Genomic DNA, 57,671 nt, shown 5'->3' on the forward strand with positions numbered 1-57,671 from the left:
GCTTATCGTTATTCCAAACCAAAATCTTTTCCGCATTGCGAATGAAAAAACAACCTTTGCTGATGCCTTCGCTATGGCAGATCAGGTTCTTTATTCAGGTGTAGCTTCGATTACTGATTTGATGATCCGCAAGGGTCTTATCAATCTAGACTTTGCCGATGTGCGCTCTGTCATGCATGATATGGGCAAAGCAATGATGGGCACTGGCGAAGCATCAGGTGAAGGACGTGCATTAAAAGCTGCTGAGGCTGCAATTGCTAATCCATTGCTTGATGAAACATCAATGCGCGGTGCACGTGGCCTACTTGTTTCTGTTTCAGGTGGTAGCGATCTTACCTTGTTTGAAGTTGATGAAGCTGTTAACCGCATTAAGGAAGAAGTGGATGCTGACGCAAACATCATCTTTGGTGCTATTAATGATGAAGCACTTGAAGGCATCATCCGCGTTTCTGTTGTTGCAACCGGCATTGACCGCGCTGCACTTGAAGCTGGCTTGACAATTGAAAACTCTACTTCGGTACATGCTGTAAAAAAGCTTGAAGCGGCAGCTCCGGTCTCGACTCGACCAGTGCAGCCGCAGCCAGAATCCTTTATTGAAGTCATTGAGGCATTAGAAGAAGAAATGGCAGCGCCTATGGAAGAGCCATTTCGTCCACAAAGCCAAATTTTTGCAAGCGCGCAGCCAGCCGCACCAAATCGTGTAGTTGGTCAGCCTAATCTTGCAAAGCAACCTGCTCGCACATCAGCTCCCTTGCAACCTATGGGGCAAACAGCAGCAACGCCGCCAAGTGTTGATACTGTTGCACCAAACCGCAGTGTAGCTCCAACTAGCCAAAATTTTAGCCAATCATTAAACCCACAGCAGGGCAACATGCAGGCTCAACAGGCTAATGGTCAACAGCGTGCAGTTGCGCCACAACAACGCGCGCCACAACAGTCAATGCAGCAGGCTCAACAACAGCCTATGCAACAGACTCAACAACAAGCTTCGTCGCGCATTCCTGAAATTGAAGCATTTCCGCCATCTTTGCGTATTAATGCTGATCAAAAAAGTAAAGGTAGCAACGAAAGCAATACACCACGCAGTTTGTGGCAGCGTTTAAAACAGGGTTTTATTCATCGCGATGACGAGGAGCCAAGCGCGCGTCTCGAACCTGCGGTAGCTCCAAAGCAAAGTGCTCCACAGCGTTCTAGCGGTCAAAATGCTCAACCAAATCAAATGGGACAACGGCCAAACATGGGTGACAATCGTCAGGCTCCTAATCAGGAACAGGCAATTTATACACCGCGCCGCCCAAATGAAGCGCAAATGCGTCCACAGCAACAACGCGCTGAAGCGCCAAGCGAAGATGAACAGTTGGAAATTCCTGCATTCCTGCGTCGTCAGGCTAACTAATGGCATATGTCGGCCTTTAAAACTCTTTTGAAAGCCGACATATATCATAAAACGCATACAACTGATCTTTTGATCCTTACGAGAAAATGCGGATTGATAAACTCACATGCTTTTGTCTTTCGCAAGGTTTGCGAATAAAAAAGCAGCCAGCCCAAATTCCTTCTCATTAACCCACTGGTTTTCCAGTGGGTTTTTTTATGCTTTTAAAAAGCAATTTTGTATTTACTTAATGATATACGATTTTAAAGGAAACGATCAACCCGATATCAAACAAATAAAAAGCCCGTAAAGGATAAAACTCTACGGGCTTTTAATTAATGATAATCGATTTTAAGATATTCAATTATACATATGACAACTGAACATTCTCTTGCACATAGACGGTTTCACTATACGAATTATGGAATTCGTTATAAACTAAACCTGTTTGGGCATCGGTGTACTTATCTGTAGCTTTTGTCCAAAGATTATCAAAAGCAACAGTGTCATTGGCATCACCATTGATAAATAGTTTATCATTATCATAGCCATTAAAATCCAATGATGAATGGATGTTTAACTGGTTAGCGCTACCGCCAGTAAGATTGATTTTATTAATAGCAGTTTCGTCAGCTGAAGTGAAAATGCTATTTAATTCAAAAACACTACCCCATTTATCGAGATTAAGACTCATATCGATGTGAGAATCCGAATTTTGATCATTGTGATTGTTAATTAGGTTTGTAAGCCATGAAATCTGGTTCAAACTATATTTATTATTGATATTAACATCAATATTTTCAAGACTTGCCCAGCCAAAACTTGGGCTTGATACAAAATTACTTACCCAATTTTGATATCGCCCTGCAAAATCCCAACTATAATCAGCTTTTAAGGAAAGTGTATCATAACCTTCACCACCATCAAGTACGAGGCTATTTGGGAAAATGTAACCGTAAATTTCGATAAAATCGTTTCCGGCACCACCGTAAATATAGTTATTCGCATTGGGACCTGAGGTTAGGTTACCATTGATTGATAAGCGATCATCACCTTCACCGAGATCAATAATGTTATCCGCATATTGTGCATTCATAAAACCAACACGAACAGTATCATTGCCAGCGCCAGTATTAATCATGTTGGTGCCTTTATCGGCATTAATTCCCCAGTTAATATTAATAACGTCGTTGCCATCACCAGTTTGAATAAGGTTTTTTGAGAAGCTAACAAGGTCACGATCAATATTAATTGTTGTTGTGCCTTCGGTTACGATAGAATTATAACCACTATAATGTGACCACATATTACCAATATGGATGTTATGGACACCTTCACCAAGTTCAATACTGTTTTCAGAATCACTCCACATGGCATTTTTGATCCATATGTTAGTGTCGCCTGATACTGTACTTAGTCTGTTGGTGGTGCTATAATAAGCGATGTAGTTACTGCCAATGACAATGTCATGCTTACCAATACCCAAATCGATTGTATTAACGCCATACCAATCTCGGGCGAAAATGTCGTTTTGGAAATTTAGGTATTTATCACCATCGCCTAAAGAAATGCTATTTGTACCATATTTGAATGCATGCATTGCCCAAATATTCAAATAATCTGTACCCGCACCTGTTGTTATGGTGTTCAAGCCTGAATCAGCTGATCGAACATATCCCAAATTTAAAGTACGTTTATCAGTGCTTACGCCGTCAAACACGATTTCATTTTTACTATATGCCCCAGCACAGGAATCAACCCCGCCCATGATGCTGAGTACCTTATTGCCATTACCACCCTTAATAGTGTTTTGGCCGTATCCCCACATACTTTGACCGATCCAGACAGTATCGTTACCGTGACCAAGTTCAATTGTATTCTGTGAGCGCCAACCCGCTTTAACTTCACCTTTAATATTTACATAATCATCGTTATTAGTACCAAATATATAATTCGCACCAGAATTAACCACCATTGACGGCTTTGTTATACTTACGCCTCTTGCCATTCAAACACCCCTTAAAGATAAAATTTAACATTAGATAAAAATATACAAATGACGTTTATATTAAATATTTTTTAAATTTCAATTTATTTTTTAAAAACCCCAACATTTAATTTAATATAGTTTATTTTAAATTAGTTATATTAAATATATTAAATAAATATAACTTTTAGCGCCACATGTAAACTAAAGGCGGCTATAATTAGTACGAAAAATAATTTCTCAAAAAAGTGCTTTTAATGCAAAATTAATGCGAATAATTCTAAAAAATCGAACCGCTTATCCCTTAACCAAAAGCACAAATTGCCTGATACTAAGGAAAATATCGAAATACTGATTTTTATTAAATAAGTTCAGAAAACTTAATCAGCAAAGAAATCGGTTACATTTGTGGGGTTTATGATGAGCATTGACGCGCAAAAACTTGCAACCTTCCCTGCCTTTTTTAAAGTTGCAGGGCAAAAAATTGTCATTATCGGCAATGGCGCTGAAGCCTATGCGAAACTGCGCCTCCTACGTGAAACTTCAGCTGCATTGGTATTAATTGCTGATGCGCCCGAAGATGATCTTTTAGATTTTATCAAAGAATATAGCCTTGAAGACAATAATTTCGTTTGGCTTGCTGAGAAATTCACCTTTGAGCATCTCTATGGTGCTGTGCTAATTTTTGCCGCTAATGGCGATGTGGGGCAAGATAAGATTATTGCGGATTATGCACATCAATTAAAAATTGCCGTCAATGTGGTGGATCGTCCAGATATGTGCGATTTTTTCACCCCTGCCCTTGTTAATCGCGCGCCAATATCGGTGGCGATTGGTTCAGAAGGTGCAAGTCCCGTACTAGCACAAATGATCCGTGCCCAAATTGAGGCTTTATTAAACCCACAAATTGGCAAAGTAGCGGCCATTGCAGCAAAACTTAGGACACTTGTTGATAATTCAATTGCCAAAGGTTTGACACGGCGTAATTTTTGGTTTCGCTTTTTTAATGGAAAAATTGTTGAGGAATTGGAACGTAATAATCCAGCAGCTGCCGAACGCGAGGCATTTGATCTTATCCACGCTTTCAAAGAAAATAAAGGGCGTTTATATTTATTAAATGCACAAAATCTTGACGCTGACCAGATTACGCTGCACAGCCAGCGCGTATTATTAATGGCCGATGGTATCGTTTATGATCATAGCATTGATGAAGATCTGCTAACCATAGGCCGGCGTGATGCACAGCGGTTTGTCGCCCCTAAAAACACCCTTGACGATCTAGAGTGCACAAAGCTTCTTATCAACTTAATTGAAAGCGGCAAGCAGATTGTGCGCCTTTATGGTGATAGAGCACAAATGCTGAGGGATATAGCTTTACTGGAAATTAACCAGCAAGATTTTGCTGTTTTACCATCGCTTTCGGATACGGCATTTCAACATAATTACGCAAATATTAGCAACCAATATGCACCAAAAGCTGCATAGCAAGCGCGATATAGGCATTATTGTTTTAAAGGGTGGAGTAAAATGGTAGCAAAAATTTTGACCGCCAATAAATTAGGTGATGGGCGTGTTGTTTGGTACAGCAAGAATGGGCAATGGAGCGAGGACGCTAATAATGCTTTGCTAGCAGTTACGCCCGAAGAGACAAGCATTTTGGAAGATGCGCAAAAATTGGGGCTTGCCACCAACATCGTTATTGATGCCAATTTGATCGATGTCGATGAAAAGGATGCCCACCTGCGCCCAATCCGGCTGCGTGAGCGTATTCGGCAAAATGGTCCAACTATTGCTTATGGCGCAGCACCGCTCAATCCATAAGCTTTTCAATTCTGCCTTAAACTTCAAGTTTTACCGCAATTTAAATATCCAATCCTAAATTGCCAAGAGGATAAATCCATGTATCGTTATGATGAATTTGACCGCGCTTTTGTCAAAACTCGTGTTAGCGAATTTTCAGATCAGGTGCAACGCCGCTTAAACGGCGAAATCACCGAAGAGCAATTTAGACCTTTGCGGTTGATGAATGGTGTTTACCTGCAATTGCATGCCTATATGCTGCGCGTTGCTATTCCCTATGGCACATTATCACCTCGCCAATTGCGCAAATTAGCATCAATTGCCCGCCGCTATGACAAAGGCTATGGCCATTTTACCACAAGGCAGAATATCCAATTCAACTGGCCAAAATTATCAGATATTCCACTTATTCTTGCGGAATTGGCAGAAGTTGAAATGCATGCTATTCAAACATCAGGCAACTGCATTAGAAATGTGACATCAGATCACTTTGCTGGTGCTGCAGGTGATGAAGTTGCCGATCCCCGCCCTTATGCAGAAATTTTGCGGCAATGGTCATCCTTGCACCCAGAATTTAGCTATTTGCCGCGTAAATTTAAATTTGCTGTTGTTGGTGCACAAACTGACCGCGCGGCTATTCAAGTTCATGATATTGGCCTTTGGCTTAAACGCAATGACAAGGGGCAACTTGGTTTTGCCTTTTATGTGGGTGGCGGCCAAGGCCGCACGCCGATGGTAGCCAAACTTATTAAGGATTTTGTACCTGAAGAAGATTTGCTAACCTATGCGACAGCGGCAATTCGTGTTTATAATTTACATGGGCGACGCGATAATAAATATAAAGCCCGCATAAAAATCCTTGTCCATGAAATGGGCGTTGAACAATATGCCACGGAAGTGGAAGCAGAATTTGCGCAAATTAAAAATAGTGAATTGAAGTTGCCGCAAAGCGATATTGACGCGATTAACAGCTATTTTGCCGCACCAGACCTTGCGCCACGTCCTGAGGGACATGATCTTCTTAAAAAATTACGCCAATTGGATAATGCTTTTGATATTTGGGTAAAAAATAATGTCACCGCCCATAAGAATGAAGATTATGCCATTGTTAGCATTTCCTTAAAGCCCATTGGCGGTATACCGGGCGATGCCACTGCCGAAGATATGGAATTGGTTGCCGATCTTGCCGAGCTTTATTCTGACAAAGAACTGCGCGTTACATATCGGCAAAACTTGGTGTTGCCCCATGTCGCATTAGCAGATTTGCGTGCCGTATATGATGCACTTCACCGCCGCAATCTTGCCAATGCCAATATTGGCCTTGTAACCGATATGATTGCTTGCCCGGGGCTTGATTATTGCGCCCTTGCCAATGCCCGTTCCATACCGGTTGCCCAAGCTATTTCCACTCGTCTTGGTGATAATGCACGCCAACAAAATATTGGCGAATTAAGCCTAAATATTTCGGGTTGCATCAATGCATGCGGTCATCACCATATTGGGCATATTGGCATTTTAGGCGTTGAGAAAAAGGGCGAGGAACTTTATCAACTTACCCTTGGTGGTTGCGATGGCAACCATACATCGCTTGGCGATATAACGGGCCGTGGCTTTGAGCCTGACCGAATTGTCGATGCTGTTGAGACGGTGGTTAATACCTATCTTGATTTGCGTGAAAATAAGGATGAGCGTTTTATCGACACCTATCGCCGTCTTGGCATGGAGCCGTTTAAACAAGCCCTTTATCCACCAGTTGAAAAGGCTGCTTGATATGGAGCAAGATAATGTAAAATTATGGGATCGTGCCGGCTTTCGTGAAGATCCCTTTATACGCGCTGAAACGCTGGACGAAGCCGGCAACCACCGCGCAATTTTGCCCTTTACCTATTGGCTGCAATTTAGAGCAGAAAATGGTGATGCAAATGCGTTGAAAGGAACGGGTGTCTTTGTTGCGGCAAGCGATGATATTGATGCACTAACACCATTTTTGGAAGATATTGCTGTAATTGCTCTTGATTTGCCGGCCTACACAGATGGGCGCGCTCATTCCAAGGCAGCACGCTTAAAAAATCGCGGTTTTAAAGGCGAGATAAGAGCCGTCGGCGATGTGCTTATTGACCAAGTATCCAATCTCTTACGCTCTGGCTTTGATAGCCTTGAAGTCACCCATGCTTTAACAAAAGAGCGATTGGAAAAAGGTGAACTGATCGAATATCCAGGTTTTTACCAACCCTCAAGCGGCGTTGAGCGATTAGAAACGCAAACATTGGGAGCAGGAACACGCCGCCTTTGGCGCAACATTTAAAAAGATTATACCTACCATTAAAACCACAAAAAAGCGAAAACGCCTAAAAATTAACTTTAACGGGCTTGGCGTTCGATGTTTAAAAGAAATTAAACTTGCATTGAATGAAATAGATGAATAAAATATCAGCCGTATAAACGAGCTATAACTACTGATTTTGAGGGTTTTTAATAATGGCGAACCTCCCCTTTATAGCAACAAGAAAAGAAGGGGGACCACTCATATCAATACGACAAGAAGTGAAAACGGATATTGAGGTTATTCGGCAAATAACCCGAGAAGCATTTGAAAATAATCAACATAGCAACGGCACCGAAGGCGCGATTATTGATGCATTACGGGCAACCAATCAACTCTCCCTTTCCCTCGTCGCATTAATTCGTAACGAAATATCAATGCAAGATGAAATAGTAGGACATATTGCCTTTTCGCCCGTAACCATTGAAAATGAATTTTTGAAATGGTATGGACTTGGCCCTGTTTCAGTAGCCCCCTCAAAACAGCGGCTAGGCGTTGGGTCAGCCCTCATAGGCGTAGGCCTTAACCACCTTAAAGAATATTTGGGTGCCAAAGGATGTGTTGTTGTTGGTGATCCTGATTATTATAAGCGCTTTGGTTTTAAACAATGCATGGATCTTAAATATGAGGGAATATCACCAGAATATTTCATGCAAATAGCGTTTAATGCTGATACTCTCATTGGGCGCGTTGACTATCATGATAGCTTTAACGCTTCTTAAAATACAGCAATTAGTATAACCCATAAACTATGCAGAAAACCGATATGGATTTTCTGCATAATAGACAAAAATTATACTGCCCAATCTTCAAGACCTGTAAAACTTACAGTTAACCAGCGGTCAGGACCAGCATCGCCAATAGCCTCGCTAATTTCTTCACGGATTGCATCAAGCTTGGCAATTGTATCAATTCGCCAATCTTGTGGCACAATAATATGAATTTCAATCATCGTTGAACGACCCACCTTAGCAACATAGGTTTGGGCACTAACAAAGTTATGGCGTAAAACAATTTCGTCAACACTATTTGTAATATGAGCATCAAGGCTGCGCGGGGTAATTAAGAAAACTTCCTTTAGAGCTTTGAGAACCACGCGCAACGGCATTGGCGCCATTGCCAAACCAAATAAGCGCAAGGATCACAGGATCAATATAAGGAATAAGCCAGATATAGCTTGTTTCGTTAATCGCAAAAGCAAACAAAAAAGCAATTAAGATTGCAAGGCTCAAGCAGCCAGAAATAATCCAACCTTTAATATCCATTGCGATAAATTCTGACTGTATTTCTTTGTTGCGTTGCGCTTCATAAAAAGCAAGGCCAAAACAAACAATTACCGCGATTAACGCATAAAGAATTGCATAATCAAAAGATGGAACCTGCCCACCATTCCAAATGGAATTAATAGCTTCAAACAAACCATATAATACCGCAATCGACAAAGATATACCGTTGATCGCCAATACCATTGGCTCTAAATGCCAAAAACCAAATTGAAAACGCTCTGCTAATTGGTGACTTCGCTTACTAAGGCGTAAACTATCTAAATGGATTAAGCGTACCACAAGCAAAGCAGCTAGGCTAAAAAAACAATCAACACTTGAATAGACGCCATCAAAAATAATAGATGAGGAATTGGTAATAATTCCCATAATAACGCCAAAAAGCGCAACGGCCAAAGTCACAAAAACTGAAAGCTTAAGAAGCTTTTGCTCAGCTAGTTGATTTATGGAGGATTGCTCTAAAAGGTCGATATTATCGTTTTGCGGCACAAATGGCTCGTTAGTTGACATTTTAACTTTTCACCTAGGATTGATAATAAATAAGTTAACAATACTAGCGCATTTTTACAAAACTGTGAAGCCATAGCCAAAACGACGACGAAAGCAGATGATTAAACCTCCAAATTTTGCACCGACTGCACAAAAAAATATTCAACAAAATAGCGTTCAATATCACGATAATAAAGCGAGTTTTTCTTGGATTTTTTATGAAAATAGTCTTGCCAAGGAAAAGAGGCAATTCTGGCCGCTACATCGGCTTTTGCAATACCACCTATTGTAAAATAATTTTCCATAAAAGAGACGAGTTGATCTTGGTCAAAATATTCTTCCAATGGCACAACATGCAGCTCATCCTTGCTAATAAGATCCCAATAGCTTTCATAAAAAAAATATTCAAAAGACTTACGCGAAATTGTAACATTAACAACAGGTGGATAGCGTTTTGCTACCAGTAAATCGAATGCGATGACAATGGCAAATACCCAAGCTATTTCGCAAAAAGCCAAGCTATAACCGCCGATTAGGCCAATATAATTCAAAATAAAGGCTAATGAAATCGATAAAAATAACGGGATAAAAATTAAAAATTTTGTTGTTTTAGCAATACTAATTTCCGGCAAATATTTATCAAGAATATCACCAAGATTGCCGTAAAGTAAAAGCATGAAAGCATAGTTGGTAATTATAAAAAATACTAAAAAACCGAAACTAAAGCCAAACAACCCCTCGCTATAAAGATAACCTTTTAAAAGCCAGTAGGACATGGTGATTAAAAGCACCCATATAATACGCTGAACCATAAATTATCCCTTTATTGCCCTTATTTTTAACTAAAGCAAAATGGAAAAAACGCGACAAAATACCATTTGGTTAAAGACGCGATAGCATTTTTTCAACAAAATCAGGCACGGTCACACTTGCCTTACCTGCAAGGCAATGGTCAAAAAAACTCGATATATCATTACCACAATCTAGATTTATCTCATAGGTTTTTGCCCCATTTTCTAATGCCATACAAACAAAGCCAGCAGCAGGATAAACCTGCCCCGATGTTCCAATTGCGGCAAATATATCGCATTGGCTTAAGGCCTGTTCTATTTTTTCCATGTGGTAAGGCATTTCACCAAACCAAACAATGTCAGGACGCAAACTTCCAATAGTGCCGCAGCTTGGGCATTGGCTTTGTTCGTCCATATCACCTTGCCACGGATTTTGACTGTGACAGGCGGTACAAAGAGCAGAATTTAACTGCCCATGCATGTGCAGTATTTTTTTGGATCCAGCTGCCTCATGCAGTGAATCAACATTTTGCGTAACCAATAAAAATTCGCCAGGCCACTTTTCTTCCAAATCAGCAAGCGCAAAATGAGCAGCATTTGGCTTGGCAAGTTGCGCATCCTGTCGTCTTTTATTGTAAAAATCATAAACAAGTTGTGGATCATCGGCAAAACCTTGCGGTGTTGCCACCTTTTCAACGGAATAGTTATTCCATGTACCGCCACTATCGCGGAAAGTAGGTATTCCCGACTCGGCCGAGACTCCAGCACCAGTTAAAATTAAAATAGCAGGTGCACTTTGTATTTTGGACGAGCGATACATATCTATAAGTCACTTTTTTAAGCAATTGAAATGATGATTTAATGCAGATAAACATATAACGCATTAAATTTGACAGGAGTATGATTATTGGCAATAGATGCAGAAGCGCAAAGCAAATTGCAAGAACGAGTTGAAGAAGCTGATAATCTTTTGGCATTGCATAATCGTGCACAAAAAACAAAACAATGGGCGGCAGCCAATTTTGAACTTGGCTCGGCTTTAGCAGCATTAGCTGCCAGTGAAGATGATCGCTTGGCATTTAGCAATTACAAAAAAGCCATAGAAACTTTTGAGCCTTCGCTTAAATTTTATGCGGAAAATGCTGAATTTAGGAGTGAATATCAAGAAGCCGTTTTAGTTCTTGCCCGTACCATCGGCGCTTATGCGCAGCGCGAAGGTGGCGATAATAGCCGTTTAATGCTAGAGCGCGCCAAAAAGCTTTTACTTGAGCTAATTGACGAGCGCTCGCTTGAAAGCGACCTGTTTGATAAAGCATTGGTACTCGTAGAACTTGGTAAACTATACCGTATCTGTGCTGACCTCTCGCTTGGGGATAATAAGCATGAGTTCTCAAAATTGGCAATCGGTGTTTTTAAACAGGCAGCGCAAATTTTCCAAGCAAAGGAAAAGTTTGAAAACTGGGCCGATGCAGTATTGGGCGAAGCAATTGCATGGCGAGAAATTTCAACCTTAAATATCGAAGACCCATTAAAGGCCTTATTGCATTCGGTTGAGATGCTTAAAACTGTTTTGAATTATTATACACCTTCAAGCCACCCATTAGAATGGTTTTTTGGTCATTTTGAATTTGGTCGGGCTTTTTTCCGCATTGCGCTGCTCAATGAAAATGAACAACGCCGCAATGCAGCAAGTGCGGCAGTTGATGCCATGCGTATAGCACTACAAACCGCTTCAAGTGAGATTGCCCCCCAAGTTGTTTTGCGGCTACGCATCGAACTTGCTCTTGCAGTTTCAACTTATGCGCAAACATTGGATGATCAACAAGCAGTTTCTAGCACATTAGAAGCAGTAATGCTTTATAAAGAGCTGATTAGCCAATTTCAGCAAAGTGATGATATCTACGGTCTTGCCGTTATGCAAAGCAATCTTGGTAAGGAATATCTAAACCTTGCGCAAATTTTTCATAATATTGGCAATGAAGATGAATGCCACAATTATTATCAGCTTGCCACGGATATATTGCGACAAAGCGATACACCAGCTTTAGCACAAAACCAAAATAATCAATGGCTTTCAAATCAGATTGAGCTTGCAAAAGTTCTTTATAATTTTGGTAATCACTTAAACGGCAAAAAGCGCAGCGATGCTCATGTTGAAGCGGCTGAAATTTATCGCAATGTACTCAAAAGCCTTGAGAATGACCGTACACCCACAACTTGGCGCTTAAAAGTAGAGCTTTCCCTTGCTCTTTCCCACTATGTCCATAGTTATGATCCTGATAATGCTATTGCTATATTGGAAGAAACCATCGCTATTTATAAGCAAGTTATCGAAGCACACAAAGACATAAGTGATAGCTTTGGTGCATTTGTTCTTGAAGCGGCATTAGGTAAGGATTTACTTGCTTTAGCAACCTTTATTGGTGGTAAAAATGGGCAAAGCTTTAGATTTCAAGCAATTGATATTTTACGTCAATGCATTTCATCAACCCTTGAAGCTAATAATCATGAACAATGGCTATCGGTTCTTGTTGATCTTGGTATGGCATTTTATGCAGCCGCCAATAATGACGATACGGTAAAACGCTTTGCTTTATATGAAGAAGCGATAGAAATTTTTAGACAAGTATTACAAAAAATTGATGGTGACGACGCACCAGAATTTAAAGCAAAACTTCAAAACTGCATAGCATTATCGCTTGCCAATATTGGTGAAAATGACCAAAGCGAAAGTGGCTTACAGCGGTTAAAAGAGGCTGAGCTTGCATTTAGACTTGCTTTGCAATCAGCAGAAAAGCGCGAAAGTGAAATTGAGTTGATGCGCCTTGAAAGTAATATTGCAAACTTGTTCTATACTTTAGCTCGCCGCAGTGAAGGGGAAGAAGCAAAATCCTATATTCATTATGCAGCGCAAACAATAAAGAAAGCCATATCACGCATTCGTAAAGATGTATTGCCCGGAGAGTGGCTTACCAGTCAATCCAATTACGGGTTAATCCTCAAACATATGGTTGAAAACAATTATAGCGATGATCTTAATGCCGATTATGCCCGTTCAGTAGCAGCTTTTGAAGAAGCGCTTACAGCTAGCACAATGACCGATTCAGAAGTTGAATATATTGTTCACTTACAAAATCTTGTAGCAACATTGCTCAGTTGGAGCGAGCATTGTGAAGGAAATGAACGTATTATTGCACTAGAGCGTGCTTTTGCACTTTTGGGTGAGATTGAGGAATGGGCTGGTAACCATGATCAAGTAGAAATTTTTGAAGAAGCACAGCAAAGCCGGGCTCAATTAGCAGTGGTTATAAAAGACAGTAAACCTAAAAAACTTTTGCAACGGCTTTTGTCATTTTTAAAATAAATTCTAAGTTATACAATGACAATAATATGAAACAAAAAGGCGCACAATAGTCAAGCAGGTCATTTGTCATTATGCTTTAGGGCAATAGCTATTAATTTGAAAAAATAGGAGAAGAAAATTTTTGTAAGAACAAGGAGAAGAGCCGCAAGAAATATTAATATTTTCAAGGTTCTTCGACAAAGTTATCGCAAAAATTTACTTTTATCTTGAAAGTAAAAAAACAGCTGTAGTCTACTGCATTGTAAAACTCAAAGGGGTATACAACCTATTTTTGCGTTCCTTCATCTTTATAAGTTTTAGCCTTTATCTTTTGAAAGGATATTATTGATGATCGACATTTATCCCAATTGGTTAACCAAAGAAATTGACCAGTATAAATTTCCCATAGAGATGCAATTTGATTTTTATCCAGACTTTGATAAGGTTTTTGCCGATGATACTTTAAAGGGGCTGTTTTATCCGCTTTGTACAGTATCTTCGATCCCCTCTTATCCAAATACCAAATTACATTTCGTGTCATCAAATGGCGTTTGGCTTGATGAACAATATAATAATATTGAAAACAATAACGGATATGTCCGCTTCAAACTTATTGATAATTTATATGCATTTCAAGGTGATCTTCGTCTATATAGAGGTCACGATATAGCAAAAGATCTATACAAGCAGCTTGAAGCTTATTTTACAAAAAATATCGATGTAATAATGCAAACGAATTTAAAAATAGCTGATTATATAGAGCTTATGAAACAAGAAGTATTGGATATAAACTTTCCAGAAAAATTTGACCTTAATTATTACATTGAAACATTTTACGAATTTACCATTAATCGCGAAATATTTAAAATCACAGGCAAATTTAATCAATATGAGAATTTTATAAACTCCAAAAATTTTACTCGCGATAGTAAAATTTTAAATAATGAAAAAGCGAACCCAATAAAATCAAAACTTTATAATGATTGGATTTATAGCCAATATGCCAATATCTTTGACGGTTGCATGCCAATAGGTCGCGCTGATGCCTTAACATTTTTTTCAGACGGTAATGATAGCGAACTTTTCTTTAACCAAGACCAAGAATATGCTCTTTCTGTTAACTTCTACAGTTAATGGTTAGTCCACGTTAAAATTTTTTTCAGTTCTGCTAAGATTTAAGTTAATTTAATCGAATAAAACAGAGGCATATTCTAAATTGCCATGTTGTCATGGGTATTATCTATTGAAATGTTAAAAAAACGGCCTCAATGAATTGAAGCCGTTTTTTATTACTGATTACGGATGCGACTATCTTTAAATATCACTGCGCGCAGCACCGTAATTATATTTTGCTTTCAAAGCCGAGCGCACTCCTTGCTCAAAATCAGTATGAACCTTGGCCAAGTGTCCAAGTTGGCGCTCAATGATATAATCAGGAACACCTTTCATCGCGTCGGCGTAATTATTAAAGAGGCGGGCCTTTTCACCTTCATCAAAAATATTAAATAATGCCGTCACCTGCACATAATCATTATTACCTTCACGATGATCATAGCGTGCAGCATCACCTGAAATTTTGAGTGGTGGCTCAAGGGCAGATTTATCCTCAAATGGGCCATTAAAAGAATTTGGCTCATAATAGGCATCAGGATTACCGCTTTGTATACCGCCTACCGTGTTCATTTGGCCATCACGGTGATAATGATGAACGGGACATACTGGCTTATTAACCGGAATATGTTCATAATTGCCGCCTAAGCGATGGCGATGGGCATCGGCATAAGAAAAAATACGCGCTTGCAACATCTTGTCGGGTGAGAAACTAATGCCCGGCACGATATTTGAAGGCGAAAATGCCGCTTGCTCAATTTGGGCAAAATAATTGTCAGCATTGCGGTTTAATTCCATAATACCAAGATCAATTGGCGGATATTCTGAATGCGGCCAGACTTTCGTCAAATCAAATGGGTTATAAGATGTTTTTTCAGCATCTTCTTCCGGCATAATTTGCACTTGCAATTTCCAACGGGGAAATTCGCCGCGTTCAATCGTGCCAAATAGCTCTTCTTGGTAAGATTCACGATTTTCGCCAACAACTATTTTGGCTTCATCATTAGTATAGTGACGATGACCTTGCATGGTTTTAAAGTGGAATTTCACCCAAAAACGCTCACCTTGATCATTCCATAAGGAATAAGTGTGCGAGCCGTAACCATTCATATACATGGGGGCAACTGGCAAACCACGATCCGACATCAAAATGGTAACCTGATGCAAGGATTCAGGCGATAAGGACCAAAAGTCCCACATCGCGGTATTGGAACGCATATGCGTGCGTGGATGGCGTTTTTGTGTGTGAATAAAATCAGGGAATTTATAAGCATCACGCACAAAGAAAACCGGCGTATTATTACCAACGAGATCCCAATTGCCTTCTTCTGTGTAGAATTTTAGCGAAAAACCGCGTACATCGCGCTCGGCATCAGCCGCGCCTAGTTCGCCAGCAACGGTCGAAAAACGCGCTAACATTGGTGTTTTAGCGCCGGGCTGTAAAGCCTTTGCTTTGGTATAGCGCGAAATATCACCTGTAATCGTTAGCTCACCAAATGCACCCCAACCTTTAGCATGGACTGTTCGTTCTGGAATACGTTCCCGATTTTGATGCGCTAATTTTTCAAGTAATTGATAATCTTGAATGAGCACAGGGCCACGGGCACCAGCGGTAATCGAGTTTTGGTTATCTGGTACAGGTGAGCCGGCGGTGGTGGTTAATTTAGGACGTTCACTCATTCTACACTCCTTTAAAACTATTCTAAACAGGGTAGATAGGGCAGTTATTGCGCAAGGAAATAGTCTCTAATCGTCAAATTTTTAGTAAATAGCAATTTATCGTCAATTTAACTTATTGTTTTAAGGCAAATAAAATAGAAAATATTAGAAAATTATAACTTACATACATATAAATTAGCTACAATCACACTATTATTTTTGCATTCTATTTTGACGATATTAAACATTCTATTCTTTTTTAAATTTAGACTATTTCCAATCTATCATAATTTTTTCTATAATTAAATTGAATTTTCGATAAAATCAAATTATATTTTTTTAGATTTCCTATAAGAAAAAATTATTACAATTTTTATTTTCTCGCAAAAACAGCATGTTATCAAAACCTCGTTTTGGTTCCACATGGGAAAAAACAAAAAAAATAGCATGACAGTACAAAATGCTTTAAGAGTTTTAAGACAAGAAAATTAGATTCGACAGGGAAGCGGCACCATGGCACGCGATACAACAGACAATACCGAAATCCATTCACGCCAAGATCTGATCGAGCATTTGGCAGAAGGCAGCAAAAGTGCAGACCAATGGCGTATTGGTACCGAGCATGAAAAATTTGCCTTTTATATTGATGGCAATAGACCTGTCCCTTATGCTGGTAATAAAGGTATCCGCGCATTATTAGAAGGTATGCAAGCCATGCTTGGCTGGGAACCTATCATTGATGAGGGCAATATTATTGGCCTTGTGGAACCAACTGGACGCGGTGCTATATCCTTGGAGCCGGGCGGCCAATTCGAGCTATCAGGTGCGCCGGTAGAAACGCTGCATCAAACCTGCCGTGAAGTCAATGCTCATTTGGCGCAAGTACATGAAATTGCTAAACCTTTTGGCATTGGCTTTTTAGGTGCTGGTGGCAGCCCTAAATGGACTTTAAGTGAAACGCCAGTTATGCCAAAATCACGCTATAAAATCATGAGTGATTATATGCCAAAGGTAGGCAGCCATGGCCTTGATATGATGTATCGCACATCAACCATTCAAGTGAATTTGGACTTTTCATCAGAAGCTGATATGCGCCGTAAAATGCAAATCGGCATGAAATTGCAATCTATTGCAACTGCAATTTTTGCCACATCACCGTTTACTGAAGGCAAGCCCAATGGCTTTTTGTCATGGCGGTCAGAAATTTGGCGCGACACCGACAACCAGCGCTCGGGCGTGCTGCCTTTCGTTTTTAATAAAGATTTTAGCTTTGGCGATTATGTCGATTGGGCTCTTGATATTCCGATGTATTTCGTTTTACGTGATGGTCACTACCATCAAGCCACCGATATAACCTTCCGCCAATTCATGAATGGAGGTTTCAAGGGTCGTGTTGATGACTATGCGCCCAATATGGGTGATTGGGCTAACCATCTTTCAACCCTATTTCCTGAAGTTCGTTTAAAGCGCTTTTTAGAAATGCGCGGCGCAGATGGTGGTCCATGGCGGCGGATTTGCGCTTTACCTGCTTTTTGGGTTGGACTGCTTTATGATAGCACCGCCCTTGATGCCGCCGAAGATTTAACCCGTGACTGGAACTTTGAGGAAGTATTGGCAATGCGCAATGCAGTCCCAACACAAGGCTTAAAAACAGTATTTCGTAACAAAAGCTTGTTAGATCTTGCTCGCGAGGCATTAGCTATTTCACGGATAGGGTTAAAAAATCGTGCCCAGTTAAATGATAGAGGCAATGATGAAAGTCATTTCTTAAACTCGCTTGATGAAATCATTACCCGTGGCCATAGCGATGCAACAAAAATGCTAAATGATTATAATAGCATTTGGGGCGGTTCAGTAGACCCAATCTTTAGTGAATATGCTTATTAAATAAGCATTCTTTTAAAATAGCAATGGCTGATGGTAAACCAACATCAGCCACTATAATATTTTGTTGCATGACAGGCGATAAACAATGAGCGATCTTTTTGAAGCTGCAGAAGCAAAAAAATCAAATGCGGTTGAATTTACTGTTTCTGAAATTTCCGGCGCATTAAAGCGCAGTGTTGAAGAAAATTTCGGCAATGTGCGGGTGCGAGGTGAAATATCTGGCTATCGCGGCCCTCACTCATCAGGACACGCCTATTTCGCCCTTAAAGATGACAAAGCCCGCCTTGAAGCGGTGATTTGGCGCGGCGTAATGAGCAAGCTAAAATTCCAGCCAGAAGAAGGCATGGAAGTGATTGTTACAGGCAAGCTTACAACATTTCCTGGCTCTTCCAAATATCAAATAATGATTGATAATTTAGAGCCAGCTGGCGCCGGTGCTTTAATGGCACTTTTGGAAGAACGCAAAAGGCGCTTTGCAGCACAAGGCCTATTTAGCGATGATCGCAAACGCCCCCTCCCCTTCATGCCAATGGTTATCGGAGTAATCACCTCACCAACCGGCTCAGTAATCCGCGATATTATCCACCGCATATCCGACCGCTTTCCCGTGCATTTGCTAGTTTGGCCGGTGCGCGTGCAAGGAGAAACCAGTGGGCAAGAAGTTGCCAACGGCATTAATGGCTTTAATCGGCTTGATACTAGCGGCACAATTCCTCGACCTGATGTATTAATTGTTGCACGTGGCGGTGGCAGTTTGGAAGACCTTTGGGGGTTTAATGATGAAGCTGTGGTAATGGCCGCCGCTCAATCTACCATTCCGCTTATTTCCGCCGTTGGCCATGAAACCGATTGGACTTTGATTGATTATGTGGCTGATATGCGAGCACCAACCCCTACGGGAGCCGCAGAATTTGCAGTACCGGTAAAAAGCGATCTTGAAGCGCATATTGCCACTCTTAATGCACGTCTTGAAAGCATTATGCGGCGTAATTTTGATTATCGCCGCCAAAAATTAACGGGGCTTACCCGCGCACTACCATCGGTTGACCAATTATTTGCGTTGCCACGCCGGCGTTTTGATGAAGCAGCACAGCGCCTTAACCGCGCCTTGATGAATAATCTTGCGCAAAAGCAATATCGCTTTGAGACGAGTAAAAAACGGTTTTCAGCCAATACTATATCGCGGCTCATCGATAATAAGAAACGAGAGCTTGCACTTATTAGCAAGCGCCTAAACTCTGATATTTTACACCGCCAAAGCAAAATGGGTATTGAGCGGCTTGAACGTTATCAAAAGCAAATGACTAATGCATTTAAACGAATTATTGAGCGGAAAAAACAAAGGCTCGCTGAACTTAACCGCTTAATGTTGAACCTATCTTACACCAGCATTTTACAACGTGGCTTTGTGTTGGTTGTTGATGAACATAAAATCCCTATAAAAAGGGCAACTGACACGCATGCCAATCAAACTGTAACCTTGCGCTTTGCTGATGATGAAAGGCAAGCAACCATTGGTGGCTCCACATGCGACAGCCATTTTAAAAATGCAACGCTGCAAAATAGCTCGCCTTCACAAGCAGAAACAATCCAGCCAGCAAAAAAACCAAAAGCCACCAAAGCGGATAAATCTACAAAAATAACCAAAGCAGATAATGACACACAAGGTTCACTTTTCTAAAAGCTTAAGTCGAGGATGAATATGAGCGATAATAATGGTCTAGTTCAAGGAATTGACGGCAAAATGCGTTGTTTTTGGGCAGGCAGCAATGAAGATTATATTGCATATCATGATCATGAATGGGGCTATCCCATGCATGACGATATTCGCTTATTTGAAAAGATTTGCCTAGAGGGCTTCCAAGCTGGACTATCATGGTACACAATTTTAAAAAAGCGCGAAAACTTTCGCCGCGCTTTTGATGGTTTCGACTTTAACATTATTGCAAATTATGATGACAAAAAGGTTGAAGCGCTGTTAAGCGATAGCGGTATTGTGCGCCATCGCGGCAAGATCAATTCGGTTATCAATAATGCCAAATGCGCCTTGAAAATAGTGGAAGAAAAAGGTTCTCTTGATAGCTATTTTTGGTCATTCAAACCGCCAAAATCTGAGTTATTTGCCACATATGATCTTGCAACATTAAAAGCTAATCCCGTCAGCGAAGCATCAAAACGCCTATCAAAGGACTTAAAAAAACGCGGATTTTCCTTTGTTGGCCCCACCACAATTTATGCATTTATGCAAGCTATGGGCTTGATTAATGACCATATCGAAGGATGTTTTTGCCGACCACTATTAGCTAAGATGCAAAGTCAATAAATTTGCCTATTTTTAATGCATCAACTTTTTAACAGCATAAATTTTAAGCAAATTTTATCAACTAAATCCATGACAAAACCATAAACCATTAAAAATATTACGTTTTTTCAAACTGGCATGAAACTTGTTATAGAAAAGACAAGGGCGCATGCGTCCATTGCTTTCAATGGAGAAGTTTTATGGTGAAATTCAAACAATACATTGCCTTTGTTGCAATTGTTCTATTTTCAGGCTTTGGGCTTTCACATATTGGCCCTGCTTTTGGGCAAGAAGTTGTTGCGCAAACGACTGGGGCTGCGGCTCCCACTCTGGATACTGGTGATACAGCATGGATGTTGGTGTCAGCTGCCTTTGTGTTGCTTATGACAATACCAGGCCTTGCACTGTTTTACGGCGGCATGGTGCGCAAAAAAAACGTGCTTGCCACCATGATGCATAGCTTTGCGGTTTGTTGTTTGGTAAGCGTTTTATGGTTTATCGTTGGCTATTCGCTTGCCTTTGGTGAAGGCAATGCCTATTGGGGCGATTTTAGTTACCTCTTCCTGCATGGCGTTACGATTAATTCGCTATACAATACTATTCCTGAATATTTATGGGTCGTTTTCCAAATGGCCTTTGCCATCATTACCCCTGCCCTTATGACCGGTGCCTTTGCCGAGCGCATGAAATTTTCATCTCTATTAATTTTTATGGGTGCTTGGTTACTGCTTGTTTACACACCAATTTGCCATTGGGTTTGGGGCGGCGGCTTTTTGGGACAGGATGGCGTATTGGATTTTGCCGGTGGTACAGTTATTCACGTGAACTCTGGTGTTGCAGGACTTGTTGCAGCTATTATTATTGGTAAGCGCAGTGGCTACGGTTCAACTAATATGGCACCACATAATTTAACCCTTTCGATGATTGGTGCGTCATTATTATGGATTGGCTGGTTTGGATTTAATGCAGGCTCTGCTGGCGCAGCGAATGGACTTGCGGCGGTTGCCTTTATCAATACACAAATTGCTACGGCAGCGGCTGCCCTTGCTTGGATGTTTGTTGAATGGTCAATGTCAAAGCGTCCTAGCGTTCTTGGTATTATTTCAGGCGCGGTTGCCGGTCTTGTTGCCATTACCCCAGCAGCTGGTTTTGTCAATCCAACAGGCGCGTTAATAATCGGACTTATTGGCGGCGGCGTATGCTACTTCAGCGCCGTTTGGCTAAAGCGCCTGCTTGGCTATGACGATTCTCTTGATGCTTTTGGCGTTCATGGTGTGGGTGGTATTGTTGGCGCATTGTTAACAGGTGTTTTTGCTGATGCTGCAATTAATGAAGCAGGCAAAGATGCTAGTGTTTGGATCCAATTTGTTGGTCTTGTTGCCGCGATTGTTTATTCTGCCATTGTCACCGCAATCATTCTTTATGCGATTAAATTTACCATTGGCCTACGTCCTACCAAGCAGCAAGAAATTGAGGGGCTCGATATCTCGCTTCACGGTGAAACAATACACTAATAAAGCTTAAACTAAAGGCCGCATATGCGGCCTTTTTTTCAAAAATTAGCATTACGCTAAGTTTATATAGTCAATAGGCACAAAATCGGTTAACCAAACACCATTTTCTGCTTGCCAAAAAGCAATACCATTTTCATGCATTTTTGCTGCATCAATATGCAAAATAACAGGTTTACCGTGGCGCTGCGCCACTTTAAAAGCGGTTAATTCATCCAAGGATAAATGTACTTTTTGACGATTACCCGACTTGATACCCTCACTTAAAATAGAATCGACATTCGTTTCAGCCGTGCCATGAAATAAAATTGCAGGCGGCACGGATGCTTCCAACGCCAAATCAACCACAATGGAATGGCCTTGGGCAGCACGGATGCGCTTTTTATCATCCGATAAGGTAAAGCGTTTTTTATCACTATCACGCACCACATCAAACAAGGTTTGGCGACTAAACACCGTGCCATAAACAGCCGCTTTTTCAAGCAGTTCATTGACATTAGCCCAACCGTTTTCATCTAAGGTCAAGCCAATCTTCTGCGGCTCATGGCGCAAAATCAAACTTAAAAATTTACTTATATGTTTACTCATAGCGTGTCGATAGAGTAAAAAATTGGCGTTTTTTTGATCATTTTTTGGCAAAAAATATAAATGTAAAATAAAAGGCCGCTTAAAAGCGGCCTTCAATATAATTATATGAAACTAAAATTAGCCAATAGCCATTAGTTTAGCATTACCACCGGCGGCAGCAGTATTAACTGAAATTGACAATTCTTCCACCAACCAATCAAGGCAATAGGCGCTATCTGTTGCTTCCATCTGCGCTAAAGTTGCAGCTTGGGTCAAAAGCAGTGGACCAGGAAGACCAGCAATGCGCTTCAAGGTTTTAGTGACAAATTCACCTTCGCCTTCAATCAAAACTCCAGCAAATGCGCCATCAGCTGCCCAATTATCACTCCACAAAATTTGCGAGAAGATTGATTGTGGTAAATTTGGCAAGCTTTTCTGCAAATTAGAACCTGCATCAATAACCACCTGATTACCTGTTGCTAGAACTGTTGCAATTTGACGATATAGCCCTGCTTCACTTTGTGGAACAATCAAAATCTTACCACGTGGATGCAAGAGATAGCGGTTTGTTTCACCAACTGGACCTGGCAATTCAATATCAAGACCAAGGCGTGATTTAACGCTAATCAAGCGGGCAAAACCTGCTTCTGCTTTTCTGTTCTGCCCATCAAGCCAAACAGCAAAATCAGTAAGAATAGCATTTGAATAGGTAGCACCGGGCAGATTTGGCTCTGGTTGATTAGCCAATAAGCGACCTAAATATAGAGCGCCACCCGCTTTTGGACCAGTGCCCGAAAGACCACGACCACCAAAAGGCTGCGAGCCAACAACCGCACCAATAATATTACGGTTAACATAAATATTGCCAACCTTAACGCGTGAGATAACATCGGCAATGGTATCATCAAGACGTGTATGTAAACCAAAGGTTAGGCCATAACCCGTTGCATTAATATCATCAATAAGCTGATGCAAATTGTCACGCTTATAACGAATAATATGCAAGACAGGACCAAAAACTTCCCGCTTTAATTCACTCATCGCGTTTAGTTCAATAATGGTTGGCGCAACATAAGTACCAAACTTGGTTGCTTCTCCCAATGGCAATTGCTCAATCTTATTGCCCATAGCGCGCATGGTTTCGATGTGGCGGTTAAGATTGTCTTTCGCTTCTTGGCTAATAACTGGCCCAACATCAACATTAATTGTATCGGTACGGCCAACACGCAATTCATTTAATGCACCTTTTAGCATTTCAAGAATGCGATCTGCCACATCTTCCTGCAAGCAAAGCACACGCAATGCCGAACAACGCTGACCTGCACTATCAAAAGCCGATGCAATAACATCAAACACCACTTGCTCGGCAAGGGCTGATGAATCAACGATCATAGCATTTTGACCACCAGTTTCCGCTAAAAGCGGAATTGGTTTGCCATTTGGCAATAAACGCGTCCCAAGTTCAGCCTGAATAAGGCGGGCAACTTCGGTAGAGCCGGTAAACATAACACCAGCAATCTTATCACTTGCAACTAAAGCTGCACCAACATTGCCTTCACCGGGCACGAGTTGAACAACATCTTGCGGAATACCAGCTTCATGCAAGATACGCACGCTTTCAGCCGCAATCAAAGGTGTTTCTTCTGCGGGCTTTGCCAAAACTGGGTTGCCAGCAACAAGAGCTGCACATACTTGACCAGTAAAAATAGCCAATGGGAAGTTCCAAGGGCTAATACAGACTACCGGACCAAGCGGAAGATGTTTTTCACCAATGGTGGAGCGTGCTTCAGCTGCATAATAGCGCAAGAAGTCAATAGCTTCACGCACTTCAGCAATAGCATTAGGGATCGATTTACCAGCTTCACGGGCAATTAATGCAAGCAAGGTTGGCATGCGCTCCTGCAACAAATCAGCAGCTTTTTCAAGCATAGCTGCACGCTCACTCGTTGGCACCTTATGCCAAGTGCTAACCGCATTTGCTGCACGCTCTACACTTTGTTTAACTTCATCAAGACTAGCTTCAACAACTTGTCCCACAACATCGCGCTGATCAGCAGGGTTAAGCACTGGTTTTGCTTCATTGCTATGCTTATCGCCAAAAGGTGTTGCCACCCATTTTTGCGCCGTACTTGCTAAAAAATCCTTGCTTAATGCGCTCAACACATCTTCATTAGAAAGATCAAACCCTGCCGAATTTTTACGGCTTGGCGCAAACATATCCTCTGGTGAGAAAAGTGCATCATTTTGACTGCCAGGGTTTGGCATCGCGCGAACGACATCAACAGGGTCAGCAATCATTTCGTCAACAGTGACAGACATATCAGCAATACGATGAACGAAAGACGAATTAGCCCCATTTTCAAGCAAGCGGCGAACGAGATAAGCAAGCAAGGTTTCATGGGTGCCAACTGGCGCATAAATACGGGCTGGGCGTTTTAATTTGTCATTGCCTACCACTTCTTCATAGAGTGGCTCGCCCATGCCGTGCAAGCATTGGAACTCATACTTATCATTGGTATAATCAGGACCAGCAATATTATAAATAGTTGCCAAGGTTTGCGCATTATGGGTTGCAAATTGTGGGAATACTGCATCTGGCGCATTTAACAATTTGGTCGCACAAGCAATATAGGAAACATCGGTATAAACTTTGCGCGTATAAACTGGATAGCTTTCAAGCCCATCCAATTGCGCGCGCTTAATTTCAGAATCCCAATAAGCACCCTTAACCAAGCGCACCATCATGCGGTGGCCAGAGCGGCGCGCAAGATCAATCACATAATCAAGCACAAATGGGCAACGGCGGCCATAGGCCTGCACCACAAAGCCAATACCATTCCAACCAGCAAGATCATTATCAAAGCAAAGGCTTTCAAGCAAATCGAGCGAAATTTCCAAGCGATCTGCTTCTTCAGCGTCAATATTAAGGCCAATATTATATTGCTTGCTTAGCAAAGCTAATTTTTTAACCCGCGGCAATAATTCACCCATAACGCGGTTCGCTTGTGAGCGCGAATAGCGTGGATGAAGCGCAGAAAGCTTAATCGAAATACCAGGGCCTTCATAAACACCCTTGCCATTGGCAGCTTTACCGATAGCATGAATGGCAGTTTCATAATCCTTATAATAGCGCTCGGCATCATCTTCAGTAGTTGCTGCTTCACCAAGCATATCATAAGAATAGCGAAAGCCCTTTTCTTCAACAGCTTTGGCGCGCTTTACAGCTTCATCAATAGTTTGGCCACGCACAAATTGCTCACCCATCATACGCATGGCCATATCAACGCCTTTACGTACCACTGGCTCACCACAACGCTGGATAAGACGGGTAAGTGATGATGATAGGGTATTTGTATCAACAGTAGAGGTAAGCTTACCTGTTACAACTAAACCCCATGTTGCTGCATTGACAAAGAGCGAACGGCCACCACCAATATGCGATTTCCAATCACCACCGGTGATCTTGTCACGAATAAGCGCATCACGGGTTGCCTTATCAGGAATACGCAACAATGCTTCAGCAAGACACATAAGGGCAATACCCTCTTGGCTTGACAAAGAATATTCATGGATCAAACCTTCAACGCCGCCGCCTTTTTTCTTGGCGCGTAAGGTTTCAATCAATTTGCGAGCCGTCGTAGCGATTTTGCCTTTTGTCTCAGCATCAAAAGTTGCAGCATCCAAAAGCGGAGCCAAGCATTCTTCTTCAGCGCGGCGATAGGCGCTTGTAATATCTTCGCGCAAGCTGGTTGGCTTGGCAATTGGTGGAGCATAATCTGCAAAAACAGGCTTAAAATTATCAGCACTCATAAAAATCACCCAAAAAAGAGGTTAAACCGGGAAAACCCGTTGATATTTGGATTGGCGGCATATTTACTAAACTTATAAATGGTGCTTAGCCAAAGAATTGCAACGGCCAATAAGTTAGCTTTTAAAGGCGTTATCAACCTTTTAAAACAACCATATCGGCCAAAATTTGAGCATATATTTTTCTACCTAATTATTTAAAGATGCAGAGAAAAAATACCCATTTGAAAAACACTTATAGCACGAGAAAATCATTGCATTAAACTAAAGATTAGCATATTTTTAGGTAAATTCACTAATTTTACAATTTTAATTAGGAAAAATCTTGAGTAAATTCATACATGCTGGTGAAATCGACCGCATCGACAATAAAATCATAGATGCTCTAGTTGAAAATGGCCGAATTTCTATAACCGACCTTGCTGAAAAAGTTGGACTTTCAAAAACTCCCTGTCAATTACGTCTTAAAAAACTGACTGATGATGGCGTTATTACTGGCTTTCGCGCTATTTTAAACCCGGAACGCATGGGACTTGACCATATTGCTTTTGCCGAAGTAAAACTAAGCGACACACGCGAAGCGGCGCTTTTACAATTCAATGAAGCGGTTAAAAAGATTCGTGAAGTTGAAGAATGCCATATGATCGCTAGCAATTTTGATTATTTATTAAAAGTGCGTACCAGCGACATTAAACGCTACCGTATTGTGCTTGGTGAGAAAATATCAACGCTGCCTTTTGTCGCTTCAACCTCTACCTTTGTTGCTATGCAAAATATTGTTGATGCTGGCTTTAAGCGATAAGCATATGAGAAGACTGAACACTTTTATAGGATAACCCAAATAGGCTAAGCACTTTAATAAATGTAATGGCTTGCATTTTTATATATTTTTGTGAAATAAAATGGTACGGTTGATAGGAGTTGAACCTACGACCTCTGGTGCCACAAACCAGCGCTCTAACCAACTGAGCTACAACCGCACAAGAGAATATTAAATTCTGCTTGGCTGACATACGGAAATTCGAACTCATTTGCAAGGGCTTTATGCCAATTTTTTAAAATATTCTGTTAAAATACTTAGATTGGGCCGAGCAATACGCTTGATTGAGGTAGTTTCCTGACCTCAAGCGACTTAAAAACGCTTAAATCCTGATGGGCATTCGTTAAAAGAATCGAAAATTATAGATAAAAGCATCTTTATTTTTATGGAGAGCATTTTAATATTTTGATGACAAAACAAAATAAAAAATCCCAAAACTTATTGGTAAGTTCTGGGATTTTAAAACTTATAAAGAATTGAGTTGAATTAGATTGTAAACACGCGCTTCGGCTGGAATTTGCCTTGTGCTATAGCGCCAATAGCTAGCACTTTACCTTTAAAAGTAACACAAGCTTCATCTGTTTCAAAAATTGCTTCGCGGCCACGCAAAATAATCGGATTGCCGGTGCGGATACGCTGTGCCTGGTCTTCACCAATGGCATATTGCGGCAAACAATCCAGTGCAGCGCCAGTTTCAATTAAAAGGCCATCAATGGCGGAAAAATCACGGCGCTGGAATGGTTCACCTTCTTCCCTTGGCTCCGGCTTTGGTGGGCACGCAGCCTCAAGCTCTTCCAAGGTTACAAAATCTTCATCGGTGAAAGGCGCAACTTCAATACGGCGCAATTCAGCAATATGACCATAGCAGCCAAGTTCACGCCCCATATCGCGCGCTAATGAGCGCACATAAGTACCTTTGCCGCATTCAATTTCAAACAGCGAAGAACCATCTTCATTCATTTCTAAAATTGAAATAGCATCTATTTCAACTTCACGGGCGGGTATCTCGACACTTTCACCTTCACGCGCCAAATCATAAGCACGATTTCCATCAATTTTAATAGCAGAAAATTGTGGTGGTTTTTGCAAAATTACGCCAGTATAATGGGGTAAGATTGCTTCAATTTCTTCGCGAGTTGGGCGTTTATCACTTGTTTTAGTGACTTCGCCCTCTAGATCGTCGGTATTACGCTCGGCACCCCAAGCAACAACAAATTGGTAAACCTTGGTACCTTCCATGACATAAGGCACAGTTTTTGTGGCTTCACCCAAAGCAATTGGCAACAGACCTGATGCCAATGGATCAAGCGTACCAGCATGGCCAGCCTTTTCGGCGCTAAACAACCATTTTATTTTTGAAACCGCTTCGGTTGACCCCATACCTTTTGGCTTGTCTAAAATTACCCAACCGGAAACCGGCCGACCTTTTCTCTTACGCTGGCGTGCCATTCAATTATAATCCTATGCCAAATTTATTATTTATTATCGTCTTCGTTATCATCTTGATGTAGATCACGCATCACTTCAGGGGAACGTAATAAAGCATCAATTTTAGAAAAATTATCAAAACTTGTATCAAGTCTAAAGCGAAATTGCGGCATATATTTCATTTGTCGCAAAATACGTGATAACTCGCCACGAATGAATCGCACATGGGAATTTAATTGCTTGACCACAGCTTCGCCGTCAACATCGCCAAGAGGTGCAACATAGCATGTGGCAATTTTTAAATCTGGCGACATCCGCACTTCGCAGACAGAAAGAACCACTTTTTCCAAAAATGGATCACTTAGCTCTCCACGTTGTAAAAATTGAGCTACAGCATGACGAACCTCTTCACCAACACGAAGCTGGCGCTGTGTGGGCCCAGAATGTTTCATTGCATTACCTTTCAATCAGCTCATTAACGACTACGAGCTGTAATAGCATTTTTGATTTTAAATATGCCCAAAGACGAGAGTCAGGACCTACTAATTTAAATGTAATAAAAGCGCTTCACACCATAACAAATGCAAAGCGCTCCCTATTTTAATTGTGACTTATTGCTGTTTATAAATTGTTATATATGGCAACAGGACAATATTCCAACATGCCATATATATCTTCATAGCTTACAATGTACGGGTGATATGCTCTACGCGGAATGCTTCAATTGTATCACCGGCGCGAATGTCTTCGTAATTTTCAAAGGCCATACCGCATTCTTGACCCATATTAACTTCACTAACTTCATCTTTGAAGCGTTTAAGGGTTTTAAGCTTGCCTTCATGAATAACAACATTATCACGAATAAGGCGTACACCCGCACCACGTTCAACTTTACCATCAGTAACAAGACAGCCTGCAACCTTACCAACCTTGGTGATATTGAAGACTTCACGAATTTCAGCATTACCAATAAAGGTTTCACGGCGTTCTGGCGAAAGCATACCAGACATTGCTGATTTAACATCATCAACGAGATCGTAAATGATATTATAGTATCGAATTTCAATGCCTTGGCTTTCAGCAGCGTCGCGTGCTTGCTTATTGGCACGCACATTGAAACCAAAAATTGCAGCATTGGAAGCAACCGCAAGAGCCACATCGCTTTCAGTAATACCACCAGCACCCGAATGGACGATGCGAGCACGTACTTCATCAGTACCAAGTTTTTCAAGCGAACTCACAATAGCTTCAATCGAGCCTTGAACATCGCCCTTGATAACCAATGGGAAGTCCTTGATGCCAGTTGTTTGCAATTGGTTCATCATCTGCTCGAGGGAACCACGAGAACCAGCCTGTTTTGCAACGGCCTTATCGCGTGACAAGCGTTGACGATATTCAGAAATTTCACGCGCTTGCGCTTCATTTTGAACTACAGCAAAACGATCACCAGCTTGAGGTGTACCTTGCATGCCAAGCACTTCAACCGGAGTTGAAGGACCTGCTTCTTTCATATGTTCGCCGCGTTCGTTTACGAGCGCGCGAACGCGTCCCCAAACATCACCGGCAACAAATATATCACCTGGGTGCAATGAACCTTTTTGTACAAGAACCGTAGCAACAGGACCGCGACCACGATCAAGCTTGGCTTCAATAACCACACCTTCAGCAGTACGTTCAGGATCAGCTTTAAGATCAAGTACTTCAGCTTGTAAAAGAATGGCATCAAGTAGCTTGTCAAGATTAGTTCCAGCTTTTGCAGAAACTTCAACTTCCAAAACTTCACCGCCCAAACTTTCAACAAAGACGTCGTGTTGAAGCAATGCCATACGCACTTTTTGTACATCTGCTTCTGGCTTATCAATCTTGTTGATAGCAACAATGATTGGAACACCAGCAGCTTTAGCATGATTGATAGATTCAATCGTTTGCGGCATGACACTATCATCGGCTGCAACAACTAGAATTGCAATATCGGTGGCTTGCGCACCGCGAGCACGCATCGCTGTAAAGGCAGCGTGACCAGGTGTATCAATAAAGGTAATCTTATGACCGTTCTTTTCAACCTGATAAGCACCAATATGCTGGGTAATACCACCAGCTTCGCCTGAAACCACATTAGCATTACGAATAGCATCAAGTAGCGACGTCTTACCATGATCAACGTGACCCATAATCGTCACAACTGGCGGCCTTGATTCAAACTTGCTTGCGTCATCAGCCATGTTGAAGATACCTTCTTCAACATCAGATTCCGACACGCGCTTGACCGTATGACCAAATTCCGATGCGATTAACTCAGCAGTATCTGCATCAATAACATCGCCCGGCTTCATCATCTGCCCTTGTTTCATCAAGAACTTGATAACATCAACTGAACGCTCTGCCATACGCTGGGCAAGCTCTTGAAGTGTAATAGTCTCTGGCAAAACAACTTCGCGCGAGATCTTTTCACGAACTTCTTGGGTTTGCGACCGCTTGAATTTTTCTTGACGACGGCGCATTGCTGCCATCGAACGACCGCGTGCTTGACCAACATCTTCAAGATTGGATGTAAGAGTAAGCTTACCACGACGACGCTCATCCGCACCTTTAACAACTTTCGGTGTACGAGCAGCATCCACCTTGCTAGGTGCTGCACCACGCTTCACGCCATTACGACGATCATCTTCATCAACTTCAACACGTTTCACTGGTTGGGTACGCGCTTTTGGTGTTAGAATTGGATCAATAACGGTCGATGCATTATCATCAACTGCGCGATTACGAGCCTGCGGCGCACCTTCTTTAATACGAGCCCCATCACGGCCAATACGTGCAATACCACCTTCACGTGCTTGTGGTGGCGTATGACGATTTTGGGTATTGCTACCGCGTGCATGATCGCCGCCACGCCCTTGTGAAGCATTGCCTTGCGACGCAAGGCCACCACGGCGCTGCCCAGAACGATCATTATTGCGATCACCATTACGGTCATTACCGCGATCATTACGATCATTATTGCGCCCTTGGGCGTTTCTTGGCTGCTCATTACGCTGTGCATCATTTTTAGGCTGCGGCTTAGCAACTTCCGCCTTAACAACAGGAGCCTTTGCTTCTTCAGCGGCCCTACGTGCGTCTTCTTCAGCTTTTTGCTTAGCTTCTTCGGCAGCTTTCAACTTTGCTTCTTCGGCAGCCTTACGCTCAAGCTCGGCATTTTCTAATGCGCGTCTTTTAGCCTCGGCCTCAGCTTTAATACGCTCTTCTTCAGCACGGATACGTGCGCCTTCTAAAGCGCGCGTACGTGCAGACATTTCAGCTGTAGAAAGCGTATTAGCTTTTTGCTTACCACGTTGTGGGGCCGCGGTTTCAATCGCTGGCTTAGGCCGTGGTGCAATATGCGGCTTAGCTACAACCTGCGTTACGCTTTCAGGGCGTTCATCAGGGCGTGTAACCTTACGCCGTTTAGTTTCAACAACAACAGCTTTGGTCCGGCCATGGCTGAAATTTTGCTTGACCGTACTATGTTCGACACCAGTACGCTTAAGCGTAAGTGTTTTTTTGTTTGAGCCACCTTGGCCCTGATCATCATCTTTTTTATCGGTCATTCCGTTTCCGCTTCCTTCGCGACATCTGCCGTTTTATCGTCCCAGTTCATCAGGCTATCGCCGCGATAAAGCAGCAATTTTCGCACTTTTTCCATGAACCCCTTCGCTGCCATGCCTTTTAAGACTGCAGCATGCATCACATTATTACCACCAAAAGCTAAACTCATTTCATCGCCGGAGAGAATATCTACTACCGGCACGGCACCCAATCCTTGTCTTTCAGCTGCAAAAATTGCCTGAGCAATTTTCCGCTTTCCATCTTCTGCTGCATCTTGTGCATGCAATATTAATGTGGCATTTCCAGAACGAATGGCACTATCGACTTTCATCGCACCACTTACAATACAGCCGCCACGTCGGCTTACTGCGAAACTACCAAGAACTGCCTTTTTTAATAATTCATCTACCAAATCAGCCAAGGTTTCTTCAACCAAAACATCTTTTTTAAATGCTCTTGAAAATGCTTTGCGTCGCATTGCTTCTTCAAGAGTAGCGCGTGAAGCTAAAACCCATGCACCACGCCCTGGCAAATTGCCCTTGATATCGGGAACAACAATACCATTTAAACCGCTTACAAAGCGAATCATATTTGCGTTGGATCCGCTTTCTCTTGTAACTATACAAGTTCGGTCATTCATAAATATTATAATTTCCCTTTTTTATCGATAGGGTTTTCACCCTATCGCTTAAAACATCATTCACTCAAGCTATTCTTTATGCGCCGACTGTAACTTTTCATCGCCTTCAGCTTCATGTTCAGCTTCTTCTGAGATGGCTTCTTCGTCACCAACTTCGGCAGCAATTTCTTCTTCCGTTAGCCAACCAACCATGACGCGAGCAGCAACAATCATTTGCTCAGCCTCAGTGCGGCTTACCTCAAAATTAGAGAAAACACCTGGATAATTGACAGTTTCATTGCCCTTACGTTCACGCCAGCCAACAAGATCGTCTGCCGCATAACCAGCAAAATCTTCAACAGTTTTTACACCATCTTCACCAACAGCAACCATCATTGCGGTTGTCATATTCGGAATTTCACGCAAATCATCGCTGACGCCAAGTTCTTGACGTTTTGCATCAAGCTCTGCCTCAATACGCTCAAGATAATCACGTGCACGTTGTTGAATTTCAACTGCGGTATCTTCGTCAAAACCTTCAATTGAGCTTACTTCATCAGCCTCAACATAAGCAATTTCTTCTATTGACTCAAAGCCTTCAGAAGCAAGAACCTGTGCAACCATCTCATCAACATCAAGCGCTTCCATAAACAGATTGGAGCGCGTGTTAAATTCTTTTTGGCGCCGTTCAGACTCCTCTTTTTCCGTTAGGATATCGATATCCCAACCGGTAAGCTGCGAGGCAAGACGTACATTTTGACCACGACGACCAATTGCAAGACTAAGCTGATCGCTTGGCACCACAACTTCGATGCGTTCAGATTCTTCATCAAGCACAACTTTTGCAACTTCTGCTGGCTGCAATGCGTTAACGATAAAAGAAGCTGGCTCTGGTGACCAAGGGATAATGTCAACTTTTTCACCTTGCAACTCAGTAACGACTGCTTGCACACGACTACCACGCATACCAACGCAAGCGCCAACTGGATCGATCGAAGCATCACGAGACACAACGGCAATTTTTGCGCGTGAACCTGGATCACGAGCAACCGATTTAATCTCGATAATACCATCGTAAATTTCGGGCACTTCCATGGTGAATAATTTGGCCATGAATTGTGGATGTGTACGAGATAAAAATACCTGTGGACCACGCTGTTCACGGCGCACATCATGCACAAATGCACGAATACGATCACCATAGCGGAAAGATTCACGCGGAATAAGCTCATCACGACGCAAAATAGCTTCGCCACGACCAAGATCAACAATTACATTGCCATATTCAACGCGCTTAACCGAACCAGAAATAATCTCGCCGATTTTATCCTTATATTCTTCATATTGATGATCGCGCTCAGCTTCACGTACCTTTTGTACGATAACTTGTTTCGCAGACTGCGCTGCAATACGACCAAAATCCATGGGAGGTAAAGGATCAGATAAAAATTCGCCAAGCTTTGCATCAGCCTTAACTTTTTGCGCATCTTTCAATGAAATTTGCGTCACAAAATCATCAACCTTATCAACAACTTCAAGCAAACGCTGCAACTTGATTTCACCCGATTTCGAGTTAATCTCGGCGCGAATATTTGTTTCTTGCCCGAACCGTGAACGCGCAGCCTTTTGAATAGCATCGGCCATAGCAGCAATAACAATTTCACGATCGATAGACTTTTCACGAGCGACAGCATCCGCAATTTGCAGAAGTTCAAGTCTGTTAGCACTCACAGCCATCGGGTTCTCTCCTTATTTGGTTGTCGCAACGCCCCAACAAAGCAAGGCAATTTACGTCATTTTGCTTTTTAAGACTGCTTGGAAACATCCTTGCCGTCAGCATTTTCATTATCTTGCACATCATCGCCACCCAACTCATCTTCAGGAATGAGCGATTGACGCAAAGCCTTATCTTTACGCAAAGCATCGCGAATAAGATCATCTGTCAATATAAGCCTTGCATCACTTAAAAGATTAAAACCAATTTTAACTGACAATGCTTCACCATAGGCGGCCTTATCTGTCCTTATAGTAAAACCATCACCATCCACTGATTCGATATGACCGCGGAACTTACGGCGACCATCAACCATTTCACTGGTTTCGACCTTAGCAATATGTCCACGCCAATTAACAAAATCAGATTTACGCACGAGCGCACGATCAATACCAGGAGATGAAACCTCCAAATGGTATTTACGTTCAATAACATCTTCAACGTCAAGCACAGGAGAAACCGTACGGCTAACAATTTCGCAATCATCAATGGTCATCGTGCCATCGGCGCGCTCTGCCATAATCTGCAAGGTAAGACCATTAAGACCCGAAAGATTAATGCGAACGATACGATAGCCGAGTGGCTTCAAAACTGGTGCAATAACAGCATTAACACGTGCTTCAACCCCAATTTCTTCAAATAAACGAGGTTCATTTATATCACTGACAGGTACATTAACTTCCTGTTCGTCACTGTGATCATTTACCGTGTCACTGGTATTTTTTGTCATCAATAGGTCCTGTATCAAGATGTTTTTGTAAAAAGCTTAAAGCTTTTTAAAACAGTAATATTTCAAAAATATAAGATTTCATTCATCAAGCTTGAGATTCACAAAATTAATAATTCAAAAGCCGATTAAAATACTCTCTTACCTTGATTTAGGTAACAAAAAAGAGCGGGTCCAAGATGGCCCACCCTTGTCAACGTGATCAAGAATTTATCCTTATGTACTCTATTTCCCCTGCTATTTCAAGGGGGGATAGTTGATAAGCGTAAAACACCACATGTTTCTTCCGTATCAAAGGGATTTTTTATTTCGATTAATTGCAAATAGCTTGATAGGTACATTACTTTGTCTTAGAATTTTACCAACCAATTTAGTTTAGGTTTTGCTATGCGTTTATCAAATGACGACATCATACACATGATCAACAAACGCCTTGCCAAAGAGCGAGAACTTGAAAAATATGAGCCTCAAAGCCTTAAACTTACCCCAAAAGATCACCTGCGCCAGATTAACACAATAGTGAAAGGTAAGGCAGTCACATTTTCTATTGTTGAAACTAACAAAAAATAAATTTTTAATACGACCGTACTCGCTGTCGCCTACTTCAAGACAGCGACTAGTCAGTAGTTGAAGCTGCAACAATTGTAAAAACTTTCGTCGAAGGATCATAAACAGTCCAATAAAAACAACCCCACCATTCTTTACCGTTACTAAAATAAAACTCTTGCCAATCGTCATTCCAAGAATAGATTTCTAACCCTTCACGATTAGGAAAGAGTTCACGATTAACAGCCTGCCAATCTTCATCAGATGGATTTGTTGGACAGTGAGGCGTTAAGCAAAATGCATAAATATATTGCTCATAGTCACAATTAGGATATGACCAACATGTTGGTCGCCCATACTCATTTAAGTGTTCAAATACCAACTGGTCGGGTTGCGAAAAAAAACGTTCAACAGAATAAGGCGCACCAATAAGCTTTGTTTCATCAATTCTATCATCAAAACGAAAGTCGTGATCCATATACAAGGGATGATTTATAAATTGTTCAAAATAACGCGTTTGACGTTTGAGTATCTCCTCCATAGCATGTAAGGCAGCAGCCCGATGACTTACCTCCCCTTCATAATCGCCTTTTAAGTGCAAATGCACATAATCAACCTCGCAATAGGTGTACTTTTTATGCAGGCGTTTCGTAAAGTCGGGGTCTAATAATTCAAACAAATCATACCGTAAAAAACTCATGCTTTCTCCATCATAGAAAATTAAATTTCCAAACCGATCGGCGGCCCCCCCCCAAAAATGGTTTCATTACGGAACACCTATAGCGAATAATTTAAATATTTAAGCCACACAAATAGCAATATTAAAATCTAATCATCAAAGACTAACGCATTTTTCTAAAATAAATCATTATGGCGCTGCTTCAACAATAAATTGGCCGCTCTAAATCTTGCGGAACTTTCGCTCACCATATTCTTCTCAGAATTTAAACGTTAAAAATAAAAAAGCGCGGCCAATATTTCACAGCCGCGCTTCATTAATAAAAAACTACGGATATATCCTAGTTTTGTGGTTTTACAACTCCAGTTGGGTTGCGCATAAGATCAAAAAATGACCAATCTGGCGTAATAACCATTGGTGTATCTTTGATACTTTGATATTTATCCATCGATAGCCAAAACTGGTAAAAATTTGGATTTGACTCTACCGCATCATTCATCAAACGTGCGGCCTCAGCTTGTCCTTCACCTTTTAAGACTTCGGCATCGCGAGCTGCGATAGCAACGCTTTCTACATAGCTTCTATCAGCCTTCGCGATAATGCTAATGCGTTCTGCATTACCAAGAGACAAAATACTTTCAGCTGCTGCTCGGCGTTCTTGATTCATACGCTCATAAATACCATTAGACAAATCTGTCGGCAGGTCAGTTTTGCGGATACGCACATCAACAATATCGATACCTAAAGGCTTTGCTTCTTCAACCATCTGCCGTTGAATATCGCGCATCATTTCAATTCGTTGATCTGATAGGGCGGCATTAAAATCACGAACACCGTAAACAGCACCAAGAGCACTACGAAAACGTTGATCAAGATTGCGCTCCTCCGCAGTTTCTGGACGGCCATCACCAATTTGCTTAATGAACATTTCAGCATCAACAATGCGGTAAATTAAGAACGCATCAACTTCATAATAGCGGCCATTTTTTACCTGCACTGAATAGGTTGGCAGGTCGTAACGCAATAAGCGATTATCAACCCGAACAACATCTTCAACCAATGGCATTTTAAAATAAAGCCCAGGAGCCTTTTCTGTCCGCACAATTTGGCTAACCCGTTTTACAACAACTTGCTCATTAGGATAAACAATATAGACGGACATTGATATGCCAACAACAATAACAACTAAGGCAATTAAAATTGCAATCAGAGAACCCTGCTTCATGATTATTTCGCTCCCCCAATGCTTGGATTAGTTGTCGTCGTTGAGGTTGCGCTACTTGATGTAGGTGCCCGCAACATATTATTTAGCGGCAAATAAGGTACAACACCGCTATTACCCTTATCAATCACCAACTTATTAGGTGACGATAAAACCTGTTCCATCGTATCAACGTAAATACGATAACGTGTTGCGTCAGGTGCATTCTTTTCTTCTTGTGCAATAGCTCTAAAGCGTTGTGCGCGACCATCCGCTTCTGCAATTACGCGGGCTTTATATGCGCTTGCAGCTTCAACTAGGCGAGATACTTCACCCTGTGCTTCACCCTCTTTTTTATTCCGATACTGATCTGCGGTACTAACCATCTGGTTTCGCTGCTGTTCAGCCTGTTGGACAAGATTAAAGGCCTCCATCACCTTTTTAGGAGGCGCTGCATCATTAATTGCTACCTCTTTAAGGGTTACACCAACTTTATATTGATTAAGTGTATTTGCAATAATGGCCACAACTTCACGGGCGATTTCTGGACGCTTATCACGCAGAACATCATTCATCGGACGACGCCCCACTACTTCGCGCATAGCACTTTCTGCCACCTGCTTGATTGTTTCAATTGGTTGAGAAACGTTAAACAAGAATTCTTCCGGATGGGTAACATTAAAGTAAAGGGCAAATTTTACATTAACAATATTTTGATCGCTTGTTAGCATAAGGCCAGAAACTTCATCATTTCCTATGCTAATGTTGCGTTCAGCTGTGCCAGTTTTTACATAATCTTCAATCGGCCATAAGCGAAAATGCATGCCATCGGATAAAATTTGTTGTTGAGGCACACCAAAGCGTAGTTTAATAGCCTTTTCGTTTGGCTGCACAAAGAAAATAGATTTATAAGCAACGAAAATAACGGCAAGGACTATGATAACAAAAACAATCATTCCACCGCCAAATTGTTGCAATTTTTGCTGGCCCTTGCGTAATAAATCGTCCATATCTGGCGGTGTTGGTCCATTTTTGCCGCCGCCGTTATTGCCGCCGCTACCACCGTTACTACTGCCATTATTACCATTATTGCCGCTGCCATTGGGACGACCCCAAGGGCTTTTGTTGCCATCATTATTATTTCCACCGCCCCATGGGCCGCTTTTACTTTCGCTGCCTCCCAATGGGCCGCTGCCTCCGCTTTGATTACTCCAGGGCATCTCTACCTCGTTTTTTGCATGAAATTCACGCTTAATTGATCGTGCATTGGTTATAGGGATCAAAATGGTGGCTTTCAACGCAAGACACCATTTTTTTCTGATTTTTTTAGTCTTTTATTAAAAAATTTGCCGATTATTAGATAAAATGTCTATTTATGATAAAATTTAAAGTTTTTTTACAAAACTATCAACAACGCGCTTTTGTCCCGCCTTGTCAAAATCAATGGTTAATTTAGTTCCCTCAATATTTGCAACATCACCATTGCCAAATTTCATATGGAAAACACGATCGCCGATCTTAAAATCCGATGCTACATCAGAAACAGATTTTGCAACTAATTCCCCATTAATTGTTTTGCCGTTAAACTTATTTGCGCCAAATCCTGCTTGCGCCTCACCATAGCCAACGCGCTCAACATTAGCACCAGAACGGTTCCCCCAATTGTCGCGCGTTGCCTTATTTTTATGCTGCTGGGCACGTTGCCAACCGGGTGTTGCATAAGTGTTTTCAAATGGATCATGGCGATCAAAGCGCGATTGACCATAGCCTCCATAGCTGGTGTCTACCGCACCCACTTCAACATGACCTTCAGGTAATTCATCCAAGAAGCGTGAGGGAATTGTTGTCTGCCAAAGACCATGAATACGGCGGTTGGAAACAAACCAAATATGAAGATTCTTTTTAGCCCGCGTTACACCAACATAAGCAAGGCGGCGCTCTTCCTCAAGACCAGATCGCCCCCCTTCATCTAGGGAACGTTGATGGGGAAATAACCCCTCCTCCCAACCAGGTAAGAACACCGTATCAAATTCTAAGCCCTTAGCGGAATGCAAGGTCATAATATTAACCGCATCAGTCGCCTCATTTTGCTCGGCATCCATAACCAATGAGACATGTTCTAAAAAGCCGCGCAGGCTTTCAAACTCTTCCATTGAGCGGATAAGCTCTTTCAAGTTTTCAAGCCGCCCCGGAGCTTCTGCCGAGCGATCATTTTGCCACATTGCCGTATAGCCAGACTCGTCAAGTATTGCTTCGGCAAGTTCAGTATGGGGGGTATTATTGAGCCTATCTTGCCAACGGCGGAAATTCTCCACCACTTCACGCAAGGCACTGCGCGGCTTTGGCTTTAATTCATCGGTCTCAATCAGTTCTGCACTCGCGGCAAACATCGAAATATTACGCGCCCGCGCCGCATCATGGATTTGCCGAATAGTTGCATCACCAAGACCACGCTTTGGCGTATTAACGATACGCTCAAAAGCAAGATCATCCAAAGGTTGCGCAACAACCCGAAAATAAGCCATAGCATCGCGAATTTCCATCCGCTCGTAAAAACGCGGACCGCCAATCACCCGATAATTTAAACCAAGCGTTACAAAGCGATCTTCAAACTCGCGCATTTGAAATGAAGCACGCACCAAAATAGCCATGTCATTAAGCGCGTGGCCTTGGCGTTGCAATTGTTCAATCTCTTCGCCAACGGCGCGGGCTTCTTCTTCAGAATCCCAAGCCGCATGCACTTGCACTTTTTGTGCCTCGCTGTGATCTAACTCGGTAAATAGAGTTTTACCAAGCCGCCCCTCATTATAGGAAATAAGGTGCGATGCGGTTGCCAAAATATGGGTAGTTGAGCGGTAATTACGCTCAAGCCGTACAACGACAGCACCGGGAAAATCTTTTTCAAAGCGTAAAATATTATCAACTTCAGCGCCGCGCCAACCATAAATAGACTGGTCATCATCGCCCACACAGCACAAATTAACCGTTTCACCATTTGGGCGTTGCGCTAAAAGGCGTAACCACAAATATTGCGCTGTATTGGTGTCTTGATATTCGTCAACTAAAATATACCGGAATTTTTTATGATACTCACGCAAAACATCGGGATTGTTTTGGAAAATACGAATTGGATGCAACAGCAAATCGCCAAAATCACAGCAATTCAAAACTTTCAGGCGATCTTGATAAGCTCGGTAAAGTTCACGGCCCTTACCATTACCAAATGAACGTGCATCACCTTCAGAAATTTTTTCAGGCGATAGGCCACGATTTTTCCAGCCATCAATCATTTGCGCAAAAGCGCGAGCTGGCCAACGCTTATCATCAAGCCCTTCAGCCTGAATAAGCTGTTTGATAAGACGAATAACATCATCAGTATCAAGAATTGTAAAATCACTGCGTAAACCAGCAAGCTCGGCATGGCGGCGCAATAATTTAACACCAATTGAATGGAAGGTACCAAGCCAAGGCATGCCTTCAACCGCACCGCCAACAAGATCGCCAATACGGTGCTTCATCTCACGGGCAGCTTTATTGGTAAAGGTAACGGCTAAAATTTGGCTAGGATAGGCAAGGCCTAAGGATAAAATATGGCCAATACGGGTGGTTAAAACACGAGTTTTACCCGTTCCTGCACCGGCAAGCACAAGCACCGGTCCTTCTGTGGTAACAACTGCTAAACGTTGCTCAGGGTTTAACCCATCAAGATAGGCGGCTTCCGCTGGCTTTAATTGCCGCGCAGCCATAGCCCTTGCCGCAATGCTACCAGTTCTTACTGGTGGAACATCTTCACGTTGTGGCTTTTCATCATCGTCAAAAAACGGTATATCATCTGGAAAATCGCTCATAGTTTATATTTAGTGCATTATGAACTAAACTGCCAGTTCCGCGATTAAAAATTTAAAAGTTTTCCTAGGGAATTTAAACAAAGACATCATTTTTGTTTTAAGCCTCAAATAATATCCTGCAAAACTGCGGTACAATTTCTAACGATTTGCAAAAAACATTGGCGAGGCTTCACCTATTATATCAGAGCTCTGACTTTTAACGCCTTGACTTAATTAATGAAATATTGCTTTTATTAGCATTGATAATTTCGATGAAATTATCAATTAAAGCAAAGGAAATGAATATGTTAAAAGTTATTGCTGAATTTTTCATAAAAGAAGATGCTATTGATGTGGTTTTGCCATATTTTAAACAGCTCGTTGATGAAACTCGTAAAGAGCCACTTTGTATTTCGTATAATCTTTGCATAGACCAAGAAGATAAAAGCCATTTTATTTTCATCGAACAATGGCCAGATAAAAATGCATTGGATATTCATAGTGCAAGCGAGCATTTTCAAAAATTAGTACCGCTTATCGATATGCATAAGAAGCAAGATGCACGGATCATCTTAATGGATGAGCTTAATCTGTAACAACTTATTCCTAAAGCTAAAACATGGAGAAACTAAATAATTTTATTGCTTTTAGCTCATACCCTTCAACTTTTGGGTTGGAATGAATAAATTTAAATAATGCGCTCTGCATTTGAGTGGATTTCAAAGCTTTGTCCACGCGCTCTTGCGATAACCGTAAGATTAGCAGCCTTGCCTATGCGCAAGGCTTCAGCCGTTGGCGCTGAAATGCCAATAACAACACCGCTACCAGCAATTGCAGCTTTTTGAATAATCTCAACGGACAAACGGCTAGTGACAACAATTGCCCCAGCGCCAATATCAACTCCCTGCAGAAGCAAAGTGCCTATAAGCTTATCAACGGCATTATGGCGGCCAATATCTTCACAAATTTCCAGTAATCCCTGCCCTGCAACATAAAAACCGGCAGCATGGGCACAGCGGGTGAGTTGATTTAATTTTTGCCCCAAATTCAAAAGTCCAACAGCGTCACAAATATCGCTTGCTGTAAGCGAAATTTCACCTTTATACTGAGGTACAATGCGCATTGCAGCTTCAATAGATTCAACACCGCATAGGCCACAACCAACAGGGCCTGCCATATGGCGACGACGTTTTAAAAAAGCAGTTCGCGGCCGCTCATCTAATCGCAATTGAATATCAACACCATCATCAAGTTGGATAATATTAATTTCATCAATTTCATCAATATGCGAAATAATGTTTTCAGTTAAACTAAAACCAACAGCAAATTCTGCCAAATCATCGGGGGTTGCCATCATTACTGCATGGGTCGTGCCGTCATAACTTACAGCTACGGCTATTTCTTCGGCAATGGCAACCTCAATTGGCTGTTTCACGCCATTTTCCACCCGTGTGACACAGTCCATACGGTTAACCGGCGCGCCCACCAGCTCGGAATAAATGGGTATTTTCTTCTTCAATTTATTAAATCCAAATTATTTTTTGGCCAACATAGCAAAATAGCTATTTGAAAACAAACAGCTATTTAAATCAAATGCATATGGCTAAACAGTAGCCTTTGTCAATTTACTTTTTCCGCCTTAAAGGACGGATCACAATCTGGACAACAAGCAGCATAAAAACGCGTTTTGTCTGTTTTACCAATGCCGGGATTAAAACTATTGGTTGGATCAAGCTTCATGTAATGATTGGCAAGGGCTGGCTTTGCCTTATAAAGATGGCCAACATTATGCTCTGCTGGATATTCCGCGCCGCGTTTATCAAGCACTTCCAGCATTTTCGCTTTTAATGCTTTAACATCAACACCTTTTTTGACCACATAATCTTGATGCAGCACATGGCAGAAAAAATGGCCGTAATAAGCCTTTTGCTCAATTTGCGCATCAATTTCTGGAGGCAAGCGCTCAAACCAATCATCATCATTGCGCCGCAAGGCGATATCAAGTGCTAAGACATCTTCTGATGTTTTGGGGTGAACCAGCGCATAGCGAATAACAGCGCCAGCTGCAACAAAGCGATTAAGCATTGCCTTTTTGCCTTCATCCGCATCGCATAAAAACCAACCAGATCCAACAGTTTCATTTAGCAAAGCTTCAGTCTGCTGCGCCAGTTTGCTCGAAACTTTTAAAATAAGATGATGTTCATATTGATTGCGATAATCAAGCATACGCTTTGGCATAACATCTGGCACAAGCTGCGTCGCTAATTGAATCATACGGTCTGATAGATTTACCGGCAAAAACGATAAATGCTCAAGTCTTGTATCAAGTGATTTTTTAAAGGCAAAAAAGCCCGGCAAGCGTTTAGTGCCAAGCTTATGAATCATAAGCAATGTATCCTTGCCATATTTATGCGAGATATCAAAACAATCTCGATGCATATATTCACCGCTTATCGGCAATTCATCAAATTCACTTAGCATACGGCGGCGCAAAACGGTTAAATCATTGGTATCATTGGTACCAATATAATAGATTTTACTGTTTTCTTCTTTCGCAAAACTATCAAGGCGTACAGCAAAAACCGCTATTTTACCTGCAGAACCTGCAGCTTCAAAAAGCCCTGAGGGATCAGCATTAAACCTTGCAGGGGTTGCCGCATCCACCTCACGCACTTTTTGGCTATATTCATGATTGGAAGCCGCGCCAACATCATAGCTAACCCATGCTGGATCGATCACCTTATTATCAAGCTTGGTCAAGATTTCTTCTGCAGTTTCACCAAGATCAATGCCTAAATGATTAACAAGTTGTAACTCGCCTTTTTCATCAATTTGCGCATATAGCGATAATTCCGTATAAGCTGGCCCTCTTTTTACCAAAGCACCGCCAGAATTATTACAAATACCACCAATGATAGATGCACCAATACAAGACGAGCCAATTACCGAATGGGGCTCGCGATTAAAGCTGCTTAAAATATCCTCAAGTTTATAAAGAGTGCCACCTGGTTGACTGATAATTTGCTTGCCCTCATCCAACACATAAATATGATCAAGGCGAAGGGTGGAAATAATTGCGACATCGCGCTCATAACTGCCTTTAGGGGTTGATCCTTCCGTAAGGCCCGTATTAGATGCCTGCATAATGATAATGAAATCATTGGTAACCAATATTTTTAAACACTGCCATAATTCTGTTAATGAGCCAGGGATAATGACTAGCTTTGCATCGCCTTCGCCTGAGCGGAAGCCCTTGCGATAACGCTCGGTTTGATTTGCATCGGTTAAGCAATGCTTTTCACCAACAATACCTTTAATACTAGCAATAACAGAATTATCGGTCATGTTGAGCCTCCCTAAATCAAGTAAACCATTTTCTTTCAGCTCTAATGCATTTTTCATTATAAGTAAAACATTTAAAACTAAGCCGTTATATTAAAACGATTAATATGATAAAACCCATAAGACTTGTTTGTTGGATATTGGCATGCCTTGGCTAACTTTAATAAAAACGCTATAGTTGTATTTAGAACGAAGCTAAATAGCCTGTAAAGGAAAAGACAATGGCAAAATTTGTCCATAGCATGATCCGCGTCCTTGAAGAAAAGCGATCAGTTGATTTTTACCAAAAAGCATTCAATTTAAAGGTTGCAGAAAAAATAGAATTTGACGACTTTACATTAATTTACTTGAGCAATGAAGAAAATAGTTTTGAATTGGAATTAACAGTCAATAAAGGCCGAACCGAGCCTTATAATCTTGGTGATGGCTATGGCCATGCAGCTTTTGTCGTTGATGATATTGATGCCACTCACGCCCAATTTGAACGTGATGGCTTTGCCCCACGTAAATTGGTGCAATTAGATCAACAGGGTAAAAAAGTTGCACGTTTTTTCTTTGTGGCCGACCCCGATGGCTACCAAATTGAAGTTATTGAAAAAGGTGGCCGCTTTGGTTAGTTTTTTTAATACTTAGCATTATAATTTACCAAATCACGAACAAAGTTCTTTTAGCTATTTTAGTTAAAATCTATTTTATAATAAAACCGCAATATTGGTGACTTATAATAGTTTAACTTTCGCGATGAATTAAAGGAAAAACTATGTTTAAAGTTGGCGATATTGTAAAGCTTAAATCAGGTGGCCCTGCCATGACCGCCCAAAAGGTTGATGGCGGCAAGGCAACCTGTATTTGGTTTAAAGATGATAGACTTAAAACGGCAGTTTTTCGCAAAGATACTGTTGAATTGGTCAATCCGGTTGAAAAAACAGACAAAGTAAAAGCTGACCTTTTACCTGTTTTCAAAACACCACCAATTATTGCAAAGGGCGATGAAACAAACAAAAAGGCTGTAAAGTCTAAAACTGCCAAGCCCAAAACAGCCGCAGCAGGTGCTATGTCTTCTGACCATAAAGATGAAGAGTAATTAAAATAAAAGGTGCAGTTTATAAGATTGCACCTTTTATTTTTTTGCTACGCGAATGGGGCGCAATATTTCGATTTAAAGCTCAGCCTCAAAAGACATCACTTGTCTATCGGGTAAAAATTGGCCAATGCGTTTAATTTCCCAATGCAGGTCAATACTGCAATTGGCAAATACTTTTTGGCGTACTGTTTCACCCAATAATTCAAGGTCATAGGCGGTTGCATTGCCAACATTAATCATAAAGTTGCAATGCATGGGCGACATTTGTGCGCCGCCAATTTGTAAACCACGGCACCCTGCCTCATCAATAACTTTCCAAGCTGACGTGCCATCAGGATTACGAAATGTTGAGCCACCAGTTTTTTCTCGCACCGGCTGCACATTTTCGCGATGTTGAATAACCTCGTCACGCGCCGCCATAATATCAGCTTCATTGGCTTGATAACCCGAAAATACCGCAGAGGTAAAAATAAGATCATCGGCAATAGCAATATGACGATAAGAAAAGCCCATATCAGCCGCTTTAATAATATGCTTATTACCTTGCCGATCTAACGCATGGGCTTCCACCAAACGCTCTGCCGTCTCAATACCATTGGCACCCGCATTCATCCGTAAAGCGCCGCCAATGCTGCCGGGGATACCAAAATAAAAATGAAAGCCCCCTATTTTCGCGTTAAGTGCAGCAGTAGCCAAGCTTTTATCCGACGCCGCCGACCCCGCAACCAATTGTCCAACATCATTCATGACAACATTGCCAAAACCTTTGGCGGAAAGGCGAACAACAACGCCTTTTATACCACCATCACGCACCATCAAATTAGAGCCAATACCAACGATGGTTAATGGAATATGTTCTGGCAATGATTGTAGTAAAACTGCCAAATCGTCTTCATCTGCGGGTTGAAAAAATACCTCAGCAGGGCCACCGGTGCGAAACCATGTAACCTTGCTCATATCAGCATTGGCCTGTAAACGACCCCGCAATTGGTCAATTGGCAATTGTTTTAAAAGTGCTTCACCATCAATTGCTTGATATATTGTCATTTATAAAACCAATCAACAAATGTTTTAAGCCAATTTTTGCAATTCTTGCGGCACTTGATAAGCCCATTGCGTAATATTACCAGCACCCAAAAACACCACAAAATCACCGGGCTTGGCAATATCCTTAATCATAGTTGGTAAATCTTCAACACCGCTCACAAAGCGTGCATCACGGTGACCTGCAGTTTTAATTCGCTCAACAAGGCTTTGCGCCGATACACCTTCGATTGGTTCTTCGCCTGCGGCATAAACTGGTGCCACAACAACACGATCGGCATCATTAAATCCAGTGGCAAAATCATCGAACAAATCATGCAAACGCGAAAAACGATGCGGTTGTACAATCGCAATGACATTACCTTTAGTTGCCTCACGCGCGGCTTTTAACACCGCTTTAATTTCCACTGGATGGTGACCATAATCATCAAAAAATTCAATTCCATTCCAGCTTCCGCTATGGGTAAAGCGGCGCTTTACTCCACCAAAAGCAGCCAATCCTTTAGCAATTGCTGTATCCGTCACGCCAAGCTCATGGGCAACAGCAATAGCCGCAGTCGCATTTGATACATTATGAAGCCCTGGCATTGGCAAAACAAGATCCTTCATCTCAACCGTTTCGCCCGTTTTACGGTTACGAATAATCACATCAAAATGCGAATTTGCACCTTCCATATGATGATTAAGAAAGCGTACATCTGCCTGCGGATTGTTGCCGTAAGTAATAATGCGGCGATCATCAATGCGGCTAACCATAGTTTGAACTTCAGGATGGTCAAGACACATAACACCAAAGCCATAAAATGGTACATTTTCAACAAATTGGCGGAAGGCTTCGCGCACCGCATCAAAACTGCCATAATGGTCAAGATGTTCTGGGTCAATATTGGTAACAACCGCAATATCAGCTGGCAATTTTAAAAATGTGCCATCACTTTCGTCGGCTTCCACCACCATCCAATCACCTTCACCCATGCGGGCATTAGTGCCATAAGCATTGATGATACCACCATTGATTACGGTTGGATCATAACCACCAGCGTCAAGCAATGTCGCAACCATTGATGTGGTTGTAGTTTTGCCATGGGTACCACCTATCGCGACAGCTTGGCGAAAACGCATGAGTTCGGCCAGCATTTCTGCACGGCGCACTATTGGTAATAGGCGTTCACGTGCTGCCATATATTCAGGGTTGGTCTTTTTAATCGCGGTGGAAACAACGACAACTTCCGCATCACCAAGATTGTTTCCATCATGGCCGATGAAAACCTTAATGCCTTTTTCACGCAAACGTATAACATTAGCATTATCACTTTGATCCGAGCCCTGCACTTGATAGCCGAGATTATGCAACACCTCGGCAATGCCACTCATACCTATACCGCCAATACCGATAAAATGAATAAGGCCAATATTAAGCGGCATTTTCATGCTTGTTCTCCAATTTGCTTGTCTGTTGATCAATTTCTTTTTGTTTTATCTCAGCGATTGTCTTTTTTGCAATTAAGCCTTCAGCCAAATCAGCTAAACTTTGCGTTGCCTGTACACGTCCTGCTTGATGTGCTGCAGCTGCCATCGTTACCATTAGCTTTGGATCATCAAGTGCGCCCGTTATAATTTCAGCCATAACATCTGCATCAATATTCTTTTGCGCTAATACCTTAACGCCGCCAGATGTTGCAAGGGATGCGGCATTTTCTGCCTGATCATGATCAAGTGCATAAGGATAAGGCACCAATAAAGCTGGCCTGCCGATAGCGGCAATTTCTGCAACTGTCGATGCGCCAGAACGCGCTATTATAAATTGAGCATTAGCAATACGCTCTGCCATATTATCAAAAAAGCTAGCAATTTCAGCTTTTATGCCCAAATCAGCATATGCTTGCGTTACCGCTTCAATATCTTGTGGTCGCGCTTGTTGCGTCACTAAAATAGAATTACGCTTAGTTTCATCAATAAGCTTTAAGGCTTGCGGCAAAATTTCAGAAAAAAAGCTTGCACCTTGACTACCACCAAAAACAAGTAAATTAAAAGGCGCACCAGCTTCAACTGCTTTATAAGGTAGTTTGGCAGCATCTATTACCGCTGGCCGCACGGGATTACCGGTTACAATAATCTTTGAGGCAAATTCACCTTCTTGGGTTAAAAAACCACCGGCAATTGCCGTGACCTTGCCTGCTAAAAAGCGATTTGCTCGCCCCATGACCGCGTTTTGCTCATGAATAAGAGTTGGAATTCCCATGGAAGATGCAGCATAAAGTGGAGGAAGTGTTGGATAACCGCCAAAACCACAAACCAAAACCGGCTTTAAGCTATGTAATAATTTACGCGATTGCCGCACGCCCTTGAGCAATTGCCAAAGCGTTTTAATAATGGCAATTGGATTTTTACCCTTGATAGTAGCAGAATTAATAACATGGACATGATCTGCATCAAAAAAACTAACGAAGCGTTGTGCACGACCATCGGTTAAAAGATGCACGTCATAGCCACGCATTTGTAGCTCTGCCCCTAAAGCTTCAGCCGGAAATAAATGGCCACCAGTGCCCCCTGCTGCTAAAACAATTTTGCCTTTTGTCATCTTATCATGCTACCGTTTTTGATAAATTCATTCGTGAGTAATATTGTGACATACGCGCTTCTGGACGCTTTCTGGTTAATGCCAATAAAAAGCCCATAGTAATACCAATCGCTACAAGAGACGAACCACCATAAGAAATAAATGGCAAGGTCATACCTTTGGGTGGCATAAGATGCAAGTTCACCGCAATATTAATAATCGATTGCACGCCAAACAACATTGCTATACCAGCAATTGCAAAGCAAGTGAATTTATCTTGTTCTTTTGAAGCAATATAAAGTGAACGGATCACGATAAAGCCAAATAAGGCAACAATAAGAACACACAGAATAATTCCGTATTCTTCCGCCGCAACAGAAAAAACAAAGTCCGTATGCGCATCAGGCACAATCCGCTTTACTGTACCTTCGCCAGGTCCCTGCCCAAACCAACCACCATTAATAATTGCTTCGCGCCCCACATCAACCTGAAAAGTATCACCTTCGCCATGCAAAAAAGCATCAATTCGCTCACGTACGTGATGAAGAAGCATATAAGCACCAAAACCGCCGAAAATAGCAAGGGCAATAAAGAAAAGTACCACGATCCATGGAATACCAGCAAGGAAGAACAATCCTCCCCATGCGGCAGTAATAAGAATCGTTTGGCCAACATCGGGCTCACGCACTAATAATGTCGCAGTTATAATAAAAAGCGCAATTGCTGATGTGTAACCAGGTATTTTATTTTTTTCACCATGCTGAGCAAAAAGCCAAGCTGAAACAACAACAAAGGCTGGCTTCATAAATTCTGATGGCTGAATGGTCACACCAAGCATTGAAATCCAACGCTTCGAACCTTTGATCTCTATACCTATAACCAACACAGCCACCAATAGCACTAATGAGATACCAAGCAAAACAATCGCTGCACGGCGTACATTATAGGGCGAGAAAAAGGATATGGTGATCATCACAACGAAAGCGGGGACGATATATTTTATATGCAATTTTACAAAATGAAAACTGTCGGCAATACCGATGCGGCTTGCAATTGCTGGACTTGCGGCAAAGGATAAGAACACGCCAAGTCCCATCAACATCAGACAGGCGGCAAGAATTGAGCGGTCAATGGTCCACCACCAATTTGCAACTGCTCCACGATCAACGCGACTGACCATGCTATTGCTTCCTTTTTCTTTGGGTCTTTTGTTGCTTTATATTACAAACAACAAAAATCAGATTGCCACTTTTCCCAGATTTTTTTTAAATTAGGAAATTTTATTGCAGCATAAACGCAAAGAAATAGAGAATAGTTAATATTTTTAAAAATTTTGGTTAAGCACAATTATTTTTTAATTAGCGCAATATTGTATTTTGCACTAAATCTCTAAAAGCATCACCCCGTGCACTATAATTTGCAAATTGGTCAAAGCTTGCACAAGCAGGTGACAATAAAACAGCTGCTATTGCATCTGAGCCACTTTGCGCCTCTATTTCAGCTTTAGCAAGTGAAGCATCAAGGGAGGCCTGCTCTATAGCTTTTTCAAGGGTTTTGCTCATTACCACATCTATGTTATCGCCAATAGTTTGCGCAAATCCTGTTGCCGCTTCGCCGATTAAATAGACTTTGCGAATTTTCGGGAAAAATTCCTTTAAGGATGAAATTCCACCTTCTTTAGCAACGCCCCCTGCAATCCAATAAATATGATCAAAGGTTGATAGGGCTGGTGCTGTCGCCTCGGCATTGGTTGCCTTGCTATCATTGATAAAGACAACATGATCTTTACGGCCCACCTCTTCCATACGATGGGCAAGCCCTTTAAAAGTTAAAATCGCAGCTGCCAATTTTTTTTCGTCAACACCGATTGCTACACATGTAGCCAAAGCAGCAAGGGCATTTTGCGCATTATGAACGCCGCGCAAAGAAACAATGCCGATCAGATTGGTAATTTTTTGTTGTTCTTTATGGCCAGCTCTCAATATATTGCCATTTTCTGCAAACCAACCATTGTCAATGTGCCGCTTGGTTGAAAATGGTATCAACTTATTTTGACGCTCCAAAACGCGAATAGCGATTTTTTCGCAAAAAATATCATCAATTGAAACAACGGCAATATTTGAACCTTTTATCAATCGTTCTTTAACTGCAGCATAATGTTCAAAAGTACCATGACGATCAATATGATCCGGAGTGAGATTTAACAAAATACCAATGGTGGGATTAATTGAGGGCGTAAGATCTATTTGATATGATGAACACTCAATGACATAGCAACGCTTTTTTTCAAAAGGCTCAAGCGATAAAATTGCGGTGCCAATATTGCCACCCATTTGCACATCATAGCCAGCTTCTTGAAGCAAGTGCGCAATAAGTGCCGTTGTGGTTGATTTACCATTAGTACCAGTAATGGCAATAAACGGACAATCTTGCGATGATAAATGATTGCGCAATAAAAATGCATTGCGCTCGCGCACAAATAATTCAATATCGCCAATAATTTCAATATTGTTTGCTTTAGCTATTTGCGCTGACCAATGGGGCTGAGGATGGGTTAGTGGTACACCGGGCGCGAGAATAAGCGCCTTTATCTCACTCCAATCAATGAAATGTAAGTCAGCTGTTGTAATACCCTCTTGTTTTGCCCGTTCAACACTTGCAAGATTGTCATCAAAAGCAATAACCTTGCTGCCCCCAGCAATCAAAGCTTTAGCAGTTGCAATACCAGAGCCACCAAGACCGAAAAGGGCTACTTTTTCACCTTTAAAACTAGAAACCGTAATCATGAAAACCCCATTTGATATGATTTTGATTAAACTACGCTTATCGCAATTTTAATGTAGCAAGGCCAATTAAGGCAAGAACAATAGATATTATCCAAAAACGGATAACCACTTGGCTTTCAGTCCAACCTTTTTTTTCAAAATGGTGATGGATAGGTGCCATCAAGAAAACCCGCTTGCCGGTTAGTTTAAATGAGCCAACCTGAATAATAACCGATAGAGCTTCCATAACAAACACACCACCAATAATCACCAAGACAATTTCATGCTTTGTGGCAACCGCAATGGCACCAAGCATACCGCCAAGCGCAAGCGAACCAGTATCACCCATAAAAATGGCAGCAGGTGGCGCATTAAACCACAAGAATCCAAGACCTGCACCGATCACCGCCCCTAACAGCACTGCAAGTTCGCCAGTACCAGGCACATAATGAATCTGCAAATAACTAGCAAAGCCAGCATTACCCGATAAATAAGCAATCAAAGCAAAGGATGCGGCTGCAACCATCACTGGTACGGTAGCAAGCCCATCTAACCCATCAGTAAAATTGACGGCATTGCCAGTGCCCACCATGACAAGGGCTGCAAAAGGAATAAAGAACCAACCAAGATTGAGCATGTAACTAACAAAAGGAAAGGCAAGACCACTGCTACCCGCACGCATAATGACATAGGCAGCAATTGCGGCAATCAACGCTTCGAGACTCAACCGCGCTTTGCCAGAAAACCCCTTTTCCGTCTGCTTGGTAACTTTCAAATAATCATCATAAAAGCCAATAAGGCCAAAGGAAAGCATGACCAGCAACACTGTCCAAAAATAGACATTATGTAAATTGCCCCACAACAATGATGATACGACAACGCCAGTCAATATCATCAAACCGCCCATGGTAGGGGTACCAGCTTTTTTGAAGTGAGTTTGCGGTCCGTCAGCACGAATAGGCTGACCGCGCCCTTGTCGCAGACGCAAGGCTGCAATAATGCTAGGGCCAAATAAAAATACGATCATTGCCGATGTTAAGGTGGCCGCACCCGTTCTAAACGAAATATACCGGAAGACGCCAAGACCTGGAATTCTACGCAATCCTTCTGGAAGCCAATCAGGCAAATTCATCAAAAAATCAGGCAAATACATAAACATGGCGGCGGCCTTTATTAAACAACCGATTGAATGCAAACGGCAATAATATGGTTATAAATCTTGTGACGAATGAAAAAACTCATTCGTCTTTGACAATGTCATATAATAAAAGTGGTTAATTTTTATTATCAAAAGCATTTTTAATTAAGGGATAGCAATGCTTGAACGATTTTTGCAGAACCAATGCCGTTAGATGATTTTATCATAATGACATCATCGCCCTGAAGCTCGGCTAAAACAAGCGGCTGTAATTGTGCAATAGTTTCTTGCCAAATAACTTTTTGAGAGAGCGTGGCACTTACCTCACCATTATTTTCATGTTCGAACTTCTCGGCTAAGGCTTTCATCTCACTACCAACCAGAAAAACTACATCAACCTTGGCATCTTTAATCGGCACGAATAAATCTTCATGAGATTTCTGCGAAAAACGCCCTAATTCCAACATATCGCCAAGCACGGCAATGCGCCTGCCCTGATTTTTAGGTTGGCAATTTTTGAGCAATAATAATGCTGCCCGCATCGAGGTAGGGTTAGCATTATAGCTTTCATCAATAAGGGTAATTAAATCACCATTGGCATTTTTTAAAATATGCCGCGCACCGCGCCCACTCTCAGCTTGTAAAGAGCCAAGCGATTGACCAACCTTTATAAGATCAAGCTTCAAAAGATCACATATTGCAATCACTGCCAGCATATTTTGTACGATATGACGACCGGGTACGCCAATAGTAAGCGATAAGCTTTTCTTTGGTGTCTCTATAGTAATATCAGAATTTTGGGCGTTTAAAGTGACTTCACGCAATTGGTAATCAGCTTTTTTATTTTCGCCAAAACTTAAAATTGAGCTAATGCCAGTTTGTTTCGCTTTATCAACAAGATAAGCGCCAAGATCGTCATCTATGTTGATAAGTGCATTACCACCTTGAATAATGCCTTCAAATATTTCCGCTTTAGCATCAGCAATTGCTTCAAGTGAAGAAAAATACCCCATATGGGCCGCACCAATTCGCGTAATTAATGCAATATGCGGCTTTACCAATTTTACCAAAGGCCTAATTTCATTTTCATGATTCATGCCAATTTCAAAAATGCCAAAATCAATATTTTGCGGCATTCTTGCTAAGGTTAGCGGTACCCCCCAATGATTATTAAAAGATGCAGGATTGGCGTGAACACTGCCAAAACCACTTAACACATGACGCAAAGCTTCTTTGGTGGTGGTTTTTCCCACCGACCCAGTAATGGCAATAATTTTTGCTTTGCTGCGCAAGCGGGCAGCCTCGCCTAATCGCTCCAAGGCTTTTAAAACATTATCAACAATTAAAAGCGGTTTTTGAAATTCTTTGGCCAATAATTGCATATCTTGGCTATGCGGTTCATCAACTACTAAAATCGTTGCACCATTTTCAAATGCGCCTTTGGCAAAATCATGACCATCAAACTTATCGCCCGCAATAGCAAAAAAAGCATCACCCTTTTGCAAACTGCGGCTATCAATGGAAATACCAAAAATATCATTTGAAAATTCGCCAAAAACGCTGCCGCCAATCGCTTCATAAAAAGCTTCTTTACTCCAAAGCGGTGCATTCAATTCTTGCGTGCCATTCGATTCTTGTGTCAATGTGGAATTCATCGGCTACGAGCCTCCAATGCGGCATGGACTTCGGCATGATCTGAAAAAGGCAATACCTTACTACCAATAATTTGCCCCTCTTCATGCCCCTTACCCGCAATAATCAGTGTGTCCCCTGCCCCCATAAGAGCCACCCCTTCACGGATAGCTGCGCGACGATCACCAATTTCGATAGCATTGGTTGCGCCTTTCAGTATTTGCCGACGAATATCATCGGGATTCTCCGAGCGCGGATTATCATCGGTAACAATGACAATATCAGCAAGATTACTGGCAATTTCACCCATAATCGCTCTTTTACCCTTATCGCGATCACCACCACAGCCAAAAACAACAATGACTTTACCTTTGGTGAAAGGACGCACAGATTTTAAAACATTATCCATAGCGTCGGGCTTATGGGCGTAATCAACATAAACCGCACCACCATCGCTGGTTGTACCGACAAGATCGAGCCGACCCGGTGCGCCTTTAACACGCTCCAATGCACGAAAAACTGCCGCACCCGGTACACCCGTCGCAATGGCGATACCTGCCGCAACAAGGGCATTGGCTATTTGGAAGTCACCCGCTAATGGCAATAAAATTTCATAAATTTCATTGTCATATTCAATTTCGGCATATTGGCGATAACGTTCATGTTCTACCCGCTTAATGCGGATGAATGAACCTTTGCGCCCAACGGTTAAAACCTTGCGTTTGGCGCGAACCACATGTTCAATAGCTTTTTCGGAATATTTATTATCAGCATAGATAATGGCTGGCGCATCCATGGGGAGTAACGTATTAAACAACCGCATTTTTGCGTTAAAATATTCTTCTAAATTGGCATGATAATCCAAATGATCGCGGCCAAGATTGGTAAAGGCGGCAGCACTTAAACGAACGCCATCCAAACGCCTTTGATCAATACCATGCGAAGATGCCTCCATCGCAAGATGCGTTACGCCTTCGTCATTAAGCTCTTGTAAAACGCGGTGCAATTCAACCGGACCCGGTGTAGTCAGAGCTGCATAGCGGCTAATTTTAGGAGAAAAAACACCAACAGTGCCAATGCTTGCACCGGCAAAACCTGTATCCCACCAAATTTGTCGCAACAGCGAAACAACGGAAGTCTTACCACTCGTACCGGTTACTGCAGTAATAACTTCCGGTTGGCGTGGATAAAAACGCGAAGCAGCCATGGCCAATGCATGGCGCACATCGTCAACTTCAAAAAAAGGAATGGGAATTTTAGCACTTTGGCTACGCTTTTCACTAATAACCGCGCTAGCACCATGCTTAATGGCATCACTAATAAATTGCTGGCCATCTCCTGCATTGCCTTTTAAAGCAAAAAACACATAACCTGGCAAAACTTCGCGAGAGTCAGCTGTAAGGCCAGTGATATTAATTGTTGGAGAAATATCTCTACTGCCTAACAAATCTGCGAGCTTCATATTCTGCCCTTTCCCAAAATGGCTTCTGCGTAAAGCAGGATTTAATTATCCTATAGTGCCTATATCTTAAAATCAAAAAACTGCACCTTATAAGCACTTTAAATCACTATTTTTACCTAGCCAATCTTTATATTATTGCTCAGAACTACCCAAAATACGCCCAAAAGGCATAATTCCATTACCATTATCTGTCAGTTTATATTATCAATATAAACATATAGCAGCATTTCATTACTATAATCTAGTGCATTTTTCACTTATGTTTAATTGTAAAAACACTCTAGATATTTGGTTTTTGTATCTTTACCATTCACCATCAGTATTACTTGAATATTGGCAATCAGCGGATCTAACCAACTGCTTTTATTGTCATTTCTATAAATACATTTAATGTTTTTTGTGTCTTAGTCAGGTAAATTGCCTGAAACATCACCTGCCGCGAGGATCGGCGCGCTTTCTTCCATAAAATCTGGCGAAATTCCTAAGAACGAAGCTGATCGTGTAATAATATTTGCCGCCATTGGTCCAGCATTTAGACCAGCAGTCGCGGTAAATTTACCTTCTTCTGGTTGCGGTTCGTCAATAATTGTTAGCACCATATAGGTTGGATCATCCATTGGAAAAGCAGCAAGGAAAGAATTAAAGCGCTTATTCTTGGAATATTTACCGTTTACAACCTTTTCAGCCGTGCCCGTTTTACCGCCAACACGATAGCCTTTTACGGCTGCACGACGTCCCGAACCAATATCGGCATTCAGCTTATAAAGGTAACGCATATCACGGCTTGTTTCATCGCTAACCACTTTAGTCGAATGCTCAAGCGCCTCTGCTTGATTGCGCTTCAAGAAGGTTGGCTCAATCAAATGGCCACCATTCATTAAAGCTGAAGCACCAACTGCAGTTTGCAGGGGCGTCGTCATCATTCCATGTCCAAAAGCAATGGTCATAGAATGAACTTTTTTCCATGTGCGTGGTTCAACAGGACGCGCCACTTCTGGTAATTCGGTTGTCATGCGATCTAAAAGACCTAAACGCTTCAAGAATGCACGGTGCCCCTCGATACCAACCGTATCGGCTTCACGACCTGAACCAATATTGGACGAATAGATAAATACTTCCCATAAAGCGAGTGGGCGATATTTACCGTGGAAATCGCGAATGGTTTGGTGACCAAAACGCAAAGGCTTTGATGCATCAATCATCGAAT

General features: G+C 41.8%; 46 protein-coding genes and 1 tRNA gene (2 of these 47 cut by a window edge). 17 read left to right on the forward strand and 30 right to left on the reverse strand.

Translation table 11 applies throughout. The features are described 5' to 3' along the window. Window positions 1–1,396 carry the 3' portion of a cell division protein FtsZ gene (gene ftsZ, locus H3299_RS09255; RefSeq protein WP_182417392.1) on the forward strand. 488 nt of this gene lie to the left of the window's left edge, so the window shows 1,396 of its 1,884 coding nt (coding positions 489–1,884); its start codon lies off the left edge, out of view; it ends in the stop codon at window positions 1,394–1,396. A gap of 343 nt (window positions 1,397–1,739) precedes the next feature. Here ftsZ and H3299_RS09260 read toward each other — a convergent pair whose 3' ends face one another. Next, window positions 1,740–3,383: a hypothetical protein gene (locus H3299_RS09260; RefSeq protein WP_182417393.1), complete on the reverse strand. Its 1,644-nt coding sequence runs from the start codon at window positions 3,381–3,383 to the stop codon at window positions 1,740–1,742. Between the two features lie 396 nt (window positions 3,384–3,779). Between H3299_RS09260 and H3299_RS09265 the strand changes: the two genes are divergently transcribed. The 5 genes from H3299_RS09265 (at window position 3,780) to H3299_RS09285 (ending at window position 8,207) form a co-directional block, all read left to right on the forward strand. Continuing rightward, on the forward strand, window positions 3,780–4,847 hold the full coding sequence (locus H3299_RS09265; protein ID WP_182417394.1) for an NAD(P)-dependent oxidoreductase: 1,068 nt from the start codon (window positions 3,780–3,782) through the stop codon (window positions 4,845–4,847). Window positions 4,848–4,889: 42 nt separating this feature from the next. Beyond that, entirely contained in the window at window positions 4,890–5,183 is a 294-nt protein-coding gene (locus H3299_RS09270; protein WP_182417395.1) for a DUF2849 domain-containing protein, read from the forward strand. Window positions 5,184–5,261: 78 nt separating this feature from the next. Beyond that, a complete protein-coding gene (locus tag H3299_RS09275; RefSeq protein ID WP_182417396.1) occupies window positions 5,262–6,932 on the forward strand; it encodes a nitrite/sulfite reductase in 1,671 nt (556 codons plus the stop codon). 1 nt (window position 6,933) lies between these two features. Next, a complete protein-coding gene (locus tag H3299_RS09280) occupies window positions 6,934–7,467 on the forward strand; it encodes a DUF934 domain-containing protein (RefSeq protein WP_182417397.1) in 534 nt (177 codons plus the stop codon). A 173-nt stretch (window positions 7,468–7,640) separates the two neighbouring features. Continuing rightward, window positions 7,641–8,207, forward strand: coding sequence for a GNAT family N-acetyltransferase (locus H3299_RS09285; RefSeq protein WP_182417398.1), 567 nt, complete (start codon window positions 7,641–7,643; stop codon window positions 8,205–8,207). Between the two features lie 71 nt (window positions 8,208–8,278). Here H3299_RS09285 and H3299_RS15685 read toward each other — a convergent pair whose 3' ends face one another. The 4 genes from H3299_RS15685 to H3299_RS09300 form a co-directional block, all read right to left on the reverse strand. After that, the gene (locus H3299_RS15685) at window positions 8,279–8,581 is read right to left on the reverse strand and encodes a hypothetical protein (RefSeq protein ID WP_246708056.1); all 303 of its coding nucleotides are present in this window, start codon (window positions 8,579–8,581) and stop codon (window positions 8,279–8,281) included. Next, window positions 8,529–9,278 carry a cation transporter gene (locus tag H3299_RS09290; RefSeq protein ID WP_246708057.1) on the reverse strand — a complete coding sequence of 250 codons (750 nt, stop codon included), beginning with the start codon at window positions 9,276–9,278 and terminating at the stop codon, window positions 8,529–8,531. Before H3299_RS09290 ends, H3299_RS15685 begins: the two co-directional genes overlap by 53 nt. 101 nt (window positions 9,279–9,379) lie before the next feature. Next, on the reverse strand, window positions 9,380–10,069 hold the full coding sequence (locus H3299_RS09295; protein ID WP_182417399.1) for a hypothetical protein: 690 nt from the start codon (window positions 10,067–10,069) through the stop codon (window positions 9,380–9,382). Window positions 10,070–10,139: 70 nt separating this feature from the next. After that, window positions 10,140–10,868 (reverse strand): NAD-dependent deacylase, encoded by a 729-nt coding sequence (locus H3299_RS09300; RefSeq protein ID WP_182417400.1) that lies wholly within the window; start codon window positions 10,866–10,868, stop codon window positions 10,140–10,142. A gap of 87 nt (window positions 10,869–10,955) precedes the next feature. Here H3299_RS09300 and H3299_RS09305 point away from each other — a divergent pair, with 87 nt between their 5' ends. Both H3299_RS09305 and H3299_RS09310 read left to right on the forward strand, forming a co-directional pair. Continuing rightward, window positions 10,956–13,412 carry a hypothetical protein gene (locus H3299_RS09305; RefSeq protein ID WP_182417401.1) on the forward strand — a complete coding sequence of 819 codons (2,457 nt, stop codon included), beginning with the start codon at window positions 10,956–10,958 and terminating at the stop codon, window positions 13,410–13,412. Between the two features lie 327 nt (window positions 13,413–13,739). Then, window positions 13,740–14,525 (forward strand): hypothetical protein, encoded by a 786-nt coding sequence (locus tag H3299_RS09310; RefSeq protein ID WP_182417402.1) that lies wholly within the window; start codon window positions 13,740–13,742, stop codon window positions 14,523–14,525. A gap of 180 nt (window positions 14,526–14,705) precedes the next feature. Here H3299_RS09310 and H3299_RS09315 read toward each other — a convergent pair whose 3' ends face one another. Continuing rightward, a complete protein-coding gene (locus tag H3299_RS09315; protein ID WP_182417403.1) occupies window positions 14,706–16,181 on the reverse strand; it encodes a catalase in 1,476 nt (491 codons plus the stop codon). A gap of 492 nt (window positions 16,182–16,673) precedes the next feature. On the opposite strand from H3299_RS09315, the gene H3299_RS09320 reads away from it, so the two are divergent. The 4 genes from H3299_RS09320 (at window position 16,674) to H3299_RS09335 (ending at window position 21,863) form a co-directional block, all read left to right on the forward strand. Then, a complete protein-coding gene (locus H3299_RS09320) occupies window positions 16,674–18,047 on the forward strand; it encodes a glutamate--cysteine ligase (RefSeq protein ID WP_182417404.1) in 1,374 nt (457 codons plus the stop codon). A gap of 85 nt (window positions 18,048–18,132) precedes the next feature. Next, window positions 18,133–19,728: an exodeoxyribonuclease VII large subunit gene (gene xseA / locus H3299_RS09325; RefSeq protein ID WP_182417405.1), complete on the forward strand. Its 1,596-nt coding sequence runs from the start codon at window positions 18,133–18,135 to the stop codon at window positions 19,726–19,728. Between the two features lie 21 nt (window positions 19,729–19,749). Next, window positions 19,750–20,370, forward strand: coding sequence for a DNA-3-methyladenine glycosylase I (locus H3299_RS09330; RefSeq protein WP_182417406.1), 621 nt, complete (start codon window positions 19,750–19,752; stop codon window positions 20,368–20,370). 179 nt (window positions 20,371–20,549) lie between these two features. Beyond that, entirely contained in the window at window positions 20,550–21,863 is a 1,314-nt protein-coding gene (locus H3299_RS09335) for an ammonium transporter (RefSeq protein ID WP_182417407.1), read from the forward strand. A gap of 51 nt (window positions 21,864–21,914) precedes the next feature. On the opposite strand, the gene H3299_RS09340 is transcribed toward H3299_RS09335, so the two are convergent. Beyond that, on the reverse strand, window positions 21,915–22,448 hold the full coding sequence (locus H3299_RS09340; RefSeq protein WP_182417408.1) for an RNA 2'-phosphotransferase: 534 nt from the start codon (window positions 22,446–22,448) through the stop codon (window positions 21,915–21,917). A 117-nt stretch (window positions 22,449–22,565) separates the two neighbouring features. Then, window positions 22,566–26,237 carry a trifunctional transcriptional regulator/proline dehydrogenase/L-glutamate gamma-semialdehyde dehydrogenase gene (putA, locus tag H3299_RS09345; RefSeq protein WP_182417409.1) on the reverse strand — a complete coding sequence of 1,224 codons (3,672 nt, stop codon included), beginning with the start codon at window positions 26,235–26,237 and terminating at the stop codon, window positions 22,566–22,568. 322 nt (window positions 26,238–26,559) lie between these two features. Here putA and H3299_RS09350 point away from each other — a divergent pair, with 322 nt between their 5' ends. Continuing rightward, window positions 26,560–27,036 carry an Lrp/AsnC family transcriptional regulator gene (locus H3299_RS09350; RefSeq protein WP_371739426.1) on the forward strand — a complete coding sequence of 159 codons (477 nt, stop codon included), beginning with the start codon at window positions 26,560–26,562 and terminating at the stop codon, window positions 27,034–27,036. 101 nt (window positions 27,037–27,137) lie between these two features. On the opposite strand, the gene H3299_RS09355 is transcribed toward H3299_RS09350, so the two are convergent. The 7 genes from H3299_RS09355 to rimP form a co-directional block, all read right to left on the reverse strand. After that, a tRNA-His gene (locus H3299_RS09355) sits at window positions 27,138–27,214 on the reverse strand. Window positions 27,215–27,540: 326 nt separating this feature from the next. Further along, a complete protein-coding gene (truB, locus tag H3299_RS09360) occupies window positions 27,541–28,503 on the reverse strand; it encodes a tRNA pseudouridine(55) synthase TruB (protein ID WP_182417410.1) in 963 nt (320 codons plus the stop codon). Between the two features lie 26 nt (window positions 28,504–28,529). After that, complete coding sequence (rbfA, locus tag H3299_RS09365; RefSeq protein WP_182417411.1) at window positions 28,530–28,934, reverse strand: 30S ribosome-binding factor RbfA; 405 nt, start codon at window positions 28,932–28,934, stop codon at window positions 28,530–28,532. Window positions 28,935–29,165: 231 nt separating this feature from the next. Beyond that, entirely contained in the window at window positions 29,166–32,066 is a 2,901-nt protein-coding gene (infB, locus tag H3299_RS09370) for a translation initiation factor IF-2 (protein ID WP_182417412.1), read from the reverse strand. Continuing rightward, window positions 32,063–32,704: an RNA-binding protein gene (locus H3299_RS09375; RefSeq protein ID WP_182417413.1), complete on the reverse strand. Its 642-nt coding sequence runs from the start codon at window positions 32,702–32,704 to the stop codon at window positions 32,063–32,065. Before H3299_RS09375 ends, infB begins: the two co-directional genes overlap by 4 nt. A 69-nt stretch (window positions 32,705–32,773) precedes the next feature. Further along, window positions 32,774–34,420: a transcription termination factor NusA gene (nusA, locus tag H3299_RS09380; RefSeq protein WP_182417414.1), complete on the reverse strand. Its 1,647-nt coding sequence runs from the start codon at window positions 34,418–34,420 to the stop codon at window positions 32,774–32,776. A gap of 68 nt (window positions 34,421–34,488) precedes the next feature. Beyond that, window positions 34,489–35,187 (reverse strand): ribosome maturation factor RimP, encoded by a 699-nt coding sequence (rimP, locus tag H3299_RS09385; RefSeq protein WP_182417415.1) that lies wholly within the window; start codon window positions 35,185–35,187, stop codon window positions 34,489–34,491. Window positions 35,188–35,571: 384 nt separating this feature from the next. Here rimP and H3299_RS09390 point away from each other — a divergent pair, with 384 nt between their 5' ends. After that, on the forward strand, window positions 35,572–35,754 hold the full coding sequence (locus tag H3299_RS09390; RefSeq protein ID WP_182417416.1) for a hypothetical protein: 183 nt from the start codon (window positions 35,572–35,574) through the stop codon (window positions 35,752–35,754). A 46-nt stretch (window positions 35,755–35,800) separates the two neighbouring features. Here H3299_RS09390 and H3299_RS09395 read toward each other — a convergent pair whose 3' ends face one another. The 4 genes from H3299_RS09395 to H3299_RS09410 form a co-directional block, all read right to left on the reverse strand. Beyond that, entirely contained in the window at window positions 35,801–36,430 is a 630-nt protein-coding gene (locus H3299_RS09395; protein ID WP_182417417.1) for a hypothetical protein, read from the reverse strand. Between the two features lie 319 nt (window positions 36,431–36,749). Beyond that, on the reverse strand, window positions 36,750–37,634 hold the full coding sequence (gene hflC / locus H3299_RS09400) for a protease modulator HflC (RefSeq protein WP_182417418.1): 885 nt from the start codon (window positions 37,632–37,634) through the stop codon (window positions 36,750–36,752). Window positions 37,635–37,636: 2 nt separating this feature from the next. After that, on the reverse strand, window positions 37,637–38,830 hold the full coding sequence (hflK, locus tag H3299_RS09405; protein WP_182417419.1) for an FtsH protease activity modulator HflK: 1,194 nt from the start codon (window positions 38,828–38,830) through the stop codon (window positions 37,637–37,639). A gap of 165 nt (window positions 38,831–38,995) precedes the next feature. Further along, window positions 38,996–41,458 (reverse strand): ATP-dependent helicase, encoded by a 2,463-nt coding sequence (locus H3299_RS09410; protein WP_182417420.1) that lies wholly within the window; start codon window positions 41,456–41,458, stop codon window positions 38,996–38,998. Window positions 41,459–41,742: 284 nt separating this feature from the next. Here H3299_RS09410 and H3299_RS09415 point away from each other — a divergent pair, with 284 nt between their 5' ends. Next, window positions 41,743–42,033, forward strand: coding sequence for a putative quinol monooxygenase (locus H3299_RS09415; RefSeq protein WP_182417421.1), 291 nt, complete (start codon window positions 41,743–41,745; stop codon window positions 42,031–42,033). Between the two features lie 92 nt (window positions 42,034–42,125). Here the strand turns inward: H3299_RS09415 and fdhD are convergent, their stop codons facing one another. Next, window positions 42,126–42,956: a formate dehydrogenase accessory sulfurtransferase FdhD gene (gene fdhD / locus H3299_RS09420; RefSeq protein WP_182417422.1), complete on the reverse strand. Its 831-nt coding sequence runs from the start codon at window positions 42,954–42,956 to the stop codon at window positions 42,126–42,128. 101 nt (window positions 42,957–43,057) lie between these two features. Next, window positions 43,058–44,782, reverse strand: coding sequence for a D-lactate dehydrogenase (gene dld / locus H3299_RS09425; protein WP_182417423.1), 1,725 nt, complete (start codon window positions 44,780–44,782; stop codon window positions 43,058–43,060). Between the two features lie 218 nt (window positions 44,783–45,000). Between dld and H3299_RS09430 the strand changes: the two genes are divergently transcribed. Continuing rightward, complete coding sequence (locus tag H3299_RS09430; protein ID WP_182417424.1) at window positions 45,001–45,396, forward strand: VOC family protein; 396 nt, start codon at window positions 45,001–45,003, stop codon at window positions 45,394–45,396. Between the two features lie 143 nt (window positions 45,397–45,539). Beyond that, the gene (locus tag H3299_RS09435) at window positions 45,540–45,863 is read left to right on the forward strand and encodes a YodC family protein (RefSeq protein WP_182417425.1); all 324 of its coding nucleotides are present in this window, start codon (window positions 45,540–45,542) and stop codon (window positions 45,861–45,863) included. 75 nt (window positions 45,864–45,938) lie between these two features. Here the strand turns inward: H3299_RS09435 and murB are convergent, their stop codons facing one another. The 9 genes from murB to H3299_RS09480 all read right to left on the reverse strand — a co-directional run. Then, window positions 45,939–46,910, reverse strand: coding sequence for a UDP-N-acetylmuramate dehydrogenase (gene murB, locus H3299_RS09440; RefSeq protein WP_182417426.1), 972 nt, complete (start codon window positions 46,908–46,910; stop codon window positions 45,939–45,941). A 24-nt stretch (window positions 46,911–46,934) separates the two neighbouring features. Next, window positions 46,935–48,338: a UDP-N-acetylmuramate--L-alanine ligase gene (gene murC, locus H3299_RS09445; protein WP_182417427.1), complete on the reverse strand. Its 1,404-nt coding sequence runs from the start codon at window positions 48,336–48,338 to the stop codon at window positions 46,935–46,937. Further along, window positions 48,322–49,488 (reverse strand): undecaprenyldiphospho-muramoylpentapeptide beta-N-acetylglucosaminyltransferase, encoded by a 1,167-nt coding sequence (murG, locus tag H3299_RS09450; RefSeq protein WP_182417428.1) that lies wholly within the window; start codon window positions 49,486–49,488, stop codon window positions 48,322–48,324. Before murG ends, murC begins: the two co-directional genes overlap by 17 nt. A gap of 4 nt (window positions 49,489–49,492) precedes the next feature. Beyond that, entirely contained in the window at window positions 49,493–50,647 is a 1,155-nt protein-coding gene (gene ftsW / locus H3299_RS09455) for a putative lipid II flippase FtsW (protein ID WP_182417429.1), read from the reverse strand. Between the two features lie 178 nt (window positions 50,648–50,825). Next, window positions 50,826–52,253: a UDP-N-acetylmuramoyl-L-alanine--D-glutamate ligase gene (gene murD / locus H3299_RS09460; RefSeq protein WP_182417430.1), complete on the reverse strand. Its 1,428-nt coding sequence runs from the start codon at window positions 52,251–52,253 to the stop codon at window positions 50,826–50,828. Between the two features lie 37 nt (window positions 52,254–52,290). Then, window positions 52,291–53,364 (reverse strand): phospho-N-acetylmuramoyl-pentapeptide-transferase, encoded by a 1,074-nt coding sequence (gene mraY / locus H3299_RS09465; protein ID WP_182419726.1) that lies wholly within the window; start codon window positions 53,362–53,364, stop codon window positions 52,291–52,293. Between the two features lie 167 nt (window positions 53,365–53,531). Beyond that, a complete protein-coding gene (gene murF, locus H3299_RS09470) occupies window positions 53,532–55,025 on the reverse strand; it encodes a UDP-N-acetylmuramoyl-tripeptide--D-alanyl-D-alanine ligase (RefSeq protein WP_182417431.1) in 1,494 nt (497 codons plus the stop codon). After that, window positions 55,022–56,464: a UDP-N-acetylmuramoyl-L-alanyl-D-glutamate--2,6-diaminopimelate ligase gene (locus H3299_RS09475; protein ID WP_182417432.1), complete on the reverse strand. Its 1,443-nt coding sequence runs from the start codon at window positions 56,462–56,464 to the stop codon at window positions 55,022–55,024. Before H3299_RS09475 ends, murF begins: the two co-directional genes overlap by 4 nt. 404 nt (window positions 56,465–56,868) lie before the next feature. Beyond that, window positions 56,869–57,671 carry the 3' end of a penicillin-binding protein 2 gene (locus H3299_RS09480; protein ID WP_182417433.1) on the reverse strand. It continues 931 nt past the right edge of the window, so the window shows 803 of its 1,734 coding nt (coding positions 932–1,734); its start codon lies off the right edge, out of view — the gene reads right to left on this strand; the stop codon is at window positions 56,869–56,871.

Origin of the sequence: Bartonella sp. HY038 (assembly GCF_014117425.1) — a bacterium.
In the GTDB taxonomy this organism is placed as follows: Bacteria; Pseudomonadota; Alphaproteobacteria; order Rhizobiales; family Rhizobiaceae; genus HY038.

Coding starts and splice junctions, on each gene's coding strand:
- H3299_RS09260 (WP_182417393.1), bottom strand. CDS start 3,383: ATGGCAAGAGGCGTAAGTATAACAAAGCCGTCAATGGTGGTTAATTCT.
- H3299_RS09265 (WP_182417394.1), top strand. CDS start 3,780: ATGATGAGCATTGACGCGCAAAAACTTGCAACCTTCCCTGCCTTTTTT.
- H3299_RS09270 (WP_182417395.1), top strand. CDS start 4,890: ATGGTAGCAAAAATTTTGACCGCCAATAAATTAGGTGATGGGCGTGTT.
- H3299_RS09275 (WP_182417396.1), top strand. CDS start 5,262: ATGTATCGTTATGATGAATTTGACCGCGCTTTTGTCAAAACTCGTGTT.
- H3299_RS09280 (WP_182417397.1), top strand. CDS start 6,934: ATGGAGCAAGATAATGTAAAATTATGGGATCGTGCCGGCTTTCGTGAA.
- H3299_RS09285 (WP_182417398.1), top strand. CDS start 7,641: ATGGCGAACCTCCCCTTTATAGCAACAAGAAAAGAAGGGGGACCACTC.
- H3299_RS09290 (WP_246708057.1), bottom strand. CDS start 9,278: ATGTCAACTAACGAGCCATTTGTGCCGCAAAACGATAATATCGACCTT.
- H3299_RS09295 (WP_182417399.1), bottom strand. CDS start 10,069: ATGGTTCAGCGTATTATATGGGTGCTTTTAATCACCATGTCCTACTGG.
- H3299_RS09300 (WP_182417400.1), bottom strand. CDS start 10,868: ATGTATCGCTCGTCCAAAATACAAAGTGCACCTGCTATTTTAATTTTA.
- H3299_RS09310 (WP_182417402.1), top strand. CDS start 13,740: ATGATCGACATTTATCCCAATTGGTTAACCAAAGAAATTGACCAGTAT.
- H3299_RS09315 (WP_182417403.1), bottom strand. CDS start 16,181: ATGAGTGAACGTCCTAAATTAACCACCACCGCCGGCTCACCTGTACCA.
- H3299_RS09320 (WP_182417404.1), top strand. CDS start 16,674: ATGGCACGCGATACAACAGACAATACCGAAATCCATTCACGCCAAGAT.
- xseA (WP_182417405.1), top strand. CDS start 18,133: ATGAGCGATCTTTTTGAAGCTGCAGAAGCAAAAAAATCAAATGCGGTT.
- H3299_RS09330 (WP_182417406.1), top strand. CDS start 19,750: ATGAGCGATAATAATGGTCTAGTTCAAGGAATTGACGGCAAAATGCGT.
- H3299_RS09335 (WP_182417407.1), top strand. CDS start 20,550: ATGGTGAAATTCAAACAATACATTGCCTTTGTTGCAATTGTTCTATTT.
- H3299_RS09340 (WP_182417408.1), bottom strand. CDS start 22,448: ATGAGTAAACATATAAGTAAATTTTTAAGTTTGATTTTGCGCCATGAG.
- putA (WP_182417409.1), bottom strand. CDS start 26,237: ATGAGTGCTGATAATTTTAAGCCTGTTTTTGCAGATTATGCTCCACCA.
- truB (WP_182417410.1), bottom strand. CDS start 28,503: ATGGCACGCCAGCGTAAGAGAAAAGGTCGGCCGGTTTCCGGTTGGGTA.
- rbfA (WP_182417411.1), bottom strand. CDS start 28,934: ATGAAACATTCTGGGCCCACACAGCGCCAGCTTCGTGTTGGTGAAGAG.
- infB (WP_182417412.1), bottom strand. CDS start 32,066: ATGACCGATAAAAAAGATGATGATCAGGGCCAAGGTGGCTCAAACAAA.
- H3299_RS09375 (WP_182417413.1), bottom strand. CDS start 32,704: ATGAATGACCGAACTTGTATAGTTACAAGAGAAAGCGGATCCAACGCA.
- nusA (WP_182417414.1), bottom strand. CDS start 34,420: ATGGCTGTGAGTGCTAACAGACTTGAACTTCTGCAAATTGCGGATGCT.
- rimP (WP_182417415.1), bottom strand. CDS start 35,187: ATGACAAAAAATACCAGTGACACGGTAAATGATCACAGTGACGAACAG.
- H3299_RS09390 (WP_182417416.1), top strand. CDS start 35,572: ATGCGTTTATCAAATGACGACATCATACACATGATCAACAAACGCCTT.
- H3299_RS09395 (WP_182417417.1), bottom strand. CDS start 36,430: ATGAGTTTTTTACGGTATGATTTGTTTGAATTATTAGACCCCGACTTT.
- hflC (WP_182417418.1), bottom strand. CDS start 37,634: ATGAAGCAGGGTTCTCTGATTGCAATTTTAATTGCCTTAGTTGTTATT.
- hflK (WP_182417419.1), bottom strand. CDS start 38,830: ATGCCCTGGAGTAATCAAAGCGGAGGCAGCGGCCCATTGGGAGGCAGC.
- H3299_RS09410 (WP_182417420.1), bottom strand. CDS start 41,458: ATGAGCGATTTTCCAGATGATATACCGTTTTTTGACGATGATGAAAAG.
- H3299_RS09415 (WP_182417421.1), top strand. CDS start 41,743: ATGTTAAAAGTTATTGCTGAATTTTTCATAAAAGAAGATGCTATTGAT.
- dld (WP_182417423.1), bottom strand. CDS start 44,782: ATGACCGATAATTCTGTTATTGCTAGTATTAAAGGTATTGTTGGTGAA.
- H3299_RS09430 (WP_182417424.1), top strand. CDS start 45,001: ATGGCAAAATTTGTCCATAGCATGATCCGCGTCCTTGAAGAAAAGCGA.
- H3299_RS09435 (WP_182417425.1), top strand. CDS start 45,540: ATGTTTAAAGTTGGCGATATTGTAAAGCTTAAATCAGGTGGCCCTGCC.
- murB (WP_182417426.1), bottom strand. CDS start 46,910: ATGACAATATATCAAGCAATTGATGGTGAAGCACTTTTAAAACAATTG.
- murC (WP_182417427.1), bottom strand. CDS start 48,338: ATGAAAATGCCGCTTAATATTGGCCTTATTCATTTTATCGGTATTGGC.
- murG (WP_182417428.1), bottom strand. CDS start 49,488: ATGACAAAAGGCAAAATTGTTTTAGCAGCAGGGGGCACTGGTGGCCAT.
- ftsW (WP_182417429.1), bottom strand. CDS start 50,647: ATGGTCAGTCGCGTTGATCGTGGAGCAGTTGCAAATTGGTGGTGGACC.
- murD (WP_182417430.1), bottom strand. CDS start 52,253: ATGATTACGGTTTCTAGTTTTAAAGGTGAAAAAGTAGCCCTTTTCGGT.
- mraY (WP_182419726.1), bottom strand. CDS start 53,364: ATGAATTTGCCTGATTGGCTTCCAGAAGGATTGCGTAGAATTCCAGGT.
- murF (WP_182417431.1), bottom strand. CDS start 55,025: ATGAATTCCACATTGACACAAGAATCGAATGGCACGCAAGAATTGAAT.
- H3299_RS09475 (WP_182417432.1), bottom strand. CDS start 56,464: ATGAAGCTCGCAGATTTGTTAGGCAGTAGAGATATTTCTCCAACAATT.